The sequence below is a fragment of the Aerococcus sp. UMB1112A genome (assembly GCF_030230715.1).
GTDB lineage: Bacteria > Bacillota > Bacilli > Lactobacillales > Aerococcaceae > Aerococcus.
Map to the genome: position 1 here is coordinate 1 of NZ_JASPDS010000001.1, position 57484 is coordinate 57484.

General features: G+C 48.6%; 58 protein-coding genes (1 of these 58 cut by a window edge). 8 read left to right on the plus strand and 50 right to left on the minus strand.

Annotated features, from left to right (window positions below):
- Positions 1-437: 437 nt before the first annotated feature.
- The 21 genes from QP860_RS00005 to QP860_RS00105 all read right to left on the minus strand — a co-directional run bounded on the left by QP860_RS00005 (position 438) and on the right by QP860_RS00105 (position 21612).
- Positions 438-1256, minus strand: a complete 819-nt coding sequence (locus QP860_RS00005; RefSeq protein ID WP_070619466.1) for a hypothetical protein — start codon at positions 1254-1256, stop codon at positions 438-440.
- A gap of 4 nt (positions 1257-1260) precedes the next feature.
- On the minus strand, positions 1261-2202 hold the full coding sequence (gene xerC / locus QP860_RS00010) for a tyrosine recombinase XerC (RefSeq protein WP_070619784.1): 942 nt from the start codon (positions 2200-2202) through the stop codon (positions 1261-1263).
- A gap of 160 nt (positions 2203-2362) precedes the next feature.
- Positions 2363-4432, minus strand: coding sequence for a type I DNA topoisomerase (topA, locus tag QP860_RS00015; RefSeq protein ID WP_070619468.1), 2070 nt, complete (start codon positions 4430-4432; stop codon positions 2363-2365).
- Between the two features lie 181 nt (positions 4433-4613).
- The gene (gene dprA / locus QP860_RS00020; RefSeq protein WP_083294399.1) at positions 4614-5459 is read right to left on the minus strand and encodes a DNA-processing protein DprA; all 846 of its coding nucleotides are present in this window, start codon (positions 5457-5459) and stop codon (positions 4614-4616) included.
- A gap of 63 nt (positions 5460-5522) precedes the next feature.
- Entirely contained in the window at positions 5523-6299 is a 777-nt protein-coding gene (gene rnhB, locus QP860_RS00025; RefSeq protein ID WP_070619475.1) for a ribonuclease HII, read from the minus strand.
- Complete coding sequence (gene ylqF / locus QP860_RS00030) at positions 6292-7170, minus strand: ribosome biogenesis GTPase YlqF (protein WP_070619479.1); 879 nt, start codon at positions 7168-7170, stop codon at positions 6292-6294. Before ylqF ends, rnhB begins: the two co-directional genes overlap by 8 nt.
- Before the next feature lie 59 nt (positions 7171-7229).
- Positions 7230-7778: a signal peptidase I gene (gene lepB, locus QP860_RS00035; protein WP_070619482.1), complete on the minus strand. Its 549-nt coding sequence runs from the start codon at positions 7776-7778 to the stop codon at positions 7230-7232.
- A 15-nt stretch (positions 7779-7793) separates the two neighbouring features.
- A complete protein-coding gene (locus QP860_RS00040) occupies positions 7794-9290 on the minus strand; it encodes a S41 family peptidase (RefSeq protein WP_070619485.1) in 1497 nt (498 codons plus the stop codon).
- A gap of 13 nt (positions 9291-9303) precedes the next feature.
- Positions 9304-9531: a YozE family protein gene (locus QP860_RS00045; protein ID WP_070619489.1), complete on the minus strand. Its 228-nt coding sequence runs from the start codon at positions 9529-9531 to the stop codon at positions 9304-9306.
- A 12-nt stretch (positions 9532-9543) separates the two neighbouring features.
- Positions 9544-10164, minus strand: a complete 621-nt coding sequence (locus QP860_RS00050) for a DUF2140 family protein (RefSeq protein ID WP_070619491.1) — start codon at positions 10162-10164, stop codon at positions 9544-9546.
- The gene (locus tag QP860_RS00055; RefSeq protein WP_070619494.1) at positions 10164-10661 is read right to left on the minus strand and encodes a dihydrofolate reductase; all 498 of its coding nucleotides are present in this window, start codon (positions 10659-10661) and stop codon (positions 10164-10166) included. Before QP860_RS00055 ends, QP860_RS00050 begins: the two co-directional genes overlap by 1 nt.
- Before the next feature lie 31 nt (positions 10662-10692).
- Positions 10693-11637, minus strand: coding sequence for a thymidylate synthase (locus QP860_RS00060; RefSeq protein WP_070619498.1), 945 nt, complete (start codon positions 11635-11637; stop codon positions 10693-10695).
- A gap of 11 nt (positions 11638-11648) precedes the next feature.
- On the minus strand, positions 11649-13556 hold the full coding sequence (locus tag QP860_RS00065) for an ABC-F family ATP-binding cassette domain-containing protein (RefSeq protein ID WP_070619501.1): 1908 nt from the start codon (positions 13554-13556) through the stop codon (positions 11649-11651).
- Between the two features lie 554 nt (positions 13557-14110).
- Positions 14111-15151 (minus strand): class 1b ribonucleoside-diphosphate reductase subunit beta, encoded by a 1041-nt coding sequence (nrdF, locus tag QP860_RS00070; protein ID WP_284878747.1) that lies wholly within the window; start codon positions 15149-15151, stop codon positions 14111-14113.
- A gap of 110 nt (positions 15152-15261) precedes the next feature.
- A complete protein-coding gene (nrdE, locus tag QP860_RS00075; protein ID WP_284912006.1) occupies positions 15262-17439 on the minus strand; it encodes a class 1b ribonucleoside-diphosphate reductase subunit alpha in 2178 nt (725 codons plus the stop codon).
- A complete protein-coding gene (nrdI, locus tag QP860_RS00080; RefSeq protein WP_067976252.1) occupies positions 17405-17797 on the minus strand; it encodes a class Ib ribonucleoside-diphosphate reductase assembly flavoprotein NrdI in 393 nt (130 codons plus the stop codon). Before nrdI ends, nrdE begins: the two co-directional genes overlap by 35 nt.
- Positions 17798-17987: 190 nt before the next feature.
- A complete protein-coding gene (locus tag QP860_RS00085) occupies positions 17988-18287 on the minus strand; it encodes an ArsR/SmtB family transcription factor (RefSeq protein ID WP_067976255.1) in 300 nt (99 codons plus the stop codon).
- A gap of 77 nt (positions 18288-18364) precedes the next feature.
- Positions 18365-19231: an SIR2 family NAD-dependent protein deacylase gene (locus tag QP860_RS00090; protein WP_284912007.1), complete on the minus strand. Its 867-nt coding sequence runs from the start codon at positions 19229-19231 to the stop codon at positions 18365-18367.
- A complete protein-coding gene (locus QP860_RS00095) occupies positions 19224-19997 on the minus strand; it encodes a protein-ADP-ribose hydrolase (RefSeq protein ID WP_284912008.1) in 774 nt (257 codons plus the stop codon). The genes QP860_RS00090 and QP860_RS00095 overlap by 8 nt, the downstream gene beginning before the upstream one ends.
- A gap of 197 nt (positions 19998-20194) precedes the next feature.
- A complete protein-coding gene (locus tag QP860_RS00100) occupies positions 20195-20527 on the minus strand; it encodes a glycine cleavage system H family protein (protein ID WP_070619515.1) in 333 nt (110 codons plus the stop codon).
- Positions 20528-20601: 74 nt separating this feature from the next.
- Complete coding sequence (locus QP860_RS00105) at positions 20602-21612, minus strand: LLM class flavin-dependent oxidoreductase (protein ID WP_070619518.1); 1011 nt, start codon at positions 21610-21612, stop codon at positions 20602-20604.
- A 224-nt stretch (positions 21613-21836) separates the two neighbouring features.
- On the opposite strand from QP860_RS00105, the gene nth reads away from it, so the two are divergent.
- Positions 21837-22472: an endonuclease III gene (gene nth, locus QP860_RS00110; RefSeq protein WP_070619521.1), complete on the plus strand. Its 636-nt coding sequence runs from the start codon at positions 21837-21839 to the stop codon at positions 22470-22472.
- Between the two features lie 69 nt (positions 22473-22541).
- Here nth and QP860_RS00115 read toward each other — a convergent pair whose 3' ends face one another.
- Both QP860_RS00115 and QP860_RS00120 read right to left on the minus strand, forming a co-directional pair.
- Positions 22542-23030, minus strand: coding sequence for a ComE operon protein 2 (locus QP860_RS00115; protein ID WP_067976265.1), 489 nt, complete (start codon positions 23028-23030; stop codon positions 22542-22544).
- Between the two features lie 70 nt (positions 23031-23100).
- Positions 23101-23385: a DUF503 domain-containing protein gene (locus QP860_RS00120; RefSeq protein WP_070619525.1), complete on the minus strand. Its 285-nt coding sequence runs from the start codon at positions 23383-23385 to the stop codon at positions 23101-23103.
- A 35-nt stretch (positions 23386-23420) separates the two neighbouring features.
- On the opposite strand from QP860_RS00120, the gene QP860_RS00125 reads away from it, so the two are divergent.
- Positions 23421-23984: a 5-formyltetrahydrofolate cyclo-ligase gene (locus QP860_RS00125; RefSeq protein ID WP_070619528.1), complete on the plus strand. Its 564-nt coding sequence runs from the start codon at positions 23421-23423 to the stop codon at positions 23982-23984.
- On the opposite strand, the gene QP860_RS00130 is transcribed toward QP860_RS00125, so the two are convergent.
- From QP860_RS00130 to QP860_RS00140, 3 genes are read right to left on the minus strand one after another with little or no spacing between them, the layout of a single operon-like run.
- Complete coding sequence (locus QP860_RS00130) at positions 23981-24445, minus strand: NUDIX domain-containing protein (RefSeq protein WP_083294401.1); 465 nt, start codon at positions 24443-24445, stop codon at positions 23981-23983. The genes QP860_RS00125 and QP860_RS00130 overlap by 4 nt on opposite strands.
- Before the next feature lie 13 nt (positions 24446-24458).
- Positions 24459-24947 (minus strand): Cys-tRNA(Pro) deacylase, encoded by a 489-nt coding sequence (ybaK, locus tag QP860_RS00135; RefSeq protein WP_284912009.1) that lies wholly within the window; start codon positions 24945-24947, stop codon positions 24459-24461.
- A complete protein-coding gene (locus tag QP860_RS00140; RefSeq protein WP_284912010.1) occupies positions 24948-25814 on the minus strand; it encodes an NAD(P)H-hydrate dehydratase in 867 nt (288 codons plus the stop codon). It abuts the gene before it with no gap.
- Between the two features lie 110 nt (positions 25815-25924).
- On the opposite strand from QP860_RS00140, the gene nrdH reads away from it, so the two are divergent.
- Positions 25925-26146 (plus strand): glutaredoxin-like protein NrdH, encoded by a 222-nt coding sequence (nrdH, locus tag QP860_RS00145; RefSeq protein ID WP_070619535.1) that lies wholly within the window; start codon positions 25925-25927, stop codon positions 26144-26146.
- A gap of 62 nt (positions 26147-26208) precedes the next feature.
- Here the strand turns inward: nrdH and QP860_RS00150 are convergent, their stop codons facing one another.
- Genes QP860_RS00150 through trpX form a run of 3 tightly spaced genes read right to left on the minus strand, consistent with a single transcriptional unit; the run spans position 26209 to position 28929 of the window.
- Positions 26209-26979: an ABC transporter ATP-binding protein gene (locus QP860_RS00150; protein ID WP_070619538.1), complete on the minus strand. Its 771-nt coding sequence runs from the start codon at positions 26977-26979 to the stop codon at positions 26209-26211.
- Positions 26980-26983: 4 nt separating this feature from the next.
- The gene (locus QP860_RS00155; protein WP_070619542.1) at positions 26984-27871 is read right to left on the minus strand and encodes an ABC transporter permease; all 888 of its coding nucleotides are present in this window, start codon (positions 27869-27871) and stop codon (positions 26984-26986) included.
- A 2-nt stretch (positions 27872-27873) separates the two neighbouring features.
- Entirely contained in the window at positions 27874-28929 is a 1056-nt protein-coding gene (gene trpX / locus QP860_RS00160; RefSeq protein WP_284912011.1) for a tryptophan ABC transporter substrate-binding protein, read from the minus strand.
- Between the two features lie 411 nt (positions 28930-29340).
- Between trpX and QP860_RS00165 the strand changes: the two genes are divergently transcribed.
- Both QP860_RS00165 and lexA read left to right on the plus strand, forming a co-directional pair.
- Positions 29341-31014, plus strand: coding sequence for an Rqc2 family fibronectin-binding protein (locus QP860_RS00165; RefSeq protein ID WP_284912012.1), 1674 nt, complete (start codon positions 29341-29343; stop codon positions 31012-31014).
- Positions 31015-31088: 74 nt separating this feature from the next.
- Positions 31089-31700 (plus strand): transcriptional repressor LexA, encoded by a 612-nt coding sequence (lexA, locus tag QP860_RS00170; RefSeq protein WP_067976286.1) that lies wholly within the window; start codon positions 31089-31091, stop codon positions 31698-31700.
- Positions 31701-32070: 370 nt separating this feature from the next.
- Here lexA and QP860_RS00175 read toward each other — a convergent pair whose 3' ends face one another.
- The 13 genes from QP860_RS00175 to rpsU all read right to left on the minus strand — a co-directional run bounded on the left by QP860_RS00175 (position 32071) and on the right by rpsU (position 44958).
- Complete coding sequence (locus QP860_RS00175) at positions 32071-32583, minus strand: adenine phosphoribosyltransferase (RefSeq protein ID WP_070619550.1); 513 nt, start codon at positions 32581-32583, stop codon at positions 32071-32073.
- 10 nt (positions 32584-32593) lie between these two features.
- The gene (gene recJ / locus QP860_RS00180) at positions 32594-34921 is read right to left on the minus strand and encodes a single-stranded-DNA-specific exonuclease RecJ (protein ID WP_070619553.1); all 2328 of its coding nucleotides are present in this window, start codon (positions 34919-34921) and stop codon (positions 32594-32596) included.
- Positions 34922-34936: 15 nt separating this feature from the next.
- Positions 34937-35863, minus strand: a complete 927-nt coding sequence (rnz, locus tag QP860_RS00185; protein WP_070619556.1) for a ribonuclease Z — start codon at positions 35861-35863, stop codon at positions 34937-34939.
- 129 nt (positions 35864-35992) lie between these two features.
- The gene (gene obgE / locus QP860_RS00190) at positions 35993-37330 is read right to left on the minus strand and encodes a GTPase ObgE (protein ID WP_284912013.1); all 1338 of its coding nucleotides are present in this window, start codon (positions 37328-37330) and stop codon (positions 35993-35995) included.
- Between the two features lie 39 nt (positions 37331-37369).
- Positions 37370-39451 (minus strand): glycine--tRNA ligase subunit beta, encoded by a 2082-nt coding sequence (gene glyS, locus QP860_RS00195; RefSeq protein ID WP_070619562.1) that lies wholly within the window; start codon positions 39449-39451, stop codon positions 37370-37372.
- Complete coding sequence (gene glyQ / locus QP860_RS00200; protein ID WP_070619566.1) at positions 39444-40370, minus strand: glycine--tRNA ligase subunit alpha; 927 nt, start codon at positions 40368-40370, stop codon at positions 39444-39446. Before glyQ ends, glyS begins: the two co-directional genes overlap by 8 nt.
- 237 nt (positions 40371-40607) lie before the next feature.
- Entirely contained in the window at positions 40608-41390 is a 783-nt protein-coding gene (gene recO, locus QP860_RS00205; protein WP_070619569.1) for a DNA repair protein RecO, read from the minus strand.
- A gap of 17 nt (positions 41391-41407) precedes the next feature.
- A complete protein-coding gene (gene era, locus QP860_RS00210; RefSeq protein ID WP_284878744.1) occupies positions 41408-42325 on the minus strand; it encodes a GTPase Era in 918 nt (305 codons plus the stop codon).
- A gap of 17 nt (positions 42326-42342) precedes the next feature.
- The gene (locus QP860_RS00215; protein WP_246818946.1) at positions 42343-42732 is read right to left on the minus strand and encodes a diacylglycerol kinase; all 390 of its coding nucleotides are present in this window, start codon (positions 42730-42732) and stop codon (positions 42343-42345) included.
- Entirely contained in the window at positions 42710-43189 is a 480-nt protein-coding gene (ybeY, locus tag QP860_RS00220; protein ID WP_070619578.1) for an rRNA maturation RNase YbeY, read from the minus strand. The genes QP860_RS00215 and ybeY overlap by 23 nt, the downstream gene beginning before the upstream one ends.
- Positions 43190-43214: 25 nt before the next feature.
- Complete coding sequence (locus QP860_RS00225) at positions 43215-44162, minus strand: PhoH family protein (RefSeq protein ID WP_284912014.1); 948 nt, start codon at positions 44160-44162, stop codon at positions 43215-43217.
- A gap of 148 nt (positions 44163-44310) precedes the next feature.
- On the minus strand, positions 44311-44754 hold the full coding sequence (locus QP860_RS00230) for a GatB/YqeY domain-containing protein (protein WP_070619584.1): 444 nt from the start codon (positions 44752-44754) through the stop codon (positions 44311-44313).
- Between the two features lie 30 nt (positions 44755-44784).
- The gene (gene rpsU, locus QP860_RS00235) at positions 44785-44958 is read right to left on the minus strand and encodes a 30S ribosomal protein S21 (RefSeq protein ID WP_070619792.1); all 174 of its coding nucleotides are present in this window, start codon (positions 44956-44958) and stop codon (positions 44785-44787) included.
- A 198-nt stretch (positions 44959-45156) separates the two neighbouring features.
- Between rpsU and QP860_RS00240 the strand changes: the two genes are divergently transcribed.
- Positions 45157-46122: a 2-keto-3-deoxygluconate permease gene (locus QP860_RS00240; protein WP_284912015.1), complete on the plus strand. Its 966-nt coding sequence runs from the start codon at positions 45157-45159 to the stop codon at positions 46120-46122.
- A gap of 201 nt (positions 46123-46323) precedes the next feature.
- On the opposite strand, the gene QP860_RS00245 is transcribed toward QP860_RS00240, so the two are convergent.
- The 3 genes from QP860_RS00245 to QP860_RS00255 form a co-directional block, all read right to left on the minus strand.
- Positions 46324-48474: a beta-glucosidase family protein gene (locus QP860_RS00245; RefSeq protein WP_070619590.1), complete on the minus strand. Its 2151-nt coding sequence runs from the start codon at positions 48472-48474 to the stop codon at positions 46324-46326.
- A gap of 367 nt (positions 48475-48841) precedes the next feature.
- Complete coding sequence (locus QP860_RS00250; protein ID WP_070619593.1) at positions 48842-49021, minus strand: hypothetical protein; 180 nt, start codon at positions 49019-49021, stop codon at positions 48842-48844.
- 142 nt (positions 49022-49163) lie between these two features.
- Entirely contained in the window at positions 49164-49598 is a 435-nt protein-coding gene (locus QP860_RS00255; RefSeq protein WP_070619596.1) for a Fur family transcriptional regulator, read from the minus strand.
- Between the two features lie 132 nt (positions 49599-49730).
- Here QP860_RS00255 and QP860_RS00260 point away from each other — a divergent pair, with 132 nt between their 5' ends.
- Complete coding sequence (locus tag QP860_RS00260; protein WP_070619599.1) at positions 49731-50561, plus strand: pyruvate, water dikinase regulatory protein; 831 nt, start codon at positions 49731-49733, stop codon at positions 50559-50561.
- Positions 50562-50613: 52 nt separating this feature from the next.
- Here the strand turns inward: QP860_RS00260 and QP860_RS00265 are convergent, their stop codons facing one another.
- Genes QP860_RS00265 through hisS form a run of 4 tightly spaced genes read right to left on the minus strand, consistent with a single transcriptional unit; the run spans position 50614 to position 55379 of the window.
- A complete protein-coding gene (locus QP860_RS00265; RefSeq protein WP_070619601.1) occupies positions 50614-51255 on the minus strand; it encodes an RDD family protein in 642 nt (213 codons plus the stop codon).
- Between the two features lie 2 nt (positions 51256-51257).
- Positions 51258-52265 (minus strand): signal peptide peptidase SppA, encoded by a 1008-nt coding sequence (gene sppA, locus QP860_RS00270; protein WP_070619604.1) that lies wholly within the window; start codon positions 52263-52265, stop codon positions 51258-51260.
- Between the two features lie 37 nt (positions 52266-52302).
- Positions 52303-54072, minus strand: a complete 1770-nt coding sequence (gene aspS, locus QP860_RS00275) for an aspartate--tRNA ligase (RefSeq protein WP_070619608.1) — start codon at positions 54070-54072, stop codon at positions 52303-52305.
- An 11-nt stretch (positions 54073-54083) separates the two neighbouring features.
- The gene (gene hisS / locus QP860_RS00280) at positions 54084-55379 is read right to left on the minus strand and encodes a histidine--tRNA ligase (protein ID WP_070619611.1); all 1296 of its coding nucleotides are present in this window, start codon (positions 55377-55379) and stop codon (positions 54084-54086) included.
- 458 nt (positions 55380-55837) lie between these two features.
- Between hisS and QP860_RS00285 the strand changes: the two genes are divergently transcribed.
- Entirely contained in the window at positions 55838-57274 is a 1437-nt protein-coding gene (locus QP860_RS00285) for an N-acetylmuramoyl-L-alanine amidase family protein (protein ID WP_070619614.1), read from the plus strand.
- Between the two features lie 24 nt (positions 57275-57298).
- Here the strand turns inward: QP860_RS00285 and QP860_RS00290 are convergent, their stop codons facing one another.
- Positions 57299-57484, minus strand: partial view of a hypothetical protein gene (locus QP860_RS00290; RefSeq protein ID WP_067976321.1) — the end only. It continues 273 nt past the right edge of the window; the window shows 186 of its 459 coding nt (coding positions 274-459); its start codon lies off the right edge, out of view; its stop codon occupies positions 57299-57301.

The window sequence follows — 57484 nt, forward strand, 5'->3', positions numbered from 1 at the left end:
TCTAATTTCCTAAACACGAGCTCGCAGCTCAACATACTTAAACCAAAATTAAAAACAAGAGTGAAAGAATCCGTTTTGCGTTTCGGGCTCGTAGCCCCTCAGGGTTTGTCCGGATTCTTCTTTCACATATACTATATCTGAAAAACAGAAATAGCTCGAAGATAAATCCGTCGATTTACCTTCGAGCTAATCTTAGTATGTTTGCTTGTTCATGGCTAACGATCACTTTCAAGCTCCACTCTTGATCAAAAATAGCTGATGTAAAAAATAGTACTTGAAATATTAAAACTTAAAATGAGAAGTCTTAAAATTTAAGCGACCGATGGATGATCTATTAAGGATCTCCCATCGGTCGTGAACTAGCTGGTAGAGCTAGCTTTATATAAGAGGAACTGGAGTTTTTCCGGCTCCTCTTTTTCTTTATCGTATCGTCTTGCTTAGCGCTCTTCTTGGTCTAAGGTTTCCTGGATCAGATGGAGGTTCTCTTCGGTGTAGAGGTCGATAAAGGTGCCCTTAGTGCCAAGTGACTGGGAGGAGAGGATATTGGCGGATTCCATCTTGCGGATGCCGTTAACAATGATGGACCGGGTCAGACCCTCTTTTTCCGCTAAACGTGAGGCAGTGAAGCGGAAGCTAGGCTCGGTTTTATCCTTTAAGATTGTCCGCATAGCAGCCAATTCGGAGAAGCTCAAGGAAGCCACTGCCTTTTTGGCCATCAGTCGGTTCTTTTGTTGGCGGTCTTCTTGCTGGTGAAGGAGGTTTTCAATTTCAATAGCCAGGATCGTCGCAACATATTCTCCTAGGATCATATCACCGGCATCAAAGGCATGTTTTTTACGTGCTAGGATCAGATAGCCCAATCCCCGCCCATGGCCGATAATCGGAATAATCGTCGTCTTACCATTAGGAAAATTGGCCGCATATTCATTGGCAAAAATAGTACGTTCATCTTCAACGGGGATATTGGTCAGGGTAACGGTAAGTTCTTGGACCCGCTTCATGTAATTGGGGTCTAATTGCTTCTCTTCCATCATTTGATGGGTCCGAGCACTGTTAATGTCATCAAAGATAGACAAATAACCGAGCAGCTGGCCTTCGTAATTTAATAGGTAGGCATTGACTGCGAGAATTTCAGAGATTTCTTCAACTAAACGCTGGAAAGGAAAATCGCTGCCCTTGTCTTCTGAAATAATATCTTCGGTTTGAACGACACGTTTAACTTGGCGAATTTTATCTAATACTTCCTGAATTTCCATAATCTTAATCCTCCTGAGATGATCGGTTTGAATTGTCCCCTTGGCGCTGGGCCCGCGGGTGAAAAGTCATATAATTCTGACGTAGGCTTTCCTTAGAAAGATGGGTGTAGATTTGGGTAGTGGAGAGGCTGGAGTGGCCCAGTAGCTCCTGGACAGTCCGAATATCTGCTCCATGGTTCAATAAATGGGTGGCAAAGGAGTGGCGGAGTTTGTGGGGGTGGATGGCCAGCTGGGAGGCACTCCGTTTGACAATCTGCTTGAGAATGTAGGCAATCCCCTCACGGCTGAGCCCCTGTCCCTTGTAGTTAACAAAAACGAGCTGGTGGTCTTCGCCAGACTTAGCTAGGAGCTCTTGGCGTCCCTCAACTAGATAGGTCTGTAAAGCCTCCTTACAAGGCCCACCGAACGGCACATAGCGGTCCTTGCCCCCCTTACCGTGGAGGAGCACGACCATGGCGTCCAAGTCAACTTGGTCTAAGCTAAGTTCCGTGCATTCACTAACCCGGGCGCCTGTTGCATAAAGAAATTCGAGAAGAGCTCGGTCCCTCTGCTGGAGTGCTTCAGGACCTTGGACGGCTTCGAATAGAGCGAGCAGCTCCTCCTCATAAAAAAAGTCCGGCAGGTGCAAGCCTTGCTTGGGCGAATGAACATATTGAAAAGGATTGTTATCGACCCAACCGGATTCTTGGAAGAAAGTAAAAGCAGACCTTAAACTACTCAAACGTCTGGCAAGCGATGACTTGGCCAGGTCCTTTTTTTGTAATTGGAATAAATAGCGGCGGATATCTTGATAAGTCAAATCTTTTAAATCGTTTACATTTGCTTCCGATAGAAAGTCCGCAAATTCCTCAAGGTCATGCTGGTAGGCTAGGAGCGTTTCTTCACTATAGTGTCTTTCATTTTTAAGATAGTTTAGGAAGGCTTTTCCTTTTGCTGTCAACTCGATGGCACTCACCCTCTTTTACCTAAATATTATAACACAAACAAAGAGATAAAATCATCCAAAGTCGGAAATTGATTTTATCTCTTCGAATAAATAGTTTTTAATTTATTTTGCTATAGCAAAAAAGTGATTAAGAGGCAGAACTAGAAACTGGGGAGAAATTCTAATTATCCCCTTTTTGCTCGCTTTCTTGGTAGTCGCATTGGCTACATTTGACTTGTTTACTCCCCCGCTTTTTCTTTTCAACGAGGTAGTTTTGGCAAACTGGACACTGCCGACCAATGGGCTTGTCCCAAGAAGCAAAGTCGCAGTCAGGATAGCGGCTACAGCCGTAGAAAATACGGTTCTTTTTCGATTTCCGCTCAATAACTTGGCCTTCTTGGCACTTAGGACAGTCAACACCAATTTCCTTGACAATGGCCTTAGTATTCCGACAGTCAGGGAAGTTAGAGCAAGCGTAGAATTTGCCATAGCGTCCCAATTTAATCACCATGGGATGGCCACATTTTTCGCAGTCGAAACCAGCGGGCTCATCTTTGATGACAATTTTTTCAATTTTTTCCTCAGCGTTTTCCAAGTCCTTGGCGAAGGGTTGGTAGAAGCGGTCGATGACTTCCACCCACTCTTCCTTGCCCTCTTCAATCTTATCCAGCTCATTTTCTAGGCTGGCCGTGAAGTTCACGTCAACAATGTCTGGGAAATAAGTGGCAACAAGTTGGTTGACGATTTCACCGAGCTCGGTCGGCTCAAAGCGCCGAGCTTCGATCTTAACATAGTAGCGTTTGATCAGGGTTTCAATAGTTGGTGAATAGGTCGATGGCCGCCCGACGCCGTTTTCTTCCAAGGTTTGGATGAGGCTAGCTTCCGTATAGCGGGCTGGAGGTTGGGTAAAGTGTTGCTTAGGATCTAAGCTGACACTCTTTACAGTATCCCCATTAGCTAAGTCAGGGAGCGGATTATCCTTTTCCTTTTTCTCAGCGTAGACTTTTTGATAACCTTCAAATTTGATTTGTGAACCTGTTGCCCGGAAAGAAACTTCTCCTTGGACAATGTCGCAGCCTACTGTGTCATAGATAGCAGGCGCCATTTGACTGGCCATAAACCGGCACCAGATAAGGCTGTAGAGCTTGTACTGGTCCTTGGTCAGGTAAGATTCGATGGACTGAGGGGTCCGGTCGGGAGCTGAAGGACGAATGGCTTCGTGAGCGTCTTGGGCATTGCTGTTTTTGGCCTTGTTTTGCCCTTGCTTACCCAGGTATTCCTTACCGTAAGTGTTAGTGATAAAGTCACTAGCCCCTTCTTTGGCGACATCAGCGACCCGGGTGGAGTCGGTACGCATGTAGGTAATCAGACCAACGCTTCCCTTGCCAATATTAATCCCTTCATATAATTGTTGGGCGATCATCATGGTCTTCCGGGTCCGGAATTTAAGCCGCTTAGAAGCTTCTTGTTGGAGCGAAGACGTGGTGAAAGGTTTTTGTGGCTTTCTTTGCCGTTCCTTCTTAGTCAGGTTGGCAATGGTGAATTCATCTGATGTGATGTGGGCCATCAACTGGTCAACATCTTGCTTGTTCTTTAGATCGAGCTTTTTGCCTTTGAATTTAGAAGCATTGGCTTTAAACTTTTCTCGGCCCTTCTTAAATTCCCCGTCAATAGACCAGTATTCTTCTGGTTTGAAATTGCGAATTTCCTTTTCACGTTCAATGATTAAGTGTAAAGCGACCGATTGAACCCGTCCAGCAGACAGTCCTTTTTTGACTTTGGACCAGAGAATCGGTGACAGGCTATAGCCCACCAAGCGGTCGAGGATCCGGCGCGCCTGTTGGGCATCTACCAGGTCATTGTCGATCGGCCGGGCGTGCTTGAAGGCCTCCTTGACGGCTTCCTTGGTAATTTCATTATAGGTCACCCGGATTTTATCCTTAGGGTCTAGGCCTAGAATATAGGCCAGGTGCCAGGCAATAGCCTCCCCTTCCCGGTCCGGGTCGGAAGCCAGATAAATTTTTTCTGCTTTTTTCGCGTATTTCTTCAATTCTTTAATAATGGGGCCCTTGCCCCGAATGGTAATATAGTAAGGATCATACTCATTTTCGATATCGATCCCCATCTTACTCTTAGGAAGGTCCCGCAAGTGGCCCTTACTTGCGACCACTTTGTAATTTCTGCCTAAATATTTTTCAATGGTTTTCGCCTTAGTCGGTGATTCCACAATGACAAGGTACTTATAAGCCAAAAGAATAACTCCTTTCGAATTTACCCGACAGGATAATAAGAAGATGCTGGAAAAGGCTGAAGTGTCGGATAAGCTGTCAAATTGATTCTCATATTATGCCATTCAAGATTCTTTGTCAAATATAAAATGATGGCAAGAGAAAAAAATTGCTTAAATTGTCCCTTATTATAGTAGAAATGATTCAAAAAAGATGGCTATACTCTTCCAGGATATCTTGACTGGTCAAAATCAGCTTAGCCCCTGCCTGGATCAATTCATTGGTCCCCCGAGAGAGCGGCTGGTTGATGGGACCAGGTACGGCAAAGACATCTCGGTTAGCCTGCAAGGCATAATTCGCTGTAATCAAAGATCCACTCTTATGCCCCGCTTCGACTACTAGGCAGGCGGCAGAAAGGCCCGCGATAATTTCATTGCGGTAAGGAAAGTGCCAGCGCTTGGCACCCGCATGGTAAGGCAGGGCCGAAACCAGCAAGTGGTCGCGTGCAATTTGACTTTGCAGCTTGGCATGGTTGTCTGGATAAACTTGACCCAAGCCAGTCCCGATAACCGCAATGGTTTTCCCTTGCTCTTCCATAGCTATCTGATGAGATACGCAATCAATTCCATTTGCCAATCCGCTAACAATGACTAATTTCTTAGCGACTTCTGGTAGGAAACTTTCTAGTGCTTCTTGGCCATAAGCCGTCATTTTACGGCTACCAACTACCGCTAGGGCTAGGCGTTTTAATAAAGTAAGGTCTCCCTGGCAGAAGAGGACAAGGGCTGGTTTATGGGTTTCTACAAGTCCCTCAGGATAGGCAGCGTCTCCTAGGACAAGGGGCACGACCCCCTCTTTTTGGTAGAGGTCTTGGAAATAGGCCGGTGGGTAGTGGGCGGTAAAGTCTTGCCATTTGTTATAGTGTTTGGCTGGGATCTTCACTCTTTCTCGGTCAGGATCCTGTAATAACCGCAGGCGCTCGCTATAGGGAATGAGGCCCGATTCAGTCAGGTAAATCACTTGCTGGCGGCGGCTTAGCTTGTTAAACATCTTATCAACTCCTTCATTCATATATAAACGAAAGAGAGCCCAGTTCATCAAGTGATTTATTCATTAAATAAAATCTTTAACCGGTGCAAAGCTTTTGCGGTGGATGGGACAAGGGCCGTACTTGGCTAGGGCCTCTAAGTGGACCTTAGTTCCGTAGCCTGCATGTTGGTCGAAACCATATTCAGGATAAAGATCGGCATAGTCTGCCATGAGACGGTCCCGGTACTCCTTGGCATAGATCGAAGCCGCAGCAATGGAATAAATTCGCGCATCGCCTTTGATAATCGCCTCTTGGGGCTGGCTGATTCCCGGTATAGTTACCGCATCAACTAGGACGTAGGAAGCCTGGGGTTGGAGCTGGTTAACAGAAGCCGCCATCGCTTCCTTAGTCGCCTGGAGGATATTAATGTGGTCAATGCGATCAGCGGGACTGAAGGCAATCTCGCAGGCCAGGGCATACTTATCGATATCAGCAACCAAGCCCTGGCGCTTCTTATGGGAGAGCTGCTTGGAATCATTGAAGTAAACAGCTGGCATATCTGGGGGCAAAATGACTGCGCAAGTGACAACTGGCCCAGCCAGGGGTCCCCGCCCCACTTCGTCAACGCCAGCAATATAGGCATAGCCCTGGGCCCTCAGCTGGTCTTCATAGGCTCTCAACTCTTGGATCGCTGCTCCTTCTTCTTGGGCCCGGTCGATGCGGCGCTGGTAAGTCTTGAGGACCTGCTGGACCCCCTTGCGCTCGTCTTGGCTATAGGGAGCCAGATCTTCCGGCCTCAGGTTCGCTCCCTTGGCTTGGAGTCGGTCCTTAATAGCTTGGATGCTCTCGCGCTTAGTCATTATCAGCTGCCTCCTGAGCCATTTGATAGTCCGCCACTCGGTCCAAGGTCAGCCGGCTAATGGCTCCATCTTGGAAATCCTTGATGATTTTTTCTGAGGCTCGGTCATAATCATCTAAGAAGCCCATCTTTTCCGTTAGGGTCATGAGGAGTTCCGGATAAGGAGGGTGAACCTGGTCGGCTGCAATGGGATACTTGGCCTCGATGACACCGGGATAATAGTCCATGAGGAAGGCTAAAGCATAGAGGGCGATGTCATCGTTGTAGTAATGGGTCTGCTTAATCGCTGTACAGAGGGCTAGACGCGTCCCTACTTCTGGGTCTTCAAACTTAGGCCAGAGGATACCCGGCGTATCTAATAGTTCAAAATCCTTATCAATTCGAATCCATTGTTGGCCCTTAGTGACACCGGGCTTATTCCCAACTTGGGCCTTTTTCTTTTGGGTAAACTGGTTGATAAAGGTGGACTTACCTACATTGGGGATCCCCACAATCATGAGGCGGACCGCTTGGTGTTTGACTCCCTTGGCCTGCCACTTGTCCCGCACTGGAGCTGTCCAGTCGTAGAGCTTTTTCTTAAAGCGTTTCATTTCCTTGGGGTTTTTACTGTTTAAGGCGCAAGCCTGGCTGCCATCTTCTTGGTTGAGCAGGTCTAGCCAAGCCTGGGTTTCTTCTTTATCGGCTAGGTCTGCTTTGTTAAGGACAATGATCCGGGGCTTGTCTTGGATAATCTGATCGATCATCGGGTTCTTACTGCTTTCGGGCACCCGGGCATCCCTGAGTTCGATCACATAATCGACTTGGCTCAGGTGGTTTTGAACCTCTTTCTTGGCTTTGGCCATATGTCCAGGATACCATTGAATTGTTGCCATCTTCTTTCACTCCTTTATAGCTTGTCATTAAAAAGGGAGGCAGGCTGCCTCCTTAAAATTTATTCTTGAATCTTGCCAAAGTCAGATAGGGGCCAGAATCTAAAGTTGGTGGTCCCTTCGACTTGGTCGCTGTGGACGAAGCCAAAATAGCGGCTGTCCTTTGAAACGGGACGGTTGTCACCGAGGACAAAGAATTCTCCTTCAGGTACCGTTTTTTCATTGGTCAATTCTTCGAGGGTGAAGTTCTGGGTCACCAGCTGGCCGGGATTAGCGGCTTTTAAGGGTTCCAGATATTCCTCAGCGACGGGCTCTCCATTCACATAGAGTTGGTTGTCCTGGTATTTAATCGTATCGCCAGCCTTACCAATCACCCGTTTGATGTATTTTTCATTTGGGGCATCGGGGCCCGGGAAGACGACAATATCCCCTCGATCTGGTTCAGCCAAGCGATAGGCGATGGCCATATCCCCATTGTGGAGGGTAGGCGCCATGGAGTCACCCGAAATATTAATCGGGAAGGCAATGTATTTTTGCACCCCTAAAACTAGGACAACCGCAATGAGAATTGGGAGGATAAAAGAAATTACTTCATTAAAAAATCGTTTCATCAATTTGCCTTCTTTCTAAGCTTGCGCCAAGACGTCAATGGCCTTATCCAACTGGCTATCATTGGCTTTAATCTTCTCTTGCATCTTTTGGGTTAAACGCAGGGCGGTTTCTCCGTCCACTTCCCCTGTGGCCTTCAAGCCGGTTTCTTCCTGGACGGTTTGAACCGCTTCAACGGTGTCTTGGTCGTAACGGCTGCTTACCTGGTCTTCGCTGAGATAACCCAAGCTATGGAGGATCTTTTGAATATTGAGGACGGCTTCAGATTGCTGGCCCGCCTTGTAGTGCTGGCTCGTATCAATTAGGGTCAGTTTAGCATAGTCTGGCAGGCTTTGCTCAATATCTGGCTGGATGCCCTTCTCATTGATCCAAGTGCCGTCAGGGGTCAGCCATTTCGCTACAGTGACCTTCATCTTCCCATTCTTATCAAGGGGGAAGACAGTCTGCACGGAGCCCTTACCATAAGAATTCTGGCCCACGACCGGCACTTGACCGCTCTGTTGGAGGGCGCCGGCTAGGATTTCACTCGCACTGGCCGAGCCTTCGTCGATTAAGACAACGAGAGGAGCTTGGATCTTAAAGTCGCCCAAGTCTTGGCTATTGGCCTGGTAGACTTGCTCTTCCCCCTGGTTGTCTTCCACCCTCAAAATGGTCTGCCCATCTTCGAGGAAGATATTGGCAACCTTCAAAACAGAAGGCAGGAGGCCACCAGGATTACCCCGCACATCTAAGACGAATTTTTTAGCGCCCTGCTTTTGCAGGTCCTTGAGGCTTTGAACAAGTTCGTCGTAGGTCGTTTCTGAGAATTCGGAGATTTGGATATGGCCGACGTCAGGTGCTTGGTCCATAAGACGGGCATGGACGGTTTCGATAGGGATTTCATCCCGCTTCACCTTGACCGTCTGCTCTTGGTCCCCCCGCTTAATCTTCAGCTCGACCTCTGTCCCCTTCTCGCCACGGATCAACTTAACCGCTTCCTCAGTAGACAAGCCCTTGGTTGACTTGCCATCGACTTCGAGGATGATATCATTAGCCTGTAAGCCAGCTTTTTCAGCGGGTGAATCCTTGATGGGGCTGATAATCGTAAGCCAGCCATTCTCGGTGGTGACTTGGGCGCCAATCCCTTCAAAACTACCCTTGATGGTTTCATCCAAACTCTCTGAAGCAGCACCGGTCAAATAAGCGGTATAGGGATCACCTACACTATCTGCCATTCCCGCCATAGCGCCATTCACGGCTTCCCCCTTCTTAACTTCTCCAATATATTGGTCGTTCAAGATTTGGTAGCCATACTGGAGCTTGCGCAGGTCCGCAGCCGATAGGGCCCGGTCTGAAGATAGCAGCTCCCAGGGTAAACGGCCTGTGGTATAGGTATTGGTTCCTAGGATACCCAGGACCAGTCCAACTGACAGGCAGAGAACGCCCTGGCCGACTCTTTTTTTGCCCAGCTTGCCTGTATTTTTAGGGCTTGCTTTAGCTTGGTCACTTGTTTGCGTGTATTTATCTTCCTGCATGTGAGCCTACTTTCTAACCTTGTTCATAGTCATAGGCCTGCCATAAGTCATCAAAACATGAAATGTAATCGGCATAGTCACTATGGCCTTCAATATAGCGGCTGATTTCATCGAATTCCTTACTGTCGCGGGGAAAATCCAGGTCGCGATAAACTAGGTCAGCAAAAGCTTCCTTCTGGTCGCTCTCTAGACTGCCCCGCCCTCTAAATCGTTCCACATAGCGATAAAATGAAAGTGACATCGTCTTCCTCCTCTACTGGCCTTGTCGGTAAGCTTCTATTTGTTCTACAGCATAAGGCAAAGGCAGAGAAAAGGCAAGTTTGATCTGATTATTAGGCAGGTCAATCGCTTGCGCTGCGATAGCGACTTGTCCTTTTGCTGAAACTTGGTCGAGGCGGACAATTAGACGCTCCTGGTCCCTATCCACACTGAGTGGCACATGGTCGGGAATGAGCCGGCTAAAGAGCGCTAGACTAGTTCCAACGGGCAAGTCCAATCCTTCTACTTCAATCGCTTCGATGGCAAGACCAATATTCCCGTCATTCTGGGCTTCTGCCTGGGCACGAATCTCATAAGACAGTCCTTGTCCTAAGATCTCAAATTGGCCTAATAAATGGACCTGATCGTCCAAGTGGAGGCGGTAAGGCACCTGGTCGCCAGCTAGGAGGGCCTGCATGAGAACGTTGAAGCTCTCCCTAGTGAGCTGGGTTTCAGCTTGGATGGTCTCTTCCGTTTGGGCTAGCTCTCCCTGGTCAACCGGTTCATAAGAGGGCCGGATACTAGAGAGGACAAGGATGACGCCAAGTACCAGAGCCAGGACTAAGCCGAGGAGAATAAAGAAGGCCCGGCGCCAGCCATTGCTTTGTCTTGTCATCACTTAACCTCCCGTCGGTAAAAAATAAAACGATGCGGGTAAGGATTCTTATCGTCAACTGCGCCCTTGATTTCCGCATAGCTGTAGAAATCACTGAGGTCGGGATCCATGACCGTATCCCCTGCCACGGCATGGTCGATATAAGTTACCCGTAATTCATCTAAATAAGGCCAGAAGCTTTGGTAAATCTGCTTACCGCCGATAATATAGACATCTTCCTTCTTGGCGAGTTCTAGAATTGGATCGATAGCATGGATGAGATCAACAGAGGCGCTATCGCCATTGATTGCTATCGATTCTGAACGAGTCAGGATATAGGTCTGTCGATCAGGCAGAGGCTTAGAGCCCATGCCCTCAAATGTTTTTCGGCCGAGAACAATTTTATGGTACATGGTTTGGGAACGAAAGAATTGAAAATCATTGGGCAGGTGCCAGGGCATCTTCTGATCTTTACCGATGACACCATTGCGGGCCTGGGCCCAAACGGCAATTAACATCTTATCTCTCCTTCAACGTTAAAGCATGACATTAAACAGCAACAGGGGCCTTGATAGCAGGGTAAGGGTCGTAGCCCTGGACGAAGATATCTTCAGTCGCAAGCTCATCCATCGGGGCTTCTCCTTGAATGACAAGTTCGGGCAAGGGACGGGGCTCGCGCGACAACTGTTCCTTGACTTGGTCTAAGTGGTTCTTGTAGATATGCACATCACCAAAACTATGGACGAAATCCCCCACACCGAGTCCCACCTCCCGGGCTAAAAGATGGGTCAATAAAGCATAAGAGGCGATATTAAAAGGAACACCCAGGAAGACATCGGCACTCCGCTGGTAGAGCTGGCAGCTCAATTTCCCATCTTGGACATAGAACTGGCTCAAAGTATGGCAGGGAGGCAGGGCCATGTCTGGCACATCTTCAGGATTCCAAGCGCTGAGGATCATCCGCCTTGAATCTGGCGTATGTCGCAATTGGTCGAGGAGGATGGCGATTTGGTCGATTTCCCCGCCATCCCGGGTCTCCCAGTGCCGCCACTGTTTACCGTATACCGCACCGAGATTGCCATATTGAGCCGCAAAATCATCGTCTTCAAGCATGAGCTGGCGGAACTTAGCCATTTCTTCTTTATAAACTGCCGCGAAGTCTGGATCGCTTTCAGCTCGCAGACCAAAATCAGTCATATCCGGTCCTTGGTAGGCCTCGCTTTCCACCCAATTCTTAAAGGCCCACTCGTCCCAGATATGGTTATTATGCTCGAGTAAGAAGCGGATATTGGTATCCCCTCTTAAAAACCAGAGGAGTTCGCTCTTAATTAAACCAAAAGCGACTTTTTTGGTTGTCAGAAGTGGAAAGCCCTCATTTAAGTCAAAGCGCATCTGGTAGCCGAAAGTCGACAGGGTCCCTACCCCTGTTCGGTCATCCTTAAAGCTCCCCTTATCTAAAATATGTTGCAATAAATCTAAATATTGTTTGGCCATTGTGTCACTCCCTAATAAGTTTTTTCACTGAGATAATCCCAATACGTCATTTGGTCTAAAAGTTCAGCTTCGGTGGTCTCTTTTTCTTTTTGTAAGTCGGCTAATTTCCCATAGTCTGCTCCATTGGCCAACATCTCTTCATCAATGCTTTGGAGTTTGTCTTCTAGTTGACTAATCACCGTTTCGATCTGTTCCCAATCCTTTTTCTCTTGGTAGGTCATCCGGTTTTTGTGGCCTGGCTCCTTTTGTTTTTGAGCTTCTGCTGGCTCCTTGGGTGTTTTTTTGGTCTGGGCTTCCGTCTTGGCCTTATCCGCTGCCTTAAGCTCTTCTTGATAGTCGCTATAGGAACCGAAGAAGATGTCCACCTCATGATTATCATCGATGGCCAAGAGTTTGTCGACTACCTTGTCGAGGAAGTAACGGTCGTGGCTGACAGTAAGAACTGCGCCTGGAAAATCTTCTAAATAATCTTCCAGAATCGTCAGGGTCTGGATATCCAGGTCATTGGTCGGCTCGTCTAAGAATAAGACATTGGGCCGGGCCATGAGGATACGCAAGAGATAAAGCCGCTTCTTCTCGCCCCCTGACAGGGATGAAATCTTCACCCCATGCATGGACCGGTCAAAGAGGAAGGTTTCGAGCATTTGGGAGGCACTGAGGGTCTTCCCATCCCGGTAAACATAGTCTTCCGCCTCTTCTTGGATATAAGAAATGACCCGCTTGTCTTCGGGCAAATCGACAGGTACTTGTTGGAAGTAGCCGATTTTTACCGTCTCTCCAATCACAACCTGGCCGAACAAAGGAGGCAAGAGGCCAGCGATGGTGTTCATCAGACTGGTCTTTCCTGCCCCGTTCTCCCCTATAATACCGATTCGGTCCCGGTTCTGGACTAGGAGCTCTAAGTTTTTGACCAGGGGAGCATCTGGCTCATAACCAACTGTTAAATCCTGGCATTCGATGACCTTCTTACCCAAGCGTTCTTGGTCAAAGTCGAAGCTGAGCTTCTGGTCAGGCCCCCGTTGGCCTTTCACTTGGCCTTCCAAGTCCTCAAAGCGGTTAATCCGAGCCTGTTGCTTAGTCGTTCGAGCCTTGGCACCTGTCCGCATCCAGGCTAACTCCTTCTTATAGAGTTGCTTTTGTTTGCGGGCCGTCTCACGTTCTTGCTCGTCCTCGATGGCCTTCTTCTCCAGGTAAGCCTGATAATTGCCTTCGTATTCGCGCAAGTTCCCATGGTCCAAGGCAAAAATACGCCCCACTACCCGGTCCAGGAAGTAACGGTCGTGGGTAATCAAGAGGACCGACCCCTTATAATTAGCTAAATACTTCTCCAACCAGGCAACCATCTCAAAGTCCAGGTGGTTGGTCGGTTCATCGAGAAGGAGGAGGTCCGGTTCTTCAATCAAGGCCTTGGCTAGGCCAATCCGCTTACGCTGTCCCCCGCTCAGCTGACGGATGGTTAGGGAGCTATCCGTAAAACCTAACTGATTGAGGACGGTATGGATGGTGGTATCTAATTGCCAGCCATCTTCCGCATTCATAGCCTCTTCCGCCTGGCTAAAGGCAGCTTGGAAGTCTTTATCCTGGGGCGACTGCGCGAGACGATGGGCCGCTTCCTGGTAACGGGCGACAATTTGGACCAAGTGGCTCTCTGAATCATAGACGGCTTCGAAGATCGTGAGGTCTTCATCAAAATCTTCCTCTTGGCTAACCATGGTGACTTTGAAATCTTTGGGGTGTTCCATTTCCCCGCTGTCCAGGCTGTCCACGCCTGCTAAAATACGCATTAAAGTACTTTTTCCTGAGCCGTTGGTTCCAATCAAGCCCACATGGTCCCCACCCCGAATAAGGAAGGAGACATCTGTTAACAGGGGTTTCGCCCCATAAGTTTTATACCAATTTAAGGCCTTGAAATCTTTCATCTATTTCATCGACTCCTTTAAAGTTACTTACATCCTTATAGTTTATCATAAGTTCGGGACTAGGAAGGAAAAATTTTATAAAAGTCCAGGCATGATTAGCCTTTAATACTTCCCTTTCTCCTGCATCCTCCCTCACCCTTTTTAGTCGGGTTCGCAAGAGCAGCTTTGGAGTGCTTTCGCAAGTCGGAAACATGCAAGCTTTGCTTGCCCTTATTCCGACTTACTCCAAGCATCCAAAGCTAAACGCTCTTGCTCACACCCCAGTCGGGTTCGCAGTTGCAGACTTGAAGTGACTTCACCCAATCGGAACGATCGGCTAAAGCCGCTCTTTTCCGTTTGGGCTCCAGTCATTCAAGTCTGGGCGCAACTGCTCTCACCCTGTATAGTCGGGTTCGAGGATGCAGAAAGGGCTCCTCTTCGTAAAAGTCCCTCGAAGGCTTGCAGCCTTCTCAGCCCTTTTACTCCAGAGCTCCCTTTCTCCCGCATCCTCTCACACCCTTTTTAAACAAAAGAGACCGCGGTTTGATCTTAACCACGATCTCTTAAAGTGTCAATTATTTGCCTTCCTCTTGGGCCTTTTTGCGGGCAGCTTTTTTCGCCTTACGGTAGGCCATACGTTGTTCGCGGCGGGCAGAGGTGGACCACTTGGAGTAGTCTTCGTCTTCCATGGCTTGGACTTCACCTAATAGGTAGCCGTTGCCGACTTGGGAGAAGAAGTCATGATTAGACGTTCCTGTTGAAATCCCATTCATGACGATCGGGTTGACGTCTTCCGCTGTATCTGGGAAGAGCGGGTCAAAGCCTAGGTTCTGCAGGGCCTTATTAGCATTGTAGCGGACGAAAATATTAACATCCTCTGTCCAACCAATTTGGTCATAGACGGCTGAGGTATACTTCATTTCGTTTTCATATAGGTCGTAGAGGAGCTCGAAGGTCCAATTCTTCAACTCTTCTTGTTCTTCTTCGGACAGTTCATTATACCCTAATTGGAACTTGTAGCCAATATAGGTGCCGTGGACGGACTCATCACGCAAGATCAGCTTGATAATTTCCGCCACATTAGGCAGTTTGCTGTTGCCTAAGTACCAGAGGGGCGCATAGAAACCGGAATAGAAGAGGAAGGATTCCAGTAAGACGCTGGCTGCCTTCTTCTGTAGGCCCGTCCCTGTCCGGTAAACTTGGTTGATCTTTTTCGCCTTATATTGGATCAGTTCATTCTCATTGGTCCAGTCAAAAATCTTATCGATTTCAGACGTGGTATTAAGCGTGATAAAGATCGTGGAATAAGACTTAGCGTGAACAGACTCCATGAAGTGGATATTTGAGAAGACGGCACGCTCTTGCTGGGTCCGAGCGTCTGGTAAGAGGACTAAGGCGCCCTCTTCTGATTGGAGGGTATCCAGGAGGGTTAAGCCCCCGAAGACCTTGTCGACCACATCTTGCTCAGCAGCAGACAGCCGACGCCAGTCATCCAGGTCGTTGGAGACGGGGATCCGGGTGTCCAGCCAGAATTGTTCCGTAAGCTTCTCCCAGGTCAGCTTGTCGACCATGTCTTCAATGCTGTCCCAGTTAATGGCCTTGTAGTATTTACCCAGGTCCGGGTCAGCTTGGTCCGTCCCATCCCACAAGTTTTGTTGCCAATTATCTTTTGAATTTATATAGAGATTGTTATCAATTTGTCCCATTTTGACCTCCTTAACTGTTCTTAAATAGAGCAGGATTCACAGTAATTGCTGCCGATTTCATCGCCATCGTCGGTAAAGGTTCGGATATAGTAGATGGACTTGATACCCTGATTCCAAGCATAATTGCGCAAGATATTTAAGTCCCGCGTGGTTAGCTTATGGTCATCTGGATCTTTCCAAGGATAGAGGCCGGAAGGAATGTCTGAGCGCATGAAGAGGGTCATGGACATACCTTGGTCCACATGCTCTTGGGCGGCAGCATAAACGTCGATCACCTTCCGCATATCCAGGTCATAGGCGGACTCATAGTATTGGATATTGTCATTGGAGAGCTGGGGGGCTGGGTAATAGGTCTTCCCAGTCTTCTTTTCTTGCCGCTCTTCAATTAGACGGATAATCGGCTGCAAGCTAGCGCTGGTTTCATTGACATAGGAAATGGAACCTGTTGGCGCAACAGCTAGACGATAAGCGTGGTAGAGACCATCCCGCATCACGTCATCGCGCAAGGCTTGCCAGTCTTCCTTGCTTGGTAGCGGTACCTTAGCCATGATTTGAGCCACTTTATCGGATTCATAATGGAAGTCTTCTTCGATATATGGCTCGAAGTAAGACCCATCCGCATAAGCGGAGTTTTCGAAGTTGGCGAAGCGTTGGCCACGCTCAGCTGCAATCTTATGGCTGGCTTTGAGGGACCAGTAGTTGAGGGCGTAGAAATAAGCCTCCGTTAATTCGAGCGATTCATCTGACCCGTAATAAATGTGGTTGATGGCAAAGAGGGTATGGAGCCCCATAGCCCCTAGACCAATGGTGTGGTACATCTGGTTGCCGTTTTGGATGGATGGGACGGCCTCAATATCGGTGCTGTCGGTCACAAAGGTCAGCCCTCGAACAGCTGTTTCTACAGATCGAGCAAAGTCATCCGACTCGACCATGTTCACCATATTGGTTGATCCTAAGTTACAGGAAATATCGGTGCCTAAGTGGTCATAGAGCTGCTCATCATTAATCTTCGAAGGTTCTTGGATCTGTAAAATTTCTGAGCATAGGTTGGACATCACAATCGTTCCATCGATAGGGTTGGCTTCATTGGCCGTATCGATATTAACAATATAAGGGTAGCCAGATTCTTGTTGGAGTTTGGAAATTTCATTCTCTAATTCCCGAGCCCGGATCCGATACTTGCGGACCTCTGGATGGTGAACAAGTTGGTCATACTCCTCTGTAATATTGACATAGGAGAAAGGCTTGCCATAAATCCGTTCCACATCGTAGGGGCTGAAGAGGTACATGTCATCATCAGCTGCTACGAGTTCATAGAATTTGTCTGGAACCGTAATGCCTAGGGATAAGGTCTTCACCCGAATTTTTTCATCCGCATTCTCCTTCTTGGTGGAGAGGAAGCGGACAATATCAGGATGGAAGACATTCAGGTAAACCACTCCGGCTCCGTTTCTTTGCCCTAATTGGTTAGCATAGCTGAAGCAGTCTTCAAATAATTTCATAACGTGAACGACCCCTGAAGCCGCATTTTCAATCTTCTTGATGGGAGCCCCTTCTTCACGGAGGTTGCTGAGGTTGATTCCTACCCCTCCCCCGCGCTTGGAGAGTTGTAAGGCGGAATTGATGCCCCGGCCGATCGAATTCATGTCATCGGTTAGTTGGATCAGGAAACAAGAGACCATCTCCCCCCGGCGCTTACGTCCGGCATTGAGGAAGGTTGGGGTTGCAGGCTGGAAGCGCTGGGAGAGGATCTCATCACAGAGCTTACGAGCCAGGTCTTCATCCCCGTCGGCTAGGTAGAGGGCATTATAAACGACCCGGTCCTCATAGCGTTCCAAATAGCGTTCGCCATCATCGGTCTTCATGGCATACTGGGTATAGAACTTATAGGCCCCCATGAAGGATCGGAAGCGGAACTTACGGTCATAGGCGTCCTGCATCAGTTGGTAGATAAAGTTCCGGTCATACTTGTTGATGAAACTTTCATCCAGGTAGTCATGGTCAATCAGGTAGCGGATCTTCTCTTCGAAGGTATAGAAGAAAACTGTATTAGGGTTGACATGCTCCAAGAAAAAAGCCCGGACAGCTTCTTTATCTTTTTCGAGCGGGATCTTGTTATCGATTGGAATATTTAATTCGTTGTTTAACTTATAGTAGGTAATTTCATTTGGTTCGTTGGATACTTGTGGATTCTTCAATTTCTTTCGCCAACTCCTTTACTTTTTCTACATCGTGGGAATTGCCCATAAATTCAAAGGTGTGTAAGAGGGGCAGGTCATAGTCCATAGCCAGATCTTTTGCGGTGAAGCAGAAGAGGTCATTAAAATTCAGATTACCTCCTCCAATGACGCCCTGGCAATAGGACAGGTTGTCCCCTGTTTCAATGAAATCATTCATGATATCAGTCACTTCGATTTCGTAAGTGGGAACAATCATAAGATAGGGTTGGTCCACCGTGGTAAAAGCATTGTGGTCTGTGATTTCTAGCGAAGGCAAGCCGAGCTTTTCAACAAAGCGGCGGGTATTGCCTACCAGAGACATGTAGACGATTAACATCAAATCCCTCCTTTTTCAATAGTCCTATCATACGTCAGGAGCTCTTTGAAATTCAAGTTAATCAACTCCATATCTTGAATTCTAATTTAATTCTCACACAAGATATAGTATGACATGGGGAATCAGCCCCAAAATAAAAATAAGGGCCAAAAGAAAAAACACAGATCTTGTATCTCTTGCCCCTTATCCTTTATTCTTCACACATATGTTCAATGGCCTGACTGATGATTTCATAGACGTGGTCGTCGGCCTGGCTGTAATAAACTGACCGCTTGTCCCGTCTGGATTTTAACAGCTTGCTTTCTCTGAGGACCTGTAGTTGGTGGGAAATGGCTGATTGCTCCATATCGAGCGCTTGCGCAATTTCCGTCACGTTCAATTCACGTCCCTTAAGTAGGTAAAGGATGGAGAAGCGTGTTTGGTCCCCAATCACCTTAAAAAACTTGGTCACCTGCTGTTTCACTTCAGGACTTAATTCAGATTTTTCCATAGCACCGCCTCCTCAAATCGTAATCATTCTTATTTTATACGATAAAAGTGATTGATACAATACCTTTTCCCTTCTTCTTACATATTGGCGAAAGTTTGGGCTAAGTCATCACTCAAACGCAGGCTCTGGTCAGCCAGTTCGGACGGAATATGATAGGGTTTCTGGTTCATCATCACATAGAGGGCTTGTGGATTATCCAGGGTTTCTTCTTGGAAGGGTTCGCGGATCAATTCAGGAGTAGTATGGCCGATACCAATCTCCAAGTAAAGCACCTTTTTCCCTTCATTGGCAGCTAAGAAGTCCGTATAAGCCGCTTCTTGTTCATGCCAATGGGCGTCCTCGACCATGCCTCGGACTGTGTCACGCTTGTTAATTTCCAGGGGTGCCCCACAATTTGGGCAGTAAGGAATCAGTTCGCTAGGTACCTTCATATCTTCTTGACGGTCAACCATCTCGCGGATCATATCATCATCGCGGTAGGTCACATCCTGGCACTGCTTGGAACATTGGAAGAGGACGTACTTGCCCTGGTAGTAGAAAACCTTATCCAGGTCAAAGCACGCTGCTTCAAAGGCATTATCCGCATTGGAGGTAATGATGTGGTAGTTTTTATCTGCTAGGAGATCTTTTAATTTGAGATAGGAAGCCCCAGCTTCTTGGTCTAAGCCGTTAAGTTTAACAAAGCGACTCTGGAAGGCCCAGTACTCTTCTAAGGACTCAAAATCATTTAAAAAAGCTTGGAGCATGTCAAAAAGTCCATATTTAGCGATAAAGTCAGGAAAATTCTCCTTAAAACGAGGGCCCACATAGGTAAAACCATCCGCAGCTGACATCCCTGCTCCAATTCCGATCACCAGAGCCTCGGCTCCCTTAAAGAGCTCAGCCAGTAATTCTGATTCGGACTTTTCTTCTGCGCCCTGGAGCGCTTTCCAAATTTTATTCATCGTTTTCCTCCCCTAATAGTTGACGGTAAATCTGGGCATCCTCATCGCTAAAAACATTGAAGATGACCTTGAGTCGAGATGGGTGCTCATCTAGGTAAGCAGTCACCGTATGAATGGCAATCTGGGCAGCTTCTTCTCTTGGAAAGGCAAACTGCCCCGTGGCAATGCAAGGGAAGGCGATACAGTCTAGTCCTTCCCGCTCAGCGACTTCTAAGCAAGACCGGTAGCACTTGGCCAGGAGCTGACGGCGGATAGGCGTCACTCGACCATCTTGGATCACAGGGCCTACCGTATGGATTATGTAGCGACTGGGTAAGTGGTGGGCGGACGTTAGCTTGGCCTTGCCGGCAGCTTCCAAGCGCCCCTGTTTAGCCATCAGGTCTTGGCATTCTAAACGCAAGGCAGTCCCAGCATAGCTATGGATGACATTATCGATGCAGGCATGACCAGGAATGAAGCAACCCAAGAGTTGAGAATTGGCGGCATTGACAATCCCATCCACTGCTAACTGGCAAATATCCCCTTGCCAGAGAGCTAAGGGCCCCCAAGTCTCAGCCATGTCCGTCCAGTCATAATGCGGCTTGGCCTGGTTAATGACATCGAGCACCTGGCCTTCCGCCTCCAGGTAGTCTGAGCTGATGGGTTGTGCTGGCCGGGTATTGACTAGGCTACGGTATTGGTCAAAACTTGGTAAAGCAGGGTCCAAGTCAAAATCCGGACGTTCGGCCTGGAGATACTTAATCAAAGCTGGCAAACTGGCTTCCATAAAAGTCCCCTCCTCTTCTTCAATCAGTAAAGGGGCAAGGTGAAGGCCCCGCCACCTCATAAATCGTTAATATGCAAAAGCTAATCCAAAAGTCAACCCTGGCATCCACTTCCAAAATGGCTAGACGATTGTCTAAGAGCAATCCGCCAGCATTTCTTCTCGTAGTCCAGGGTTTAACGACTTTTATCATAGGCTAATTAGGCGTCTTCTAAGCCCGCAAAGGCTTCTTCATCAACATCTGTTAATTTAAGCAACCAATTTTCTTCTGACTTGGCTGAGTTTAAGAGTTCCGCTTGGTCTTCAGCCGCCGTATTCTTTTCTACGACCTTACCAGCTAATGGACTTTGGATTTCCATCACGGTTTTTGAAGCCTCGATATTGGCGATAGGGTCATCTTTTTCTAAGTGGTCTTCGCTAGTGAATTCAACGAAGCCAACGGTGCCGACATCATCTTGTAGTTCAGGGGTCATAGAAACGACATAATTAGCGCCGTCTTTTTCGATAAATAAGAAATTTGCACGTTTTTTCATTCTAATACCTCCAAGTTAAAACTTACTTTATCATGATAACATATTTTCCCAAATAATGGGACCCTTTGCCTGCTTTACTTGATCAGGGCCTCAGCTAGCAACTCTAAGCTCTTGGTCCGGTTATCAAAGCCGGGCACTAAGGGAATCAAAAGGGCCTCATCGGCGTTTAAGCGGCGGTTCCAATCGGCGATTTCGGCGCTTACCTGGTCAATTCCTCCCGTAATCATGCGCTTGCGGTTCTCCTTCATGGCCTGGCTTTGGTCCGCTGTTGCTTCAAAGGACTGGCTGCTAGCGATGGAGGGAAAACGGTCATAATAGCGGAAATTATCTTGACCCAAGAGCCACCAGTCCAAAGCTTGAGCTAGGTCTTCGGCATGGTCAGGGTCGTCTGCCACGGCGACAAAGGCGGCATACATCACCCGGGGCTCGGCTGTTGCCTTGGAGGGCTTGAAGTTATCCCGGTAAGCAGCCACCGCCTCTTCCGCAATTTCTAAGACATTATCCCGGGCAAAGGGGAAGATCCCAAAGCAATAGGCAAGCCCCAAGCGTCCCGCTAATTTGGCATTGTTTACGCTTGAGGAGAGGATCCACATCTCTAAATCTTCTCCGATTGTCGGATTGGCCTTGAGATCATTGAAGCGGTGGTCGGTCTGGTCCTCATCAGTCATATACTTATAGAGGTCCTTGATGGCCTGTTCGTAAGAGAGCTCCCCTTCTTGATATTCATTCATCACCTTGGCAATTTGGGGCACGCTCTTATTGTTACCGAAGCCTAAATCAATCCGCCCCGGATGGTAGGCCGCTAAGACCTTGAAATTTTCCGCAACCTTGTAGGGACTGTAATGAGGAAGCATCACGCCACCTGACCCAATATGAATGCTTTTGGTCCGGTCCGCCAGGCGCATCATAATCACTTCCGGGCTAGAGGAAGCGAAGGCGGGGATATTGTGGTGTTCAGCCACCCAGAAGCGTTGATAGCCCAAGTCTTCAGCTAGCTCGGCCAATTCTTCCGTATGGGCTAAGGCCTCAACCGCACTCTCCCCTTCATCCATTACTGCATAGTCTAAGATACTATATTCCGTCATCTCGGAACTCCTTTCTTTAACCAACATGTCTTTCTTCTAATTTATGACGAAAGCGAATACATGTCAATTTTTGCCAAGGGTCTTTCCTCAAAAAATTCTTCTTTGGACTAGAAAAGCTTGGTATTTATACATTTATTGTTCATATAAAAGTACAATAATTGAATAGCAACCGTTTTCTTTAAAACTATGATAAAATAAGAGCAACTCGTTAAAGGAGGTGTACTATGTTAACTGACCAATGTGCCCGTCAGGTTCTAAGAGAGATTATTGCCCTCTATCCTGACGTGGAAACCGCCCTTGATTATCAAAATCCTTTTGAATTATTGGTAGCTGTGATCCTGAGCGCCCAGACAACAGACGTCCAGGTCAATAAGGTCACCCCTGCCCTCTTTGCGGCCTATCCTGATCCAGAAAGCCTAAGCCAGGCGAAGGAAGATGATGTGGCGGACTATATCAACCGGATTGGCCTCTACCGCAACAAATCCAAATACCTGGTCGCCTGCGCCAAGATGCTGGTGGAAGATTTTGATGGGAAGGTGCCCCAGAACCGTAAAGACCTGGAGAAACTGCCAGGTGTCGGACGGAAAACTGCCAATGTCGTCTTAAGTATTGCCTTTGATATCCCTGCCTTTGCGGTGGATACCCATGTGACCCGGGTCTGCAAGCACCACGGGATCGTCGCCCAAGATGCCAGTGTCAGAGAGATTGAGGACCGGGTGACCAGCCTCTTGGACCCTAGTGAGTGGACCCAGGCCCACCAAGCCTTGATCTACTTTGGCCGCAATATCTGCCATCCCAAAAATCCTGACTGCCGGGACTATCCCCAACTCTACCAATGCCTAGATGAAAAAAATGCATAAGAAAGGTGAATGGCCTCGCCTGGATGCATATAAAGCCAGGCATTTCCTCACAATAAAAGCAGCCAGCCCTTAGTCTGTCTGCTTGAGATTTTTTTGGTGTTGCTGGCCCACTTCCTTAAAGAAGCCCTCTTCGAGCTGGACTTCCTGGTAGGCGATTCCCGCTTGGTCCAGGAGATGGAGGGCATAAGGATGGTTGTGGTAGTTATACAAGTAATAGATCTTCGAAATGCCAGCCTGGATGATGGCCTTGCTGCACTGGAGGCAGGGGAAGTGGGAGACGTAGATTTCAGCCCCAGCTGTCGGAGCCCCGAATTTGGCGCACTGGAGTAAGGCGTTCATCTCGGCGTGGATGGTTCGCACACAGTGGCCGTCTTCCATATAACAGCCTTCATCGAGGCAGTGGACCTCACCGGAAACGGAGCCGTTATAGCCTCCCGAAATAATCCGCTTGTCTCGAACGATAACGGCGCCCACCATTAAACGCTGGCAGGTTGAGCGCATGGATAGCATTAGGCTCTGCGCCAGGAAGTATTGGTCCCAAGGGATGCGGTTACTCATGATTTTTTCTCCTTTTCTCTTATGAGCGTGTGACAAAAGTCATTAGGCCTGAATCAGCAGAAACTTTTTTCTAGACCCCTTCATACCAGTCACAGGCGACGATTTCAATAGGATAGGTCATTTCGACTTCTTCTTTTAACTGGAGGAGGCGGTTGCGAGTCTTACTGTAAGTATTAGATACTAAAGCAAAGCCCAGACTCATGAAGTGGTGGTCATCTAAGTGAGCAATTTCAGCAGCTGATACCCCATAGTTTCGCTGGCAGCGTTGAATGATACTCTTGATCAATCGCCGCTTGTCTTTGAGTGACTGGATGCCGGATAAGCGACAGGTCAATTCAAAAGCTAGTACGTACATTGTGATCCTTTCTAGAATTAACAGGAGGTTATTTTATGTTAAGCAAAAAAGAACTGCGTAAAGCCGTCAAAGCCAAACGTCAAGAACTGAGTCCCGAATACTATGCTTCGGCCAGTCAGAAAATTACGAACCGCCTCATTAAAAGCGAGACCTACCAAGAGGCCCAATGCATCTTCACCTTCCTGACCATGCCCCGGGAATTTGATACCGAAGCGCTCATCCGTCAGGCCTGGCAGGATGGGAAAACCATTGTCGTTCCCCGGGTGGAAAGTATGGGGCAGATGAGCCTACGCCGCTATGACCAAGGCGATGAACTGATTATGAGTAACTTAAATATCGAAGAACCCAGCCCCGAAGCGGAGATTGTTCCTCTTGAAAACATTGACTGGGTAACCCTGCCCTGCATGACCTGCAATCCTAAAGGCGAACGCTTAGGCTATGGGGGCGGCTTCTATGATCGCTTCTTGGCCCAATACCAAGGGAAGATCAGTCTCCCCTACTTCGAGGAATTAATGGTGGACGAAATACCTATGGCCCCCCACGACCACCTAGTCCCCCATATCGTTACGGAAAAGGCTGAATACTTCCCTGGCCGCTAGTCTTCGTAAGCGTCGAAGTCCACTTCCACATAGGTCTGACCTGTCCTTAAGGCCTCTAAAGCGAGCTTGCGGTCCTTGACCAAGGGGCTAGGCAGGTCGTCCAAGGGGAACCAGTCTAAAGCGTCATGCTTTTGCGCTTCCAAGATGTGAGGCTGGCCTTGAAAATGCTGGCTGGTAAAGAAAATATTATAATAAGTCGTGTCTTGGCTAATGCGATTGTGGCTGAGGAGGACAAAGTCGAGATCATCGACATGAAGGTCGATGCCGATTTCTTCTTTGGCTTCCCTCACAATGGCTTGGCGGACACTTTCAGCTGCTTCAACATGACCACTAATGAGGTCCCATTGTTGGGGCAGCATTTTTGTATTGGCCCGGTGCTGGAGGAGGACTTCCCTTTGTCCTTCGCACTCGCGTGTTAGGATGAGGATGCCCGCACTGGGCGATAGATGATGGTTTGACATAGTTTCCCTCTTTCTATTCATCGCAGCTAAGCGCATGGAATTCCGCCTGAACTAAGCTGGCCAAGTCCCTAGGCGCAAGGCCCAACTGGAAGCCACGCTTGCCGGCACTGACATAAATCATATCATAAGCTAGGCTAGATTGGTCAATATAGGTTGGAAAGAGCTGTTTCATGCCAACTGGCGAACAGCCCCCGCGAACATAGCCGGTCACTTTGAGCAGATCCTGTAAGGGTAAAAGTTCCAATTTCTTGACACCAGCAATCCGGGCACAGTGCTTGAGGTCCAATTCTTCTAGAATCGGAAGGACAAAGACATAGTGGTCCCGAGGATTGGCCTGGCAGACAATGGTCTTATACATCTGCTCAGCCGGCAGGTCGGAATGCTTGGCGGCGTCCCGTCCCGACAGGTGGTTTTCATCGTAGTCGTATTCATGCTGTTCATAAGTTATCCCCGCTTGTTCGACCATGCGGATAGCATTAGTTTTCTTATGTTTCTTTCCCATTTAGACTCCCTTCTTCCGACTTAAATCCCGCATAAAGACTGATAAGCCCGCCGCAATGGCGCTGGGCCGGACCACATAATGGTCCTGGTAAATCTGGTCAGCCAGGGCGCTGTGGCAGTAAAGGGCACTCAAGATAGCCCCTGCCAAGTCATCCTGACTCTGGCCGATAAAGGCAGCCATCATACCAGCCAGGGTATCCCCCGACCCGCCGACCGCCATGCCAGGATTACCGCAAGTGTTCTGGTAATAGGCAGTCTGGCCCGGCAGGTAGACTTGGCTGGCCTCACTCTTCTTAACCAAATAGACTTGGTAGCGGTCGCACCAGGCCTGGACGCTGACTGGATCGGCCTTGGGCTCGGAAGTCCCATAGAGCCGAGCCCATTCGCCAGGATGAGGGGTTAGAATCAGCTGCTTAAATTCTTTTAAGCGAGCGACCTGGTCTTTGATATCTGCTGCCAACATGGTTAGGGCATCTCCGTCAATAATAAGGGGCTTGGTCCGGGCTTCTTGGTAGAGAAGCTGGCTGATGCGTCGCCAGCGGTAGAGTGACCGCCCCATACCTGGCCCGACGAGGATAACTTCGCTGCTTTCAAGGGCGGCTTGGACTTGTTTTACGTTTGACCAGTCGACCACCATTAATTCAGGCTGGCTGGCATGGATAGCAGGCACATTCACCGGATCAGTGGCTATCGTGATTAGACCTGCACCCCCGGCTAGGGCCGCTTGACCCGCCATCTGGATAGCGCCCCCCATATTTGCGTTGCCTCCAATTAAGAGCAGGCGCCCATAAGAGCCCTTATAGGACTGACGGGGCCGCTGGGGCAGCCAATCGACCACCCGTTTTTCTGTAATTTTTATGGCTTGCATTGGCTTCAACCCTCCTTGATTTTTTATAAAAGCTATATCTTGTATCTCCTATGATTCTATGATACTATATCTAGGCGAAAAGAAAAAGATGGATTGAAAGGATGACGGAAATGGTCAAAGTATATTCTAAACCTAATTGCATGCAATGTAAATTTACAAAGAAATTTTTAGACGAACATGGGGTAGCCTTCGAAATGATCGATGTTACTGAATCCGAAGCCGCTCTAGAAGAAGTCAAGGCCCTTGGCTTCCAAGCCCTACCGGTGATCGTAGCGGATGGCGAAGAACCCTTCTACGGCTTCCGCCCAGATATCTTAGCAAAATTTGCCTAAGCCCAATACAAAAGCCCTCTGACAATCGGTCAGGGGGCTTTTTGAATGATGTGAGACGTCTTTTACTGGTTGATCTCTTCCATCAAACTATAGAGTTGGGTTGGGTTGAGGGCTTCTTTTTCCGCTTGGCTAAAGTCTCGGATGATATGCCCGCGGTCCATTAAGATCATGCGGTTGCCGTATGTTAAGGCATCTTGGAGGTTGTGGGTGATCATCAGGGCCGTCAAGTTTTCCTGGGAGACTTGCTCAGCAGTGATCTCTAGGATCCGCCGTGAGGTCTTGGGGTCCAAGGCAGCCGTATGTTCGTCCAGCAAGAGGAGCTTCGGCTTCACGATAGTTGCCATCAACAAGGCGACAGACTGACGTTGGCCCCCTGAGAGCAGGCCAATCTCCGCTTCCAAGCGTTCATCCAAACCTAGGCCTAATTGTTTGAGGAGTGCCTGATACTTGCTTTGCTTGTCTTGGTCCAAGGCCAATTGTAAGCCCCGGGTCTGCCCCCGCTTCTCAGCCAAGGCCAGGTTCTCTTCCACTGTCATCCGCGGTGCCGTCCCCATCTTAGGATCTTGGAAGACCCGGGAAATATAGGCCGCTCGCTCGATGTCCGAAGTGTCCGTGATGTCCTCCCCTTCCAGAAGGATCTGTCCAGCATCCAGATCAAAAGTCCCGGCTATAGCATTAAGGAGAGTGGACTTCCCTGCTCCGTTGCCCCCAATGATCGTGATGAAGTCCCCGCCTTCAATCGTGAGATTCAAATCATCCAAGGCATAGAATTCATCCGGTGTATGGGGATTGAAGCGTTTGTCTACGTTTTTAAGCTCTAATAAGTGCGTCATTGGTCTACCCCTTTCTACTTTGACGACTGCTGCGGTTAAAGGACTTGCGAAGTTTAGGAATGGCTAGGCAGAGACCTACGATAATCGCAGAGAAGAGTTTAAAATCATCTGCATTAAAGTTAAGCATGAGCACCAGACTTAAGAGTAAGCGGTAGATGATCGACCCCGCCACAATCGTGATGAAACGGGTGGTCAGACTGACATTTTTGAAGATGACCTCGCCGATAATAATGGAGGCCAGGCCGATCACCACAGTCCCAATCCCCATAGAGATATCCGCATAGCCGTTGTCGGTCGCCACCAAGAGGCCGGAAGCGGCAATCAAACCATTGGCTAGCATGTAGCCTAACATGGTCATTTCATTGCTGTCGATTCCCACGGCTCGGGCCATGTGAACATTGTCCCCAGTCGCAATCAGCGCCTGGCCCAGGTCGGTCTTGAAGAAGTATGCCATCAGGGCAATAACGATGGCTACAACGACAGTCCCTATCAGGATGGTATCTACATTTCGAGGGAGAGCGAGCCCACTCAGCATGGTCTTGAAGGTTTCTTGGCCACTCAAACTGAGATTGGCCTGGCCCATCATCTTCAGGTTGATGGAATAAAGACCAGTCATAGTAATAATCCCTGACAGGAGGGGGTTGATGTCTAGCTTAGTGACAAGGAGGGCTGTGATGGCCCCCGCTGCCATACCGGCTAGAAAGCCAATCAATAAGGCAAGGATGGGGTTGAGACCAAAATGGATCATCTGAACCCCAATGGCTGCCCCTAGAGTAAAGGAAGCTTCTGTCGTCATATCAGGGGCGTTTAGGATCCGGAAACTAATATAGATGCCCAGACCCATAACGGCCCAGATCACGCCTTGTGATAAGGCAGAAATAATCATATCCATGCTTAGTGCCCTCCTTCATTAACATCGCTTGCTTTTTCAAGGACGGAATCAGGCAATTTAATCCCTAATTGGTCGGCCTTTTCTTTATTGACATAGGTATCTGTCTTATCTGTAAAGACGATCGGATGGTCAGCTGGACTCTGGCCATCCATGAGGTCAGCGGTGACATTGGCTGTATCGACCCCTAATTGGTATTGGTTGATGCCGACTGTTGCCAGGCCCCCGTCCTTAACCATGGTATCTACAACCGGGAAGACAGGAATGCCCTTGCTGTCGGTAGCAGCAATCAGAGTCGGCATAGACGAAGCAATCGAGTTATCATTTGGGACCCAGATGGCATCCACATCATTGGCTAATTGTTCGGCGACTTGGGCTAAATCGTTAGTGGAATTGATGGTCGCTTCTTTAACCTCATAGCCCATATCTGCAGCGACTTCTTTGGCCAAAGCTACATTGGCGTGAGAGTTGGTTTCGGAAGAATTGTAGATAATGCCGATGGTTTTGGCCTCAGGAAGGATTTCTTGAATCAGTCTAAATTGTTCTTTAACCGGTGGAATATCAGAAACTCCGGTGATGTTAGACCCTGGTTTCTCGTAATTTTCCACTAAACCAGCGGACTTAGGATTGGCAACGGCCCCCATAACAACCGGCACGTTCCCTTCTGCTGCATTGGCCAAGGCCTGGGCAGCCGGGGTTGCAATCCCTACTAGGTAGTCCGCGTCATCGGCAATAAATTTATCCGAAATCATTTTTAAGTTATTTTGGTCACCCTGGCCGTTTTGGTAGTCAATATGGATGTTTTCCCCATCCACATACCCCCGCTTGGCCAGTTGGTCATAGAAGCCTTGGCGGATTTGGTCCAGGGCGGGATGGTCCATGAGTTGGAGCAGGCCTACCTTCAAGTCTTCATCTAAGGCCTTAGCCGTCACGGCCTGGTTCCCCGAATTAGTCTTAGGTGCTTGAGCGGCCTTATTTTTCTCGATAAGCGTTGGCATAGCTAGGAATAATACCATCAAGGCAGCAATCAAGAAACTACCTAAAGCTGTAAATCGTTTCATTTCTTCTTTCCTCCTTATTAAAAATAAAAAACCTCCAGCTAAAGCAGAAGCTGCAGGTCCATAGAAAAACCCGCACAGACATAAAGTCACTCTTTATGCGTCTATGCGGGTACTCAAAATTGTCTTGTTATCACACCGCACAGATACAGCCTCAGTTGTCTGAAGTTGTATCTATTGCTTCAACAGTAATAAATACAACTAAGCCGTGCGGATTTGCCAAGCTCTAAGTTTTGTATCTAAAACTGACATGTGATAACCTCCCTTTGATTTGTTAGCTCTAGAATAGCAGATTAAGTCTGAATTTGCAATAACTTTATTAAGACTTTATCATAAAACTCCCTTGCTATCCTCCTTAGTTTTGATATTATAGGCTTTTTTGCTATAATTAGTGATTGGAAAGAAGGTGTTTGAATGTCATTTGATGGAATGTTTACACACAGTATGACACACGAACTCAAAGATACATTGACACAAGGTAAAATCAACAAGATCCAACAACCTTCTGATTATGAAGTTCTACTTACCATACGCAAACAGGGGCAAAATCATAAGCTCCTCCTCTCCGCCCATCCGGACTTTGCCCGGGCCCAATTGAGCCAGGTGGACTACCCTATGCCCGATACCCCACCCAATTTTTGCATGGTCCTGCGCAAGTACCTCAAGGGCGCCCTAGTGATCGCTGTTGACCAATACGAAAACGACCGGGTGATTCGTTTGGAGCTCTTGCGGACGGATGAGATCGGCGACCAACAGAAGCTGACTTTAGTCGTCGAGATGATGGGACGCCATTCCAATATCATCTTAGTCGACCACCAGGGGCAAATTCTGGATGTGATCAAACGGGTCCCTCTTTACCAGAACCGCTACCGGACCCTCTTGCCCGGGGCTAGCTACCAACTCCCTCCCTATCAAAACAAGGCCAATCCTTTCAAAATTGGGAGCGATTGGCAGCCTACCAGCCAACAGAACCTGTCCCGGCAAGTCCTCCAGCAAGAACTCATGGGGCTAGGCCGGGAATCAGCGGATGAAATTATCTTCCGTGCCCAGTCCAATCCAGATAAGGCTCTGGGGCAGATTATCCAAGAATTCTGCCAGGCCTTCGACCAGCCCCAGCCCTGCCTGACAGGCACTGACAAGAAATTAGAATTCACGGCCTTCCCCTATCTCAGTCTGACTGGGGATAAAGAAACTTACGCCAGCCTCGGCCAGCTCTTGGATGTTTATTATGCCCGTCATACCGAGCGCCAGCAAGTCCAAGAAATCGGCCAGCAGATTGACCAAGTTACCCAGCGGGAACTCAAGCACCAGAGAAAGAAACAGAAGAACCTCAGGAAGGACCTGGAAAAGAGTCAAAAAGCTGACCACTACCAGCTCTTAGGGGAGCTCCTCACCTCCAACCTCTACCAGCTCCAGGGGAACCAAGCTAGTGTGGAGCTGCCCAATTATTACGACGACAACCGCCTGGTCCATATCCCTCTCAAAGCAGAGCTGTCGCCTGCCGAGAATGCCCAAGCCTACTATCAAAAATACAATAAACTCACTAAGTCGCGGTCACATATCCAGGAACAATTGGCTAAGAGCCAGGAAGAAATCGACTACCTGGAATCCATCCAAGCCCAAATCGAATGGTCTAATCCTAAAGAACTGGAACTGATCCGCGAAGAGCTCAAAGAAGAAGGCTATATCAAGGACCGTAAAAAGAAGACCCATAAGCGGATCAAGCCGCTCAAGCCCCGGCAATTCACCAGTCCCTCCGGCTATACCATTAAAGTGGGCCGCAATAACAAACAAAATGACCAACTGACCATGCGCCAGGCCAACAAGAACCATTACTGGTTCCATGTCAAGGACGTGCCCGGCAGCCATGTCATCTTAGAGACAGACCAAGCTAGTGATGACGATATTCTCGAAGCCGCTAGTATCGCTGCCCACTATTCCAAGTCGCGCCACTCCAACAATGTACCGGTTGACTACACCCAGGTTAAGGACGTCAAGAAACCGAACGGGGCTAAGCCGGGCTTTGTCAACTACTTCAACCAAAAAACCGTCTTTGTCAAACCAGCCCAGATCGCTAATAAAGAATAAAATGAGAACGTTTGTTTGTGTCTGTGATCGATTTATGCTATAATGAGGGCAAATCATTCGAGGAGGACACAGAGATGAGAGAACGGCAACTGCAAATCTTACGCTATATCTTTGATTGTGTTGACGACAAGGGCTATCCCCCGACTGTCCGCGAAATATGCGATGCAGTTGGCCTGGCCTCAACGTCCACAGTCCATGGCCATTTGAACCGTCTAGAAGAAGGAGGCTATCTTTTCAAAGATTCGACCAAGCCCCGGGCGCTAGAAATCACTCAAAAGGGCCTAGATAAACTGGGCATCAACACCCGTGGCATCCCCATGCTAGGGACCGTGACAGCGGGTCAGCCTATTACTGCTTACGAGGATATTGAAGGTTATTTTCCTAAGCCACCCCACCTCGCCGAGAGTGATGAAGACCTCTTCATGCTGAAGATTCGCGGGGATTCAATGATTGAAGCTGGTATCCTCAATGGGGACTATGTTCTCGTTCGCCAACAGCAGAGCGCTGAGAACGGCGAGATTGTCATTGCGATGACTGATGCTGATGAGGCTACCTGCAAACGTTTCTTTAAAGAAGACGGCCATATCCGCCTGCAACCCGAAAACCATGAAATGGCCCCGATTATCTTGGACAATTGTACCATCTTAGGCAAGGTTATTTCCCTCTTTAGAGAGCATACCTTCTAAAGTGAAATTTTTTATAGAAAAAGGAAACTGGATTTTTGCCAGTTTCCTTTTTTAGTTTCTATGGGAAATTGCTTGCGCGCTGTAGTCGGGTTCGGGCTGGCAGCTTTCGTGTCAGTTCACAAGTCTCCGCCGCAGTCGGGTTTAGGCTAGCAGAAATAGCTCCTCTTCACCAAAAGCCGCCGAAGACCTTCAGTCTTCTCTGGCTTTTGGCTCTAGAAGTCCCTTTCTAGCCGCATCTTCTCACACCCTAGTCGGGTTCGCAGTTGCAGACTTGAAGTGATTTCTGCCCATCGAAACGTCTGACTAGCGTCAGTCTTTTTCGATGAGCCTCCAATCATTCAAGTCTGAACGCTCTTGCTCACACCCTTTTCTAATAAGTCAGTATTTTAAAGATGTCTAGGTTGGGGATTTTTTCTCTGCCTTTGAGGGCTTCTAGTTCAATAATGAAGGCTGCGCCGACGACTTGGCCGCCGAGTTTTTCCACTAATTGGGTGGTGGCTTGGATGGTGCCTCCGGTTGCTAGGAGGTCATCGACGATGAGGACGCGCTGGCCGGGCTTAACAGCATCTTTATGGAGCTGGAGGGTATTTTCCCCGTATTCTAATCCATAGTCTACGCTGATGATGTCGCGGGGGAGCTTGCCCTTCTTACGAGCGGGCGCAAAGCCGATCCCTAATTGATAGGCCACGGGACAGCCCACAATAAAGCCCCGCGCTTCTGGTCCGACAATCATATCGACTTGCTTATCCTGAGCGAACTGGACAATCTGGTCAATGGCAGCGTGGAAGGCTTCCCCATCAGCCATCAGAGGGGTAATGTCGCGGAAAGTCACTCCTTCTTCAGGATAGTTCTCAATACTAGCAATATAGTCTTCAAAATTCATAATTTCCTCCTTATGGTGCACTGGCTGGCTCTGGCGCAAAAAAGTAGCTCGTAATTGATTCAATATCATTATAAAGCAAAACTTGTTCACTGTTTAATAATTGCTCATACTTGGTCAGATAGGCCTTCAAGTCGACCTTGCCTTGGACAGGCAAAATGTGAAGGGTCTGTCCTTGCCAAGCGACCAGACCCGCTTCCTCAAGAATATCCGTCATCAGGATGAGTTGTCCTTCAGCGAGTTTGAGATAAGAAGCTAGGACACCTGTCTGTCCTTTAAGCGGGAGTTGGGGATGGCCCAAGAGATAACGGTAGTAACGCTCAAAATCCTCGCGCTGGGGCAAGCCATTCAAGTAGACCTGCTTGGGCGAATAGGCAAAGAGATAAAGGTTCTTAATCCCTTGGCCTTGAACAAAGCGACGCACGTCTTCTAGAACCAAGGGGCAGTCAAAGAGGACGGCCTGCTGGTAGCTTAGGCCTTGATCCTGGTCCAATTCATCGACCAAAATGGCCCGACTCGAGCTAGGAATTTGGTCGCGGTAGGCTGCCAAGTACTTGGGGTCCTGGAAGAGATAGAAGGCTTCTTTAACCGCAAAGACCTCTTCCCGGGCCCGGGCTTGGCGGAGGTCAATGACACTGGCCTCATCCACCCTCAAGTCAATCAAAAGGGCCTGGGACGAGCGCTTGCCCTGCCACTCATTAATATTCAATTCAACGGCAGCCTCTAAATTATTGCCAACAGCGAGCTGGCGGGCCAAGTCTCCCATGCGAAAACCAATCAGGGCCAGGTCAGGCGCCTCCTCTAAGCCTAATTTCAAAGTCTGCTTGTCGCGGCCAATCTGCTGGACCCGGTTCAAGGGACCGGCTTCAAGCAAGAAGCTAGGTTTCGGATTATCCGTCCCAAAAGGTTTCAGGCGGTCTAAGGCTTCGAGGCTGGTCAAGCTAATGCTTTCCGGCTGGATGCGGCCATCTAGGACCAAGGGCGCAGGTTTTTGAACCATCTCATGGATAGTCTGGCTGAGTGCTTGGAGCTGGGACTGCCAGTTCGCAAAGTTTTCACCCGCAACCGTCAAGCCTGCTGCCATAGCGTGGCCCCCAAAGGCTTGCATGAGGTCGTCGACTTGGCTCAGTAGGTCAAAGAGGTTAACTCCCTCAATCGACCGGCCAGACCCCTTGTAAACATCCTGGTCCGTCTTATGGGTGAGGACAATACAAGGACGTTGGTAACGCTCAACCAGGCGGCTAGCAACAATACCCAAGACGCCCTCATGCCAGTCCTCCTGCCAACAGACTAAGATATCGTCCAAATGATCGCGCTGGTCAATTTGAGACCGGGCTTCTCTTTCGATTTGGTCGACTAGGCCGCGACGTTCGTCATTGATGGCTTCCATTTCTTGGAGAAGTTGGTCCACTTCATCCGGATCGAAGCTCATCAAGAGTCTAAGGCCTAGGTTGGCATCGGAGAGCCGTCCTAAGGCGTTGAGCCGAGGGGCAATCTTAAAGCCGATGGTCTCTTCATCAATTGCCGACCGGTTAATTTCCAGTTTTTCAAAGAGCCGGATAAAGGCGAGACGCTGGGTCTGCTTAAGTTCTTGGATGCCCAACTTGACCAAGGACCGGTTTTCATCAGTGAGGCTGACTAAGTCCGCTACTGTCCCGATAGCGCAGAGGTCTAAGAGGTCGACGGGTAAGTCTCCAGTTAGGGCTTGGACCAGCTTCAAGGCCACCCCTGCCCCACTCAGGTCATCGAAAGGATAGGCCTGGTCAGGATGGCGGGGATGGACAATGGCAAAGGCTTCGGGTAAGCTAGCACCGATTTCGTGGTGGTCGGTAACAATCACATCCACCCCCTGGGCTTGGGCATGGGCAATCGCTTCATGGCCCTTGACTCCGTTATCGCAAGTAAGGATGACTTGGATCCCTTGCTTGATATAGTAGTCGTAAACCTCGGTATTGGGCCCATAGCCATCCACGAAGCGGTCTGGTAGGTAGCTATGGACATTGGCGCCCATATTCTCCAGGCTTTCAACGAGGATGGTAGCTGCCGTAATTCCATCGGCATCATAGTCCCCATAGACTAAAATGGCCTCGCCTGCTTCAATGGCAGCCATCAGTCGGTCCACTGCTCGGTCCATGTCGGATAGGAGAAAGGGGTCGTGGATGACAGGCTCTTCGTCCAAGAAGCCATGGATAGTGGCTTCATCTTGGAAGCCCCGCTGGTAGAGCAAGTTCACCATCAATTCAGGAAGGTCTACCGCTTCCTTTAACTGGGCAATAGTCTCCAGGTCTTGGTCTGTTAACTGGTCAGATCTTACTTTCCAATCATAGTTTGCTTTAAGCAAGTATCTCCCTACTTTCTACTTGATCTGAAACTGGTCAAAATCTTTAACCACCAAGCTTTGAGGGTGGATTTTTTGGGCACCTTGGACCAATTGTTTGATCTGGGGCGCCGTGACATAGCGTGAGGAAATATGGGTCAGGTAGAGCTGCTTAACGCCTGCTTCTTTGGCAAGCTTGGCCGCTTGAGCGGCAGTCGAATGGAAATGACGGTGGGCCATCTTCTCTTCGCCCGCCTCATAGGTGGCCTCATGCACCAAGACGTCCGCATCCTTAGCCAAGCTCAGGGCCTGGTCACAAGGCCTGGTATCGCCAAAAATAGTGACCGTCTTCCCCGCCTGCTTATCGCCGACAAAGTCATTGCCATCGAGGACGCGTCCATCTTCCAAGGTCACTTTTTCCCGCTGTTTGAGCTTGCCTAAGAGGGGCCCATTCGGAACTCCGGCAGCCCGGGCCTTATCAACCAAGAGTTCCCCCTCTTGGTCGGCTTGTTCCACCCGGTAGCCAAAACATTCTACAGCGTGGTCAAGAGGTCCATAGCTCACCTTGAAGGAAGAATCCTCAAAAGCCAGGCCCTTCCCTTCTAATTCCACAATCTTTAGAGGGTAGTTCAACTTAGACTGGGACACTTTCAGCGCAGTCCAGACATACTGCTTCAAGCCCTTAGGCCCGTAGACTGTCAAGGGACGCTCTGCCCCACCTTGGAAGGACCGAGAACTTAAAAAGCCCGGTAGTCCATAGAGGTGGTCGCCGTGGAGGTGGGTAATAAAGACCCGACTGACCTTGCCTGGCTTAAGGGTGGTCTGGAGGATCTGCTGCTGGGTGGCTTCCCCACAGTCAAAAAGCCACATCTCATTAATTTCATCCAATAGCTTAAGCATTAGAGCAGACACATTGCGTTGACGACTCGGCACACCAGCTCCTGTTCCTAAAAAATGTAATTCCAATTCAAAAACCTTTCTAAATGCCTCTTGGCACAGCCCAGGATGAGGATAAAAGAGGGGTAGGTCTTAGGACCAAACTGCTTCATCAGCACCCAGTCTCATCGCCCTACCCCAGTATTTATCGCATCTTCCTTAATCAAAAAACTCAAATTCATAGTCTCGAATGCGGACGATATCCCCAGCTTGGGCTCCAGCATCAACCAAGGCTTGGTCGACGCCATGGTGCTTAAGCTTGCGCGCAAAACGCAGGGCGCTCTCATCGTATTCAAGATTGGCCATCAAGAAGTCTTTTTCAATCCGGTCGCCGGATAAGACAAACAACTTATCGGCTTGGTCATAGGACAGATTGAAATAGGGTTCTTCAGCTTCGATTTGGTAAAGCTTGTGTGTTTGGTCGACTTCATCGACTTTTTCAGCTTCGATTTGAGCCAGACGGACCTCTTCTTCTTGAATCAAGCGGTAAGTTTCTTCCATTAAGTCCTTCAAACCAGACTGGCTAATGGCCGAAATCGGGAAGATCTCCGGCAAGTCACGACCAGGAAAATGTTCCTCAAAGTATGCGGCTAACTTCTCCCGGAATTCCTCAATATAGAGCTCCGCTTCGGGAATGTCCATCTTGTTAGCGACAATGATAGTTGGCCGCTCTAAGATGGTCTCGTCATAAGTCTTCAATTCCTCATTAATGGCCACATAGTCCTCGAAGGGATCGCGGTTCTCAAAGCCTCCCATATCCACAACATGGAGAATTACCTTGGTCCGTTGCACATGGCGCAAGAACTGAAAACCGAGACCGATCCCCTCCGCAGCTCCTTCAATAAGGCCCGGCAAATCGGCCAGGACAAAGGAACGTTGGTCGGACAGATCAACAACCCCTAAGTTTGGTGACAGGGTGGTGAAATGGTAGTCAGCAATCTTGGGTTTAGCAGCACTAACAATGGATAGGATGGTTGATTTCCCTACTGAAGGAAAACCTACCAAACCAGCGTCAGCTAGGACCCGGAGTTCCAATTGCAGGGTCCTTTCTTGACCAGGTTCCCCATTCTCTGCAATTTCAGGGGCGGGGTTATTGTGAGTGGCAAACTTCATATTGCCCCGGCCACCCCGGCCACCCTTAGCAACAATAGCTTCCTGACCTTCTTCTACCAGGTCGGCTAAGACTTGGCCCGTATCAAAATCCTTGACAATAGTGCCTGGGGGAACACCAACAATGAGGTCTTCTGCGCCCCGTCCATAACGGCCTTTAGTCATACCATTCTGGCCGGCTTTGGCCTTAAAGTGGCGGTTATAGCGGAAGTCGAGCAGGGTCCTTAGCCCCTCGTCCACCTGGAATATAATATCGCCACCGCGGCCTCCATCGCCACCAGCAGGGCCACCATCTGGCCGGTATTTTTCACGCAGGAAGGCGACAAGGCCGTCGCCACCCTTGCCGGCTTTCACCCAAATTTTAGCATAATCATAAAAGGTTGACATCTTTTGCCTCCTTTCTCTTCTTTTTCTTTATTTCACTTCTTATTTTATTAGGAGTTCCTTGGTATTGGCAAGTACTTTGACTGGCTGACCAATTTTTTCTAGGAGAGCCAGGCGGTTGTTACGAACCGCTTCATCATCGGTAAAGACCATATTGTCTTCAAAGAATTGCTCAATAAGCGGTGCCAGTTCAGCCAAGGCTTGGTAGTAGTCAGCTGGCATATCCCCTAGGTAGAGACTATCCACAGCCTGGTAGAGGGCCTCTTCGCTCTCGCTTTCCAGAAGGTCTGCTGAGACTGTGACTTGGTCAATATCAAACTCTTTCATTTTATCCTTGAGATTTAGGATCCGGTTCCAAGATTCGATAACAGTCTTGAAGTCTTCATCCTCATGGTGGTCAGCTAAGGTTTTAGCGGCTGCACGTTTTTGGTTGATGCCGTGACTAGCAGACCCTAAAACAGCCTGGATAATGTCCCGGGCATAACCTTCTTGTTCCAAAATATTCTTCAAGCGTTCTAACATGAAGGCATAGACTGCTTCCGCCAAGGCAACTTGGTCGTCGTCGGATGGGTAAACGGCCTCTAAGATAGCTTTCAGATCCTTATCCCAATCAAAGGGGAGCTCTTCAGCTGCTATTAGACGAACAATCCCGATCATTTGCCGACGCAGGGCGAAGGGATCGTTTGAGCCAGAAGGAATCCGATCAATCTTAAAGAAGCTAATAATCGTATCCAATTTATCGGCAATGGCGAAGAGGATCCCCAGGGCTGATTGGCCTAATGCCGCATCAGAAGCGATCGGCATGTAGTGTTCGCGAATAGCGACGGCAACTTCTTCTGCCTCGCCAGCTTCTCTGGCATAGTACTCGCCCATAATCCCTTGGAGTTCAGAGAATTCATTGACGATATTAGTTTCTAAGTCGAACTTATAGATGGCTCCGGTCCGCTCAATCAAGGGCTCAAAGTCAGTCGATAAGTAGTCGGCAAAGAGGTTTTCCATGGTCCAATGGCTGTATAAGAGCTTAGCGATTTGGCTGACCCGGTCCATCTTCTCCTTCATGGTCCCAATTTCAGCGTGGAAGGTCACATGGCTGAGACGCTTAGCGAAGTCATCGATCGATTCTTGCTTATCTTCTTCCACAAAGAACAGACCATCTTCTAAGCGGGCCACCAAGACTTTTTCATTTCCGTGGCGGACATTTTCTAGCCCTTCTTCATTACCGTTGCGGACGGCCACGAATTTTGGCAGCAAGTTACCTTCTTGGTCGGACACATAGAAGTAACGTTGGTGTTCGGCCATCGAGGTAATAAGCACAGGATCAGGCAGGGCCAGGTACTTATCATCGAAGCTGCCGATGAAGGCGGTTGGGTATTCTACAATTTGAGTGACTTCTTCTAGGAGGGCCTCATCTTGACTGACTTGGACGCCTTCCGTCTGAGCGAGATCTTTAATCTGTTGGACAATGACTTCCTTACGCTTATCCTGGTCAGCAATGACAAAGTCTCGTTCCAGAAGTTTCTCGTAATTTGAAGCCTTGTCGATCGTTAATTGGTCATGACCGAGGAAGCGATGACCGCGGGTGTAGCGGTCAGCTTGGATGCCCAAAATTTCAAAAGGTAGGACCTCATCATCTAAGAGAGAGAGTAACCAGTGGATGGGCCGAATGTACTTGAAATTGCGATGGGTAGACCAGTACATGGATACAGGGAAAGTCATCTGCGTGATGCATTGGCTGATTTGAGGCAGAATTTCCCGGCTGGGCTTCCCCTCTTCTTTGATTTCCGCATAGATATAGCCATCTTCTACATAGAGGTCGTCAGTCGACAAGCCCTTACCCCGGGCAAAACCTTGGGCGGCCTTGGTCCATTCTCCTTGGTCATCCTTGGCAATCTTTTCTGAAGGGCCCTTAGCTGTTTCAACAAAATCAGCTTGCTTATCGGCTAAACCATCCACTAAAACCGCAAAACGGCGAGGAGTGGCAAAGGCCTTAATAGCGTCATAAGTCAATCGCTCTTCAGTTAAGAAGTTAGCGACGCGGTCTTGGAATTGTTGGCTGATTTGACGCACGTATTTGGCGGGCATTTCTTCTAAACCAACTTCTAATAAATACTGTTGCTTACTCATTAGCTGCGTCCTCCTCTAATAATTTTTTCGCTTCTTCCCGGCTTAATAATGGATATTCCAGGGCTTTGCGGTTGGCGACAAATTGTTTGGCTACTTGCCGGGCCATGTTGCGGATCCGGCTCAGATAGGCTTGGCGGTCGGTTGTCGAAATCACCCCGCGCGCGTCCAGAAGGTTGAAGGTATGGGAACACTTCAAAATATAGTCATAGGCTGGATGAACCAGCTTGTTGTCAATTTGCTTGAGGGCTTCTTCTTCGTAGAAGTTAAACATCTTGAAGAGGGCTTCATATGTGGATTCTTCAAAGGTATATTTGGAATGTTCATATTCCGGTTGTTTGAAGATTTCACCGTATTTCACGCCACCGCCCCATTCCAGGTCGTAGACACTATCGACACCTTGGATGTAGGAAGCTAGGCGCTCGAGTCCGTAGGTAATTTCACAGGTGGTTGGGTGACAATCTAAGCCCCCGACTTGTTGGAAGTAGGTAAATTGGGTGATTTCCATCCCATCAATCCACACTTCCCAGCCTAGGCCGGCACAGCCCATAGAAGGATTCTCCCAGTTGTCCTCAACAAAGCGAATATCGTGGTCCTTGGCATCAAGGCCCAAGCGTTCCAGACTCTGGATGTAGAGCTCTTGGATGTTATCGGGATGGGGCTTCATCACCACTTGGTATTGGTGGTGTTGGTAAAGCCGGTTAGGGTTTTCCCCATAGCGGCCATCGTCTGGCCGGCGGGAGGGTTCCACATAGCTAGCATTCCATGGCTCCGGCCCAATTGCCCGGAGAATAGTATAAGGACTCATGGTCCCTGCTCCCTTCTCCGTATCATATGCATTCAGAATGAGGCAGCCTTGCTCGGACCAGAACTGATGCAAGGTTAAAATCATCCCTTGTAAGGTATTGGCTGCTTGGTTCATCTTGTCTTCTCCTCTTTTCTTTAATTTAAATTAACAAACAAAAAAGCCCCATACACTAAAAAATAGTGCATAGGGACGATTCAATCGCGGTTCCACCCTATTTCCGGCAAAGCGCCGGCACTCTTTAACAGGACATGCTCTAACCTGCCTTAGAATTCGTTGCCTACTTTCACTAACTAGGCTCGCTAAAAAGGGAATTCCTTATTCGGTTATCTTTGCATGCGATATATACGTTTACTATACTCGATTTCCCTCCTCACCGTCAAGAGGGTTTATCATTTTTTCCAACTGGTCGATAAAGGACCGACTTTTTAAATGAATGCCCACATATTCTTCGTAGAGGTCATCGATGGCTGAGCGGAGGGCCCGCTTATTAGCTTCTCCCAAGCTGACAGACCCCAGGTGGCTGAGATTGACTTGGCTCAAATGCTGGACCAGATAAGCCGTTCGCGGCGTCCAATGCAAGCGGCGGGGATCCTTGTCGAAGTGCTTTTGGCACAAAAAACCCGCATACTTCATGGAATAGTCCAAGACCGTATCTGCCTGGCCGCAGAAGACACAGGCTTTGAGATTAGGAACCACCCCGAATTGGGGCAGGAGCTGGAGTTCAAAGATATTAGCGACGACGGCTGGATCCTTGCTTGCTTCAAGCTGTCCGAGAGCCTGCCAGAGCGAATCAAAGAGAATCGCATTAACTTCCCCGTCCTCCAGTGCTGCGTCCAGGAGCCCCGTCATGTAACTGGCGTAGGCATTGACGCTAATATCCGCAGTCGTCAGGCGGGGAAAGAGGCTGTCCCGGACATCATTGAGGAAACTCAGGCCCGAGGCATTAACCTGACCGATAAAGTGACCGCGGACAAAGGCAAAGGCAGCTGGTCGCAGAGGATTCTTGGTCCTTTGGATATTGCGCAGGAAAAACATCCGCTTGCCGTATTCGCGGGTGAAGATCTTGACCAGCATGTCCTTCTCCCGGTGCTTGCGTGTAAATAGAATAATTCCTGCAAATTCTTCCGCCTGCAAAAAATCCCCTCTAGCTTCTAATAATCCTGCTTGGTGTTATAGCCAAATTCCTTGAGCAGGGACTTCTTGTCCCGCCACTTCTTCTCGACCTTGACCCAGAGTTCCAAGAAGACCTTGGACCCTAGCAAGTTTTCAATTTCCTTGCGAGCTCCTGTCCCGATCGACTTGATCATCTTGCCGCCCTTGCCGATGATAATCCCTTTTTGGGACTTGCGTTCGACAATGATATTGGCATAGACATGGACCCGGTCCAGTTCGTCCTTTTGCATCTTATCCACAGTGACGGCCACCGAATGGGGAATCTCTTCCCGGGTCTTCTGTAGGATTTGTTCCCGGATCAATTCACTGACCACAAAGTATTCAGGGTGGTCAGTCAGCTGGTCTTCGGGATAATACTGGGGGCCCTCCGGTAATAAGTCTTCCAGCTTAGCGATTAAGCCCTCCACCTGGCCAGAATTCAGGGCAGACATGGGGATAATTTGCTCAAAGGCTTCTGGATTAGGAATATCGGCCATATAAGCCGCCAAATCTTCCTCAGAGACTTTATCGGTCTTGTTGACGATCAGGAAAGCGGGGCTCTCCCGATCCTTGACCTTGTCCATGATAAAGCGGTCACCCGGTCCGATCTTTTCGTCCGCACTGACCAGCATGAGAATAGCTTCCACCTCGTCTAAAGCCTGGTAGGCACTCTGGAGCATGTAATCATCTAACTCATTCTTGGGCTTATGGATCCCCGGCGTATCAATAAAGATCATCTGGCTGTCGGAACTGGTGTAGATAGCCTGGATCTTATTGCGGGTTGTCTGGGCCTTGTCGCTCATGATGGCGACTTTTTGGCCGACAATTTGGTTCATTAGGGTCGACTTGCCCACATTGGGACGACCGACAATGGCAATAAAGCCTGATTTAAATGTATCGTGTGTGTTTTCCTTCAAAATTTTTCCTCACTTTATTAAAGAATATAGGAACCAAAAATAACAAAACCGACAAATATAGCTACTAGGGTCATCAAGAGGACGCTTCCTGCCGCGACATCCTTGATGGTCTTGACCAAGGGGTGGAAGTGGTCCCCCACCACCAGGTCACAGAGCCATTCCACACTAGTATTGAAGAGTTCAGCCAAAAGGACCAGGCCACAAGCTAGGGCGAGCAAGGCCCATTCCGTGGGCTTTAAGCCGAGGTATAGGCCCAAAGCCCCCAGCAAGGGAACCATGGCCAGTTGGAAGCGAAAGTTCCGCTCATGGTGGAGGGCAAAGCGTAGGCCGTCATGGGCATGCCCCAATGCCCCTAGGAAGTGGCGGTTTTTGCCGACTTGTTCCTTATTCTGATCGTTTGAGTCCATAATTATCTAGAATCTCTCTTTGCAAAGCAAACATTTCTTTCTCGTCTTCTTCCGTCATATGGTCATAACCATTGAGATGGAGGAAGCCATGGACGGTCAAGAAGCCAAGTTCACGTTCAAAGCTATGTCCATATTCCTGAGCTTGAGCCTTGACCCGGTCTAAAGAAATGAAGAGGTCCCCTAGTTCATAAGGCATGCCTTCAGGAAGCTCTAGGATTTCAAATTCATCCGCTACTTCATCATTGATAGCAAAGCTGATCACATCAGTCGGCCGGTCCACACCGCGGTAGGTCTTATTGATCTGGTGGATCTCTTCATCATCTACGATAGTCACTGACATCTCGGTCTGGTCAGCTAAGTCCAGGTAGTCACTGGCATAGGCTAAGAGCTCTTGGACCATTTGGCAGTGCTCGGGCTTAAGGGCTTGGGTTTTATCCGTAAATTCAATTGTTAACATGGCGTCACCTGCTTTTTATTTAATCTTAGTTTTCATAGGCTTGTATAATGGCAGCCACGACGGGATGGCGGACCACATCCGACGTATCAAAGGAGACAAAGGCAATATCGGAGAGATCTTGCAGCTTGTGCTGGGCATCGATCAGACCAGACTTGACGCCGCGCGGAAGGTCAATCTGAGTCCGGTCCCCGTTGACAATCATCTTGGAGCCGAAGCCGAGACGGGTTAAAAACATCTTCATCTGGGCAATGGTTGTATTTTGTGCCTCATCGAGGATGACAAAGGCGTCGTCCAGGGTCCGTCCCCGCATGTAAGCCAGGGGTGCAATCTCAATGACCCCACGCTCGATCAATCGCTCGGTCTGCTCCACACCATAAATGGCGTAGAGGGCGTCATAGATAGGCCGGAGATATGGGTCGACCTTCTCTTTCAAGTCGCCAGGCAAGAAGCCCAGGCTCTCCCCTGCTTCAACGGCAGGCCGGGTCAGAACAAGACGTTTGACTTCCCCTTTTCTCAGGGCAGATACAGCCAGGACCACAGCTAGATAGGTCTTCCCAGTCCCTGCTGGTCCAACCCCGAAAGTTACCGGATGCTTCTTCACCGCATCGACATAGCGCTTCTGACCGGCTGACTTGGCTCGAATCTCCTTACCGTCATAAGTTTTCCCAATCGCTTCATCGTAGAGGTTGACAAAGTAAGACAGGGTCCCCTTCTTGGCCATCTTGATAGCGGTCACGATATCAGCTTTTTCAAGCATCTGGCCCTTGAGCAGTAGGCCTTCTAGCGTCTTGATTAAATCAATAATCTGCGGGCCTTCCTCCCCCTTCACCACGACCTCATTTCCGCGGGCAAAGACTTCTGCCTCAAAGCTCCGCTCCAAGAAAGCTAAATGGCGGTCCTGGCTGCCAAAAATTTGTTGGGCAATGTCTGGATGATCAATCTGGTAAGTGTATGTCGCATCTGCTGCTGTCAAATGTGCACGGCCTCCTTCTTCTATTTACTTCAAAGTATACCAAATATCCGCCTAAAATACGAATGAAATTAAGTCATCAGCCTGAGCAAAGAAAAAAGCTGGAACAAGAGCTCCAGTTTTCTTTTGGCAGTTGACCTGCCTTTTGGAATTATTTTAATAATTCTTTGACGACTTGTTGAATTTCTGCCCCCGCAGCCTGCCCTTTCATGCGAGCAACTGCCTGGCCCATTACCTTACCAAAGTCAGCTTTGGATTGGGCATTAGTATCTTGGATAAGATCCTTAACTACTGCTTCAATCTCATCGCGGTTTAATTGCTTAGGTAAATACTTTTCAACATAGCCTAGTTCAGCTTCAGTCTTCTCAGCCAAGTCTTCGCGACCGGCTGCCCGAAATTCCGAAATCGAGTCCTTGCGTTGCTTCAACTCACGAGAAAGCACGGTCATTTCCTGGTCCTCAGTTAAAGATCCGCCTTCGTTGATTTCTTCGTTTTGAACTGAACCCTTAAGCATTCTCAAGACAGATAAGGCTGTCTTATCTTTAGCTTTCATGGCTTGTTTGATATCTTGATTTAATTCATCAATAAGTGCCATGAATTCGCCTCCTATCAGCTCATATATAAATTAGTATTTACGTTTACGAGCAGCTTCCGATTTTTTCTTACGACGAACTGATGGTTTTTCGTAATATTCACGTTTGCGTGCTTCTTGTAAAGTACCTGACTTAGAAACCGTGCGTTTGAAGCGACGAAGAGCATCATCAAGAGATTCGTTTTTACGAACTACAGTTTTTGACATGAACAATACCTCCCCTCGTTTCAACCTGTCATTTTCCCATTGAAAATGTACATCGTTCATTATAGCTTTTTTCTTCTCTGCCGTCAATTTTTACTTGAAGTTTTTTTCAAAACAGCGATTATTCCTTTTATTACAACAATTTTGAAGGCATTATGTTATAATTAATTAAAAATATAGTGATAGAAATGAGAGATGGACATGTTTAAATTGATGAAAAATGTACCGGGCGGTCTGCTCCTAGTCCCGATGCTGATCAGCGCTCTTTTTTGTACCTTCTTCCCCGGCCTTTTTGAAATTGGTGGGGCAACGGAGGCCCTCTTTACCTCGAAAGGTTTGAACTATATTATTGGTTTTGCCTGCTTGTGTTCCGGCACAACTCTCAAGCTCAATACCATCCGGGTAGTCCTCAAAAAAGAAGGGATTTTGATCCTCTGTAAAATTATTCTGAATGTTCTACTGGGCTTTCTCTTCTTCAAGTTCTTTGGTTTGCCAGGTATCTTCGGCATCTCTGCCATTGCCTATATTACAACTATCGCATCGACAAACCCCTCCCTCTTCTTAGCCTTAGAAGAAGAATACGGGACGGAAAGCGACTCAGCTGCTTTTGGTTTACTTGCTGTTCTCTGTACGCCAGCTTATCCCATGTTAGTTTTCTCTGTTTCCCAGGCAACGCCTATTAACTGGATGCCGATTATTTCAACCTTGATTCCAGTTATCCTCGGGGTCATCATCGGCAATACCGACCAGAAATTGGCCGACTTCCTCAAGCCTGGGGCGGCCCTCTCCCTTCCTTTCATGGGTTGGGCTTTCGGAGCTAATATTAACCTGGTCAATGCCCTCAAAGCGGGCGGCCAAGGGATCCTTCTCACTCTCCTCTTCTACATTCCAATGGTTGTGATCTTAGTCCTCGTTGAACGCTATGTCTTAAAGAAGGATGGCGTAACTTCTCTCGCCATGTCGACCATCGCCGGGATGTCAGTCTCTGTTCCAGCCTTAATTGGGGCGACCAATCCGGCCTACCAAGCCTATGTGGATGCAGCAACCGCCCAAATTGCCTTCGGGGTTGTGATTTCAAGTATCCTCACCCCAATTATTGCTAAATGGCTCTTTGGTCACCCCGGTCAAGATCAACATACGGAGCTCAAAGAAGCAAAAAAAGTCTAAATGAAGTAAGCAAAGGCTCCCCGTCACTCAATTGACGGGGAGCCTTTTTGTTATCAATTAATCTTTTCCTATCAGCGTGCTGGGCATCCATTGGTCTTTTAAAGCTACTTATTAAAGATTTAGAGAACTAAGAACAAGTCTAGCCCTCTGCTAGCCTATGCCTTAGGCGCTTACCACCTATAGTAGCCACCAGGCACACTCTTAATCTTCAATGGTGAAGTTAAAGCTAGCGCTATTGTCTTCGCTGGAGGTGCCGACGTAGAGGGTAAAGTCACCATTTGGAATCACAAAATCATGGGCGCCCCGATCCCATACGGATAGCGGATGGTGACTTGCCTTAGGATCGATAGTGATGGAGATGGCTTTTGAATGGCCAGCTTCTAGCTGAACCTTTTGGAAGGCGATCAAGCGCTTAGGTGGCTGTTGGTCTTGTGGGATGCCAAGGTAAACTTGGACCACTTCGGCCCCGTCACGATCGCCGGTATTGCTGACGGTAGCTGTGACTTCAAAAGCTGCATCCTTAGCTTGGTCTTCTGTCCGCTTCAACTCGACATCTGTCACTTCAAAGTCGGTATAGGACAAACCGTAGCCGAAGGGGAAGAGCGGTTCGATGTCATTGGCTTGGTACCAGCGATAGCCCATCTCAAGCCCTTCTGAGTAACGGATAACAGGATAGCCGTCCCCTTCATCAACACCCGGATGGCGTTCAGGATGGTCGTAGTAGAGCAAGTCTTCTTCGCGCTTAGCATAAGTGGTTGGCACCTTACCTGAAGGATTAGCTAAACCAAAGATCAAGTCAGCTGCCACATGGCCATCTTCTGTCCCCTGGTTCCAGGTTTCAAGGACCGTGTGGGCGTCGTCAATCCAAGGCATGAGGACGGGCGTGGAATCTTTTAGGACTAAGATGCTTTGGGAATTAACTGCAAGGAGCTGTTCCACCATGATATCTTGTTGGTTAGGCAGACTCGGTTTGGCCAGGTCAAAGCCTTCAGAAGCCACAATTCCTGCCATAATAATGACCAAGTCAGCCTCTTTAGCCTTTGCCAGGGCCTCTTCAATATTAGAGAGATTATCTGCTACGATTACGGTCTCGAGCTCAGTCTTAGCACCTAGGTCACTCAGAACATCTTTCAAACCGTCTTCAGGTTTAACTGTATAGATTGGTTCAACCTTGGAAGAACCCCCACCCCCATTGCAGGCTTGGCCAGCGAATTTTTCTTGACCGACCAAGAGGATGTGGTCGTAGTCAGCAGGTTCCACAGGTAAAAGCTTCTTATCGTTCTTGAGCAAGACAGCTGAAGCTTGACCGATCTTACGAGCGCGTTCGCCATGGCCCTTAGCATCGATTTCACCAGGATTATATTCCCAATCGAACTGGTTGAAGCGGAACATTTGGGTAAAGCGACGGATAAGAGCCCGGTCAATAGTCTTTTCTTCCAGGCTTTGGTCTTCAAGGGCCGCCTTGATATTGTCTTCATTGAACCACTTGGCATCAGGCATCTCCAAGTCTAGTCCAGCGTTGAGCGAAGGGGCAGCTGATCGGGTAGACCAGAAGTCGGACTGAACATAGCCCTCAAAGTCCCATTCATGGCGAAGAATTTCGGTTAGGGTTTCCCGGTATTCCGTCCCATAGACCCCACGGATCCGGTTGTAAGAGCTCATAATTGAAGAAATTTTGCCGTCTTTCACTAACATTTCAAAGGGCAGCAAGTAGAGCTCCCGCATGACTTGATCGGAAGCTTCCACGCTGTGGCGGAAGCGTTCATCTTCCTGGTCGTTGAGGACGAAGTGTTTACCCATAGCGATCACATCATGGTTCTGGATAGCCTTGGTCACTTCTACCCCCATGCGTCCACTGAGATAAGGATCTTCTGAGAAGTATTCGAAGTTCCGACCTGAAATGGGCAGGCGGTGAAGACAAACAGCTGGCCCTTCCAAGACATGTTGGCCCAGGGTCCGAGTCTCACTCCCAATAATATCCCCATATTCATAGGCTAACTGGGGATCGAAGGAAGCCGCCACCCCGATAGTCATCGGCAGGGCAGTCGCCTTGGGGCTCGGATAGCCATCCCCCATGCCCACGCCTACTGGGCCATTGGTCACCCGCATGCGGGGGATTGAAAATTCTTCATTCTCTTTAACATGGCGTTCCACCCGCAATTGGGTCATCTGTTCTTCATATTCTTCTTCGGATAAATTCTGCATGGCTTCCATATCAATGTTGTAGATGTTGATGGTCTTCATGCCACCGTGCAATTGCCCAATCTTATCTTCTAAAGGCATGGCAGCGACCAGGGCTTCTGCTCGCTCCTTAGGCGACTTGGAGTCGTCTAACCAAACTTGTTCTGTCATTTTCGCATCTCCTTTTCCAATTATGATAGTTTCATTATAACACTCAATAGTCATAAATTAATAAAGAAAGCCATTTCCTGACAGAATCTTAAGCTGTTAAAAAAGAGTGTGACAAAAGTCGTTCAGGGCTGAACCACTGGAGCGAACTATGTCCAATCGTTTGCAAACGATTGGACATAGTTCGTGAAGTGGATGTCAGGTCTGACTTTTGGAACAGATCTTTGAAAAAAGTTCGTTTTTTAAAAAGAGGTTGGAACTTTTTTGTCCCAGTCTCTTTAAATTTCTTAAACAAAAATAAAGTCTGAATTTAAGTTCTAAATGAGATTTACTGTTATGAGCTAAAGGAGCAAAAGGCAACAGCTGTTAATTAATTTTTCCTGCTATTCTTTCTGATATCGCCTTCTGCTAGGGCCATCAAACCCCCACTAGCCAAGATAACAATTAGCCCAAAGATAAAATTGACAATTTTATCTTGAAAAAAGGGCGATCCGAAAATCAACAGACCAAGTACAATCACTAGCACAAAAGCATGGTATTTATTTTTCATGTCAACCACCCCCTGGATTTTTATGACTTCTATTATCTACGCTTTCAAAGAATTAAAGCTAAAATGAAGAGTCAGAAATAGAAGCCGTCTAGCTTTTCCATTTGATTGTGACTCCTCAAGCCTTTAGTCCTGAATTTCCCTCTTATTTCTTTTGCTTACTGCAGTCTGCGCACAGGCCCATAATCTTGAAATCGTGGCTGTGGATTTCGGCGCCGGGCACCTGGTCGGAGAAGAAATCCAAGGGGCACATTTCAAGCGGGAAAGCGCGGCCGCAGTTCTCACAGATGAAGTGGTGGTGGTGGCCAATTTCAGGGTCGCAGTGCTTGCGGAATAACATTTCCCCGTTCACATCAGTTTCTTCTAAGAAATGAAAGTCACTGAAGAGCTTCAGGTTGCGGTAGATGGTGTCGAAGCTCATCCCCGGATACTTGTCTTCCATAGCCTGTTGGACTTCTTTAGCGGTCAAATACTGGCCCTCTGCTTGGTCAAAAGCCGCTAAGAGATCAGCCCGTCTTTGGGTATACTTGTAGCCCGCATCTTTGAGTTCATCCATGGACTCCGTCACAAAATTTGTCATCATTAAGCCCCCTTTTGTGACCTGATTATAACACAGGATAGGCTTAGATGACTAATAATTCATTTGTCTTAGGCTGGGCCCGGCTCCTCAGCTATGCTATAATGGGGCCACTATCAATGGAGGGTGAAGTCTATGAGTGAAGACCAAACAAAAATTTTTTATGTCCTATCCGATGCAGTGGGAACCATTGCTAAGGATGCCTTGAACAACGCCTTTGTCCAGTTTCCGAATATCGAATACAAGGTGCGCATCTTTCCCTTTGTCCAGTATACGGACTATCTCAAACGGATTCTGAAATCAGCTAAAGACTGCCAGGCTAGCATTATTTCCACCTTTATCAAGCAAGAATTAGAGGAAATGGCCAGTAACTACTGTGAGGCTAATGACCTCTTCTACTACAACTTAATCGATCCCCTCGTCCAACATATCGCTAAGGAAGCGGACCAGGCTCCCCGGCAGAAACCAGGCAATAAGAAGGCCTTGGACAAGGACTACTACCGGCGGATCGAAGCCATTGAATTCGCAGTCAAGAACGATGATGGCAAGCACCCCGCTGACTTCAAGAAGGCGGATATTGTCCTCTTAGGGATTTCCCGGACCTCGAAGACTCCGCTCAGTCTCTTTCTCGCCAACCAGGGCTACAGGGTCACCAACCTCCCCCTAGTTCCCGAAGCCCACTTACCCGAAGAGCTCTATGAAGTTGACCCTAAAAAAATAATCGGACTAACCAATGATGTCAATGTCCTCAACAAGTTTCGAAGGGAACGCCTCCGCTCTTATGGTATCCAAGAGCTGGGCCGCTATAGTGACGACCAGCGTATCCAAAAAGAACTGGACTATGCAGATCAGATTTACGCTGAACTCGGCTGCCCGGTCATCAATGTTGCCGACCGGAGCATCGAAGAAACCGCCACCCTCATTCTCATGTTCCTCAATTTCCAAGAAAAAGAGGTTGAAGATTAGAAAAAGGCCGCCTAGTCACACTTAAACAGTGACTAGGCGGCCTTTTTAGCGCTTAAATCCGATTCTCTTCATAGAGGAAGCGGAATTGGTCTAGGGCGACGACATTGGTGTCGGTAAAGAAGTCCATGAAATTCTGCCGCTTAGGCGTAACGACCACAAAGAGGCCGAGAATGGGCAAATTGCTTAGGATCAGCTTGCCTAAACCCTCGCGGACAAAACAAGTGCCAAAATTCAAGCGGTACTGGTCCGCCTTAACAACTTGTAGCTTGAAGAGGGCCTTGCCCAGGGTCTGGCCGTTTAATAGATATGAGGCCAGGCTAAAGTAGACCACTAAAACTAACTGCCACGCTAAATACTTTACTAAGGGCCACTGAACCAGGTAGGCATCAGGCAGAAAGGTCAGGACACAGGCCAAGAGGATGGCTTGGAGGGCCCCCACAAAGATCAGGTCCACGAGAAAGGCCCAGAGCCGGATCCAAAAGCCAGCATAGAGTTTGCGGCTAAAGCCGTTGACCAGGTTGCGGTCGACATGGCGGCGGTAGGACATGAGTAGGTCTTGGCCCGATAGTTTCTGGGCCTTCTTTTGCTTATCATGTCGGACAGCCTCTGCCTCTCCTTCTAAACGGCCGTGGTAGAGCTGGTCATTGAGTTGGGGCAGAGGTCCTTGGAGCTTGTCATCTCTTTCCTTGGCCATCTTTAAACACCTCCGTAGAGATAGTAGGCTTGAGGGGTGTTTTGGTGGAGGGCCTGGCCTTGGAGAGTGTCCCAGTTAGGGATGGCGCTTTTGAGATCCAAGGATTTGGAGAAGAGGCCGAGGATGGAGTCCATTTCGGAAGCCTTAGGTGTTACATCAACGACTTCAGCTTCTTCTAAGGATTGGTCCTTTTTGAGGGCAGCTAGGGCGTCGGCTTGGTAGCCCATCTCATCGATGAGGCCATTATCCTTCGCCTGCTTGCCGGAATAAACCCGCCCATCCGCTAATTTGCGGACTTGGTCTTCATCCATGCCTCGCCCATCCGCGACAATGCGGACGAATTCGTCGTAGGATTCCTTGATCAGGCCATCAAAGATCTTCTTCTCTTCGTCAGAAGCATCCTTGAAGGGACTGCCCATATCCTTCTGGTCACCAGACTTGTAGACTTCCATTTTGAAGCCGTGCTCGTCCATGAAGTCCTTGACATTGAGCGAGGACATGATGACCCCAATAGAGCCGGTAGTTGTATTGTTATCGGCAAAGATCTTATCCCCTGCCATGGAGATCATATAGCCCCCGCTGGCTGCCATCGAGCCCATGCTGACATAGATAGGCAGCTGGCGGTCGTCTTTTAAGTCTTTAAGGGCGCGGTAGAGTTCCTGGCTGTGGTAGGTGGTCCCACCTGGAGAATCGACAACTAGGAGCAAGGCCTTAACGCTGTCGTCTTCCTTGAGGTCAGCAATCTGGTCCAGGACTTCCTGGTGGCGGTAACCAGGGCCTTGCAAGCTTGAGCCATCGCCTGTATCTGCTATAGTACCTTCCACCTTGAGGACGGCAATCCGTTGACTCGGATTGCCGCTCTCAAGGACCTCCTCCTTACCCGCAAAGGGCTTGCTCAATTCCTCCCAATTGACTTCTTTAAGCCGCTCTTGGCTTTGTCGGCGGCTAGCAAGTCCGAGAATCAAGAGTAAAGCAGCCACAATGACCAAAATCCATGATTTGGCTTTCATTTACAAGCTCTCCTTCCTTTGACACTTAAATTGTAGCTTAGTCCACATCGATGCGAGTCACTTCAAGACTCAAGTCGTTTATTTGCTCTTGGGAAACTTCACTAGGCGCATTTGTCAATGGATCGAAGGCGCGGCCATTCTTAGGGAAGGCCATGACTTCACGAATGTTATCTTCGCCGGCTAAAAGCATCACTAAACGGTCGAGACCAATCGCTAAGCCGCCGTGTGGTGGGAAGCCGTATTCCAAGGCGTCCAGTAAGAAGCCGAATTGTTCATTGGCGCTCTCTTCGCTGAAGCCTAATGCTTCTAACATTTGGAGTTGGATATCTTTTTGGTGGATACGGATGGACCCGCCCCCGATTTCATAGCCGTTGAGGACGATGTCATAGGCTTGGGCATAGACTTCTTCAGGTTGGTTGCTTAACTTGTCGAGATCTTCTTCATTAGGCATGGTGAAGGGATGGTGCATGGCATTGTAGCGGCCTTCTTGTTCATCATACTCGAGCAGTGGCCAATTTACGACCCAGAGGAAGTTGAATTGGTTCTTGTCCATCAATCCTAGTTCGCGGGCAAATTTCAGGCGAATTTCGGACAGGGATTGGTGGACCACACTGGCCTTGTCAGCTAAGAAGAGGAGGATATCCCCTGCTTCTGCTTGGAGACGGTCAACAAGTGGCTCCGGATTTTCCTTGAAGAATTTACCGATCGGACCAGTCAAGCCGTCTTCACTGACCTTAATCCAAGCGACCCCTTTGGCACCATATGTGCTGGCGAAGTCAGTTAAGCCGTCTAAGTCCTTACGGGAGTACTGATCAGCTGCACCTTTGACATTGATGGCTTTGACCATACCGCCATTTTCGATGGCTTGATTGAAGACCTTCAATTCATACTGGCTGACCACGTCCGATACATCCACTAATTTCATGCCGAAACGGGTGTCGGGTTTGTCTGTCCCGTAATAATTCATGGCGTCATCATAGGAAATAATAGGGAAGTCTTCGGTAATTTCAACGCCCCGGGTTTCTTTCATGACATCTTTAAGCATGGCTTCGACGATTTCACGAATTTCTTCCTGGCTGAGGAAGCTGGTTTCCAAGTCCACTTGGGTAAATTCTGGTTGGCGGTCCCCCCGCAAGTCTTCATCACGGAAGCAACGAACGATTTGGTAGTAGCGGTCCATACCTGAAGCCATCAGCAATTGCTTGAAGAGCTGAGGTGACTGAGGCAGAGCATAGAATTCACCAGGGTGGACACGGGAAGGAACCAAGTAGTCGCGAGCGCCTTCTGGTGTTGACTTGGTCAGGTAAGGGGTCTCAATATCCAAGAAGCCTTCTTTTTCAAGGAAGCGGCGGATGGCTTGGGTGACTTTCGCACGTAAAACAATATTAGCGTTCATTTCAGGGCGGCGGAGATCCACATAGCGGTATTTCAAGCGGATATCATCGTTCACATCGATGTCGTCCTCTACCATGAATGGTGGGGTCTTAGCCTTGTTTAAGATAGTCAATTCTTTGACCATGACTTCGATGTCCCCATTCTTAATCTTAGGGTTAACCATGTCTTCGTCACGGTTGATGACGTCACCAGTCACTTCGATGACATATTCAGACCGTAATTTTTCCGCTTGGTCGAAGTGGTCCCCTAAATTTTCTACGTTGAAAACCACTTGAACGAAGCCTTCACGGTCTCTCAGGTCAACGAAGATTACCCCACCAAGGTCCCGGCGTTTTTGTACCCAGCCCTTGAGTGTGACCGTCTGGCCGACTAATTCTTTAGATACGTTTCCACAATATGTTGTACGTTTCATCTTGTTCCTCCTTATGCATTAGCATGAAAACTTGCAATAACATCTGAAAATTGTTCTTTAATTTGGTCAATGGCGAATTTTTTCTCCTCGCCCGAAGCCATGTCTTTAACATTGAGGGCCCCTTCTTCTAATTCGCTCTCACCCAGAGTAATCACGAACTTGGCGCCCAACTTATCGGCATCCCGGAATTGCTTGCCCGGCTTGCGGTGCTTGTAATCGAGCTGACAGGAATAGCCCTGTTGGCGGATGGCCTCAATTAAGGGCAGGCTGTTTGCAACCTGGATCCCTGGAATAGTCACCAAGTAGACATCTAAAGGATCCGTGTCAGGCAAGGCCACTTCTTGGGCTTCCAAGAGGAGCATGAGCCGCTCTAAACCAATCGCAAAGCCAAAACCTGGTACATCCTGCTTTCCATCTGAGAGTTCCTTGACAAGTCCTGAATAAGACCCGCCCCCGCAGATAGTGGTTTCTGCTCCGAAAACTTCATTCTTGGTCATGATCTCAAAGATGGTATCTTGGTAGTAGTCCAAGCCCCGGACCATATTAGCATCGATCCGGTAAGGAATCCCTAATTGATCGAGAAGGCTTTGGACTAGGTCAAAGCGTTCCTTAGATTCTTCGGATAAGAAGTCCAGAATACTTGGCGCATCCTTTACAATCTCCTTGTCCTTAGGGTCCTTGCTATCGAGGACGCGCAGAGGATTCTTGTGGAGCCGGGTCTTGGAGTCTTCACTCAACCGGTCTTCGAAGGGTTCCAGATAGTCAATGAGAGCCTGGCGGTAGGCTATACGTGAATCGATATCGCCTAGTGAGTTAATCACTAATTCCAAGTCAGAAATCCCTAAGCCTGTGAGAATTTCCCAAGCCAGGGCGATGGTTTCCACATCAATGAGTGCCTGGGAATCGCCGAAGACCTCCACACCTAATTGGTTGAACTGGCGCTGGCGCCCACCCTGGGGCCGCTCATAGCGGAACATCGGGCTCAGATAGTAGACCTTGTAAGGATGATGGTGTTCTGGGCCATAAAGTTTGTTTTCAATATAGGCCCGAACAACCGGTGCCGTCCCTTCTGGCTTGAGGGCAATATGGCGGTCGCCCTTGTCTTTAAAGTCATACATTTCTTTAGAGACCACGTCTGAGGTCTCTCCCACTCCCCGTGCGAAGAGTTCGTAGTGCTCAAACATCGGTGTTCGAATTTCACGGAAGCGGTAGCGGCTCAGGATCGCCCGAGCCTTGTCTTCTACATAATGCCACTTGGCAATTTCTTCAGGTAAAATATCAACCGTTCCTTTTGGTCGCTGAATCATTCACATCCCCCTTAATCATTCCATAAAAAAATCCCTATCCTGAAAAACAGGATAAGGACGAAAGTTTCGTGGTACCACCTTAATTATTCTAGCTATTGGCTAGAAATCTCTAGCGCGTAACGTGCGCAACGGAGTCTTCACTCACCTCCAGAGTGTCCAACTTAAGTCAAGAATAAATGCTTGCACCCTCCGCATTCTCTCTAAGGATTCTCTCCATAAGTCATTCTCTTTCAACGGTTTTATCAGTAACTAGCTTAACCAATCTTTAGACAAAAGTCAATTTAAAAATCTTTCCCAACTTGGACTTTTTGTTTCGGGCAAGAGATAGAAGCCATCCTCTTCCAGTCAGCCCCAAGTGCCAGCTAAGTTTTAGCTCAGACTTTTTGTCTTTTGAATTGCGCTCTTTTTAATTAAAGGGTAAACTTATAGAAAGAAGTCATTCAGAAAGGGGGTTGAAAATGAACTGGAAAGACCATTGGGAAGCCAGGCGGGGCCATTATTTTATCTACAGCTTGGTCGTCATCCTGGTCTTGTTGGGGGCTTTTTTAACGATTTTTCACCTAAGTCAAAACCAGCAGAAGAAGACCCAGGCTGACCTGATCAACCTCCGCCAGGGACCCGGTATTACTTATGACATCAAGGAACAAGTCAAGAAGGGAACGGGCTACCAAGTGATGCGGGAGGCCAATGACTGGCTTTATGTCCGCCTGGCTAATGGACAGACAGGTTGGCTGCCTAGCTGGCTCATGCCCCAGGGCCAAGATGACAAAGACCGGGGCTTTATCGCAACCGTGATCGACGACCAGGTCCCTATCCTCTCTCAGGCCAAAGATGGCGACAAGCTTGGCGAGGCTAAGCAAGGCGATAAGTTCACCATTCTCTACCAGGACAAGGGATGGATCCAAGTCCAATTCCAAAATGAAACTGCCTGGATCGACCAGAGCGCTATCGACATCACGCCCGGTACGATTGCTAACGAGTACATTGCCAGCCTGTCCGAGGACGAGCAGGCGGCCGTCGATAACTTACTCAAGGATTATCCCGCTAAGGTCGTGGCCACCGCAGCTGGCGTCAATATCCGGGAGGCACCGACCAATGAGTCTGATGTGATCTACAAGGGCAAGATGAACGAGGGCTTCGCCTACCTGGGCCAAGAGGACGTCTACTACAAGGTCAAGACCAAGGACGGCCAAGAAGGCTACCTGGCCAACTGGCTGGCCAAGTCCGACGCCACGGAAATGTCCAAGAAAGCCCAGGAAGCAGAAGCTACAACCACTCTCAGCCAAAAAACCATCGTGCTCGACCCAGGCCACGGGGGCAAGGACCCAGGTGCTATCTCCGATGACGAAAAAGTCTATGAAAAAGACGTTGCCCTAGCCTCGGCTCAGATCCTCAAGGAAAAACTGGAAGCGGCCGGTGCCAAGGTCATCATGACCCGGGAGGACGACCAATTCATCGAACTGGCTGACCGGGGTCGACTCTACAATGAAGTCAACGGCGACCTCTTCCTCAGCCTCCACTACGATTCGGCAGCTGAAGCGACCGTCAGCGGTAATACCGTCTACTATTACGATGAAGCCTCGATTCCAGTAGCCCAAGAGCTCCAAAGTCAGCTCATCGAACAGATGAATGTGCCCAATAATGGGATCGAATTCGGGAACTTCCAGGTCATCCGGGACTCCCATCCCCCTGCCCTTCTCTTAGAGCTCGGTTACATGTCCAACCCTAATGATGTGCAGAAATTTAGCCAAAAAGACTACCACGAGCGGGTCGCTCAAGCCGTCTACAACGGCCTGGTCTGCTACTTCCAAGAAGGCGGCAATAGCCAGGGCCAGAGTGTCCCAGCCTCTAGCGATCAAAAGCAAGCAAATGAAAACGCCTCAGCAGCTCCATAAGAAGCTGCTAAGGCGTTTTTAATTTTAAGCTTTAGGAGGACGTTGGTCCAAGTTGCGGATCAAACGGCCCCGTTCGTCATAGACGTGGTCGCGGGCTTTTTGGCTGCTAGCCATGCTCAGAATCAGGCGGTCGCGGTAGGGTTCGGCCAATTCGTCAAAGAGAAATTCCTCATCGTGGAGGTTGTATTTTTTACGGTTGGCTTCATTTTC

Bases quoted from the DNA above. Each gene is read 5' to 3' on its own strand.
- QP860_RS00150 (WP_070619538.1), bottom strand. From the start codon at position 26,979: ATGACGCACTTATTAGAGCTTAAAAACGTAGACAAACGCTTCAATCCC.
- QP860_RS00240 (WP_284912015.1), top strand. From the start codon at position 45,157: ATGTTTAAATTGATGAAAAATGTACCGGGCGGTCTGCTCCTAGTCCCG.
- QP860_RS00115 (WP_067976265.1), bottom strand. From the start codon at position 23,030: ATGAGTAACCGCATCCCTTGGGACCAATACTTCCTGGCGCAGAGCCTA.
- QP860_RS00100 (WP_070619515.1), bottom strand. From the start codon at position 20,527: ATGAAAAAACGTGCAAATTTCTTATTTATCGAAAAAGACGGCGCTAAT.
- hisS (WP_070619611.1), bottom strand. From the start codon at position 55,379: ATGATTCAGCGACCAAAAGGAACGGTTGATATTTTACCTGAAGAAATT.
- nrdI (WP_067976252.1), bottom strand. From the start codon at position 17,797: ATGTTAATCGTCTACATGTCTCTGGTAGGCAATACCCGCCGCTTTGTT.
- glyQ (WP_070619566.1), bottom strand. From the start codon at position 40,370: ATGAACCAAGCAGCCAATACCTTACAAGGGATGATTTTAACCTTGCAT.
- QP860_RS00050 (WP_070619491.1), bottom strand. From the start codon at position 10,164: ATGACAAGACAAAGCAATGGCTGGCGCCGGGCCTTCTTTATTCTCCTC.
- rnhB (WP_070619475.1), bottom strand. From the start codon at position 6,299: ATGACTAAGCGCGAGAGCATCCAAGCTATTAAGGACCGACTCCAAGCC.
- nrdH (WP_070619535.1), top strand. From the start codon at position 25,925: ATGGTCAAAGTATATTCTAAACCTAATTGCATGCAATGTAAATTTACA.
- dprA (WP_083294399.1), bottom strand. From the start codon at position 5,459: ATGTTTAACAAGCTAAGCCGCCGCCAGCAAGTGATTTACCTGACTGAA.
- QP860_RS00260 (WP_070619599.1), top strand. From the start codon at position 49,731: ATGAGTGAAGACCAAACAAAAATTTTTTATGTCCTATCCGATGCAGTG.
- QP860_RS00090 (WP_284912007.1), bottom strand. From the start codon at position 19,231: ATGAATAAAATTTGGAAAGCGCTCCAGGGCGCAGAAGAAAAGTCCGAA.
- ybeY (WP_070619578.1), bottom strand. From the start codon at position 43,189: ATGTTAACAATTGAATTTACGGATAAAACCCAAGCCCTTAAGCCCGAG.
- QP860_RS00230 (WP_070619584.1), bottom strand. From the start codon at position 44,754: ATGGCACTTATTGATGAATTAAATCAAGATATCAAACAAGCCATGAAA.
- QP860_RS00085 (WP_067976255.1), bottom strand. From the start codon at position 18,287: ATGGAAAAATCTGAATTAAGTCCTGAAGTGAAACAGCAGGTGACCAAG.
- QP860_RS00250 (WP_070619593.1), bottom strand. From the start codon at position 49,021: ATGAAAAATAAATACCATGCTTTTGTGCTAGTGATTGTACTTGGTCTG.
- QP860_RS00095 (WP_284912008.1), bottom strand. From the start codon at position 19,997: ATGGAAGCCAGTTTGCCAGCTTTGATTAAGTATCTCCAGGCCGAACGT.
- QP860_RS00140 (WP_284912010.1), bottom strand. From the start codon at position 25,814: ATGCAAGCCATAAAAATTACAGAAAAACGGGTGGTCGATTGGCTGCCC.
- ybaK (WP_284912009.1), bottom strand. From the start codon at position 24,947: ATGGGAAAGAAACATAAGAAAACTAATGCTATCCGCATGGTCGAACAA.
- QP860_RS00155 (WP_070619542.1), bottom strand. From the start codon at position 27,871: ATGGATATGATTATTTCTGCCTTATCACAAGGCGTGATCTGGGCCGTT.
- trpX (WP_284912011.1), bottom strand. From the start codon at position 28,929: ATGAAACGATTTACAGCTTTAGGTAGTTTCTTGATTGCTGCCTTGATG.
- sppA (WP_070619604.1), bottom strand. From the start codon at position 52,265: ATGAAAGCCAAATCATGGATTTTGGTCATTGTGGCTGCTTTACTCTTG.
- QP860_RS00005 (WP_070619466.1), bottom strand. From the start codon at position 1,256: ATGGAAATTCAGGAAGTATTAGATAAAATTCGCCAAGTTAAACGTGTC.
- QP860_RS00065 (WP_070619501.1), bottom strand. From the start codon at position 13,556: ATGAAAGATTTCAAGGCCTTAAATTGGTATAAAACTTATGGGGCGAAA.
- lexA (WP_067976286.1), top strand. From the start codon at position 31,089: ATGAGAGAACGGCAACTGCAAATCTTACGCTATATCTTTGATTGTGTT.
- obgE (WP_284912013.1), bottom strand. From the start codon at position 37,330: ATGTCAACCTTTTATGATTATGCTAAAATTTGGGTGAAAGCCGGCAAG.
- QP860_RS00055 (WP_070619494.1), bottom strand. From the start codon at position 10,661: ATGTTAATTGCCGTTTGGGCCCAGGCCCGCAATGGTGTCATCGGTAAA.
- nth (WP_070619521.1), top strand. From the start codon at position 21,837: ATGTTAACTGACCAATGTGCCCGTCAGGTTCTAAGAGAGATTATTGCC.
- QP860_RS00130 (WP_083294401.1), bottom strand. From the start codon at position 24,445: ATGTCAAACCATCATCTATCGCCCAGTGCGGGCATCCTCATCCTAACA.
- QP860_RS00265 (WP_070619601.1), bottom strand. From the start codon at position 51,255: ATGGCCAAGGAAAGAGATGACAAGCTCCAAGGACCTCTGCCCCAACTC.
- QP860_RS00255 (WP_070619596.1), bottom strand. From the start codon at position 49,598: ATGACAAATTTTGTGACGGAGTCCATGGATGAACTCAAAGATGCGGGC.
- QP860_RS00215 (WP_246818946.1), bottom strand. From the start codon at position 42,732: ATGGACTCAAACGATCAGAATAAGGAACAAGTCGGCAAAAACCGCCAC.
- glyS (WP_070619562.1), bottom strand. From the start codon at position 39,451: ATGAGTAAGCAACAGTATTTATTAGAAGTTGGTTTAGAAGAAATGCCC.
- QP860_RS00175 (WP_070619550.1), bottom strand. From the start codon at position 32,583: ATGAATTTTGAAGACTATATTGCTAGTATTGAGAACTATCCTGAAGAA.
- QP860_RS00060 (WP_070619498.1), bottom strand. From the start codon at position 11,637: ATGGCCAAACAATATTTAGATTTATTGCAACATATTTTAGATAAGGGG.
- QP860_RS00165 (WP_284912012.1), top strand. From the start codon at position 29,341: ATGTCATTTGATGGAATGTTTACACACAGTATGACACACGAACTCAAA.
- QP860_RS00125 (WP_070619528.1), top strand. From the start codon at position 23,421: ATGTTAAGCAAAAAAGAACTGCGTAAAGCCGTCAAAGCCAAACGTCAA.
- rpsU (WP_070619792.1), bottom strand. From the start codon at position 44,958: ATGTCAAAAACTGTAGTTCGTAAAAACGAATCTCTTGATGATGCTCTT.
- QP860_RS00105 (WP_070619518.1), bottom strand. From the start codon at position 21,612: ATGACGGAATATAGTATCTTAGACTATGCAGTAATGGATGAAGGGGAG.
- ylqF (WP_070619479.1), bottom strand. From the start codon at position 7,170: ATGGCAACAATTCAATGGTATCCTGGACATATGGCCAAAGCCAAGAAA.
- QP860_RS00285 (WP_070619614.1), top strand. From the start codon at position 55,838: ATGAACTGGAAAGACCATTGGGAAGCCAGGCGGGGCCATTATTTTATC.
- QP860_RS00045 (WP_070619489.1), bottom strand. From the start codon at position 9,531: ATGTCACTTTCATTTTATCGCTATGTGGAACGATTTAGAGGGCGGGGC.
- lepB (WP_070619482.1), bottom strand. From the start codon at position 7,778: ATGAAACGATTTTTTAATGAAGTAATTTCTTTTATCCTCCCAATTCTC.
- QP860_RS00120 (WP_070619525.1), bottom strand. From the start codon at position 23,385: ATGTACGTACTAGCTTTTGAATTGACCTGTCGCTTATCCGGCATCCAG.
- aspS (WP_070619608.1), bottom strand. From the start codon at position 54,072: ATGAAACGTACAACATATTGTGGAAACGTATCTAAAGAATTAGTCGGC.
- QP860_RS00245 (WP_070619590.1), bottom strand. From the start codon at position 48,474: ATGACAGAACAAGTTTGGTTAGACGACTCCAAGTCGCCTAAGGAGCGA.
- QP860_RS00040 (WP_070619485.1), bottom strand. From the start codon at position 9,290: ATGCAGGAAGATAAATACACGCAAACAAGTGACCAAGCTAAAGCAAGC.